This window comes from Kitasatospora sp. NPDC049258 (genome assembly GCF_040678895.1).
Lineage (GTDB): Bacteria > Actinomycetota > Actinomycetes > Streptomycetales > Streptomycetaceae > Kitasatospora.
On record NZ_JBFAQT010000027.1, the window covers coordinates 1 to 57,671 of the forward strand.

Below are 57,671 nucleotides of genomic sequence, written 5' to 3' on the forward strand. Positions count from 1 at the left end.
GAGGACGCGCTGGCCGAGCGCCCGGGGGTGGCGCAGGCCGCCGTGGTGGTCCGGGAGGACACCCCCGGCGTCAAGCGCCTCGCCGCCTACCTGGTGCCGAGTGAGGGTGCCCTTACCGACACCGCCGCAGTCCGTCGTATGCTTGCCGGGCGCCTGCCGGAGTACATGGTCCCGTCCGCGTTCGTCGTCCTCGACGCGCTGCCGCTGACCGTCAACGGCAAGCTCGACCGCAACGCCCTGCCCGCACCCGCCGCGGCCGACTTCACCACGGCCGGGCCGCAGCGCGGGCCCCGGTACGCGAGCGAGCAGGCGGTGCTGGACGCCTTCGTCGAGGTGCTGGGCCTGCCCACCCTCGGCATCGACGAGAACTTCTTCGAGCTGGGCGGCCACTCACTGCTGGCGATGGGTCTGCTGCAGCGGCTGCGCAAGGACTTCGACAGCGGACTCGGCCTCGCCGACCTGCTGGCCAGGCCGACCGTCGCCGGCCTGGCGGAGTTCCTGGTCGACCGGACGGTGGACGCTGCCCTCGGCCGCCCCGAGGGCGCGACCGCGCCCTGCTCCGACTGACCTGCCACCACCCGACCCTGATCCCCCCTCTGAACCCCAAGGAGTACGAGATGACCGCCACCAACCCGTTCGAGGACGACGACGCCCGCTACTTCGTGCTCGTCAACGAGGAGAACCAGCACTCGCTGTGGCCGGCCTTCGCCGAGGTCCCGGCCGGCTGGACCGTCGTGCACGGCGAGGACACCCGGCAGGGCTGCACCGAGTACGTCGACGCCGCCTGGACCGACATGCGCCCGGCGAGCCTGATCGCCCGGACCGAGGCCGCCCGCGCCTGAGGGCGCTCCCCGGGGGGAGGCCACCGGCCGTCCCCCCGGGCCCGGACCCTGACCGCAGCGACCAGACGGATGAACCGATCGACGTGAGCACCCAACAGACGGATCCCGTTGCCGACCCCTCGGACGACCTCCCGGACGCGCCCTCGGACGCGCCTGCGGACGCCCTGACCGCGGAGCAACTCGCCGACGAGGACCTGGAGCCCGGCGCTCTCTCCCCCGAGCGCCGTCGCCGCGCCCGGGCCCTGCTGCGCGGCTCGCTGCGGCCCCACCGGGCCACCGTGGCCGCCGCCATGGTCGCCGCCGCGATCCGGCAGATCGCCCTGCTCGCGGTGCCCTGGTGCGTCCAGAAGGCCCTCGACGACGGCCTCGCGCCGCACGACGACCGCGCCCTGCTGCTCTGGTCCGGGGCCACCGCCGCCGCCGCGCTGATCCAGTTCGCCGGCCTCTACGGCTGGCAGTACTGGGCCGGCTACGCCGACGCCAAGGTCGGCGCCGACCTGCGCTCGCGGCTGCTGCGCCACCTGTGCGGGCTGGACCGGGCGGCGCTCGCCTCCCGCGGCCACGGCGACCTCGCGATGCGCGCCACCCGCGACACCGACCTGGTCCGCGAATGGGTGCACGGCCTGGCGATCTGGGTGGTGCTCGGCACCACCTTCGTGGTGGTGCTGCCCGCGATGGCCGCGCTCCACCCGAGCCTGCTGCTGGTCACCCTGGCCACCCTGCCGTTCCTGGTCTGGGTCAACCTCCACTTCCCCAAGCGCTTCGCCGCCGCCAGCGGCGAACTGGCCCGGGTGCACGGCGAACGCGCCGACGCCGTCGCCGACCTGCTCCAGGTCGGCACCGGCCTGCGCGGCACCGGCGGCCACCGCCCGCTGGTGGAGCGCCACCACACCGTCAGCGCCGAGGTCACCGGCCGCACCGTGATCGCCGCCCGGATCGAGGCCAGCTGGGCGGCCGTCGCCCCGTTCGTGCCCCGGCTGGCGGTCGCCGCGGGTGTCGGCATCGGCGGACTCGTCGTGCTGGACGGCCGGCTCAAGCTCGGCGCGCTGGTCGCGTACACCTCCTGGATGGCGATCGTCACGCTGGCCACCCGGGTCCTGGTCGACCGGCTGCTGGAACGCGGCCAGGCCGACGTCGCCGCCGCCCGGATCGACGAGGCGCTCTCGATCCTGCCCGTCGTCACCGAACCCGATCCCGCCGACGCCCGCCCGCTGCCCGCCACCGGCACCCTCACCCTGCAGGGCGTCAGCGCCGTCCGCGACGGCCGCACCGTGCTCGCCCCGATCGACCTGGAGGTCGGGCACGGCGAGTTCGTCGCCGTGCTCGGCGCCACCGGCTCCGGCAAGAGCACCCTGCTGCGCCTGCCGGTCCGCCTGGACGACCCGGCCACCGGCACCGTGCGCTACGGCGGCACCGACCTGCGCACCGTCGCCCTGGACGAGGTCCGCACCCGGATCGCGTACGTCGCCCAGCGCCCGGTGCTGCTCTCCGGCACCGTCGCCGACAACCTGCGCCTGGGCCGCGACCTGGACGACGAGCAGCTGTACGAGGCCTGCCGGACCGCCGGCATCCACGACCAGCTCGGCGCGATGCCCGACGGCTACGCCACCGAGCTCGGCGAGGGCGGCACCGCGCTCTCCGGGGGGCAGGTCCAGCGCCTGGCGATCGCCCGCGCCCTGCTCGGCGACCCGCAGGTGCTGCTGCTCGACGACTCCACCTCGGCGCTCGACACCGCCACCGAGCGGCTCGTCCTGGAACGCCTGCGGGCCTGGGCCGACGGCCGCACCGTGGTCTTCGCCACCCACCGCACCGCCGTCCTGGAGACCGCCGACCGGGTGGTGCGCCTGCGCTCGCCGCTCGGCGCCCTGGACACCCCGAACGAGAGGCCGGAAGCCGACGTGACCCCCAGCGCCGTGGAGGTGGGCCGTGGCTGAGCAGCCCCTGCTCGAGGACGAGGCCGACCAGCGCGGGGTGCTGCGCCGGGCCGCCCCGTACCTGCGCCCGCACCGGGCCAAGCTGGCCGTCGCGCTGGCGGTGGGCCTGGCGGACTCCGCCGCGCTGGTCGCGGTCGCCCCGCTGATCGGCCTGGCGGCCGACGCCGTCACCGACCGCGAGCGCGGCACGCTCGGCCTGGCCGTCCTGCTGCTGGTGCTGTTCGCCGCGGCCCAGCTGGTGCTGGCCCGGGTCGGCGAGCTGCTCCTGATCAAGGGAGGCGAGCAGGTCGTGCGCACCCTGCGCGAGCAGTGCGTGGAGAACCTGGCGACCGCCCCGCTGCGCTTCCTGGAGACCCACCGCAGCGGCGAACTGCTGCGCCGGGCCACCGGCGAGGTCGCGGCGCTCGCCGCGTTCGTCCGGCTGCACCTGCGCAACCTGGTGGCCTCCGCGGCGACCCTGCTGTTCACCCTGGTCGTGCTGGCCGGCTACTCCTGGCTGCTGCTGCTGGTCCAGCTGGCGGTCTTCCTGCCGCTGACCTTCCTGGTCACCCGGTGGTTCCAGCGCGACGCCGGCGCGGCCTTCGGCGGCAAGGCCGGCGCCGAGGCCACCGTCGCGGCCACCTTCTCCGAGACCCTGACGGCCCGTGAGGCGCTCCAGACCTCGCGCGGCCTGCCCGGCTGGACCACGCGGTTCGAGCGGGAGAACGCCCACGCCGTCCGGGCCGCCCGGCGCGCCCTGCGGGTGGAGAACCGGATCGACCTGGTCAGCCTGGTCGAGGGCCTCGCCCTGGTGGTGCTGCTGCTGGTGGGCGGCTGGCTGGTGGGCCGAGGCAGCCTGGACATCGGCGCGGTCGTGGTGTTCGTGGTCGCCGGCCGCAACCTGTTCGACTCCTTCGCCGACCTCTCCCAGCTGGTCGGCGAGGTGCAGACCGCCCGCACCGGGCTGGCCCGGCTGCTGGACCTGCTGGCCGCCACCGAACCCGCGCCCGCACCGGCCCGGCCGGCGACCCGCGCCGAGCTGCCGCCCCGCGGCGAACTGCGCTGCGAGCAGGTCGAGTACGCCTACCGCGCCGACGGCAAGGTGCTGCACGCGATGACGCTGGCCTTCCCGGTCGGCAGCCGCACCGGCGTGGTCGGCGAGACCGGCTCGGGCAAGACCACCCTGTCCAAGCTGCTCTGCGGCCTCTACCCGCCGGACGCCGGCACCGTCAGCTTCGCCGGCACCGACCTGCGGGAGATCCCGGAGCCGGAGCTGCGCCGCCGCATCGTCCTGGTGCCCCAGGAGGTGCGGATGGTGTCCGGCACCATCGCCGACAACCTGGCGCTGGTCCAGGGCGACCCGGACCGGGCCCGGATCGAGCGGACGGTCGACCAGCTCGGCCTGCGGGAGTGGCTCGGTGAGCTGCCCGGCGGCCTGGACGCCGAGGTCGGCCAGCGCGGCGGCAACCTGTCGGCCGGCGAGCGGCAGATCCTCGGCCTGGTCCGGGCGGTGCTCGCCGACCCGGCCGTGCTGGTGCTGGACGAGGCCACCGCCGACATCGACCCGGCGACCGCGGCCCGGCTCGAACACGCGCTGGACGAGCTGCGCGCCGACTGCACCCTGGTGGTCATCGCGCACCGCCCGGCGACCATCGCCCGGATGCCCCGGGTGGTGCGGCTGGACGGCGGGCGCCTGGTCGATGACGGCTCGGCAGCCGGAGCCCCGAGCGGGCGAGCGACTGGTCCGCTCATCACAGGTTAGGCTAACCTAATCATCGACGTCGGCCGGTGCCGCCGTTCCGCGGGTCCGGGACGGCGGCACCGGCGTGCGCGTCGGGCCTGCGCCACTCCTGCCACCGGATAGGGCTGAACGATGACCGTCGACACTGCTCCGCCGCGCATGCGGATCGTCCGCCATCCGCTCAAGTACCGCCTGCTGGAGGTCCGGCGGGTCACCCGGGTCACCCCGGGCACGGTGCGGGTGACGCTCGGCGGAGCGGCGCTGGAGGGCTTCTGCGAGCAGGCGCCCACGGACCACGTCAAGCTCTGCTTCGCCCGGCCGGGCGAGGAGTTGCCGGTCGAGCCGGTGGTCGAGAACGACACCTGGATGGACGCCCCCGTCGAGCCGATCACCCGCGACTACACGGTGCGGCACTACCGCCGGGCCGAGCAGGAGCTCGACATCGACATGGTGCTGCACGGCACCGGCGTCGGCTCCGGCTGGGCCGCGGCCGCCGAACCCGGCATGCGCCTCGGCGTGTTCGGCCCGCGCGGCTCGGAGGAGATCCCCTTCGTCCACGACTGGTACCTGCTCGCCGCCGAGGAGACCGCGCTGCCCGCGCTCGGCCGCTGGCTGGAGATGCTGCCCGCCGGCGTCAAGGTGCTCGCCTTCGCCGAGGTGCCCGGCCCCGAGGACGAGCAGACCTTCGAGACCGCCACCGACCTGCGGATGACCTGGCTGCACCGCGGCGCCGCCCCCGCCGGCAGCACCGACCTGCTCGAACGTGCCGTCCGCGCCGCCGAGTTCCCCGAGGGGATGGGCTTCGCCTGGGTCGCCGGCGAGGCGACCACCCTCAAGCCGATCCGCCGGCACCTGCGGCGCGAGCGCGGCCTGGGCAAGGAGCAGGTCGACGTGGACGGCTACTGGAAGCGCGGCGTGGAGAACCACGACCACCACGAGGACGACCACGAGCACGCATGACCGACCAGCTGACCGACACCCCCGCCACCGGCCGGCCCGCGCCCACCGGCCGGCCCGCACCGGAGCCCGCCCGCCCGGCCACCTCCCGGCCCGGCCCGGGCCGCCGGGTCGGCTGGCTGCTGGCCGGCCTCGCCCTGCTGGCCGTGCTCGCCGTCCTCGGGGTCGCCATCGGCGCCCGGTACGTCCCGCCGGCGCAGGTGCTGCACGCCCTGCTCCACCGCGAACCCACCTCCGAGGACTGGATCGTGGTGCACCACTCGCGGATCCCGCGCACCCTGCTCGGCATCGCGGTCGGCGCCGCCCTCGGCCTCGCCGGCGCCCTGATGCAGGCGCTCACCCGCAACCCGCTCGCCGACCCCGGCCTGCTCGGGGTCAACGGCGGCGCCGCCGCCGCGGTCGCCGCCGGCACCGCCCTGCTCGGCCTGCACAGCTTCGGCGCGTACATCTGGTTCGCCCTCGCGGGCGCGGCGGTGGCCGCCGTCGTGGTCCAGATCCTCGGCTCGGGCGGCCGCGCCAGCGCCACCCCCGCCCGGCTGGCGCTGGCCGGCACCGCCGTCACCGCCGTACTGACCGCCTTCGTCAACAGCCTGATCCTGCTCGACCCGCTGACCCTGAACCGCTTCCGGTACTGGCAGATCGGCACCCTGGCCGGGGTCGACGCCGCGGTGCTCCGCCAGGTGCTCCCCTTCCTCGCGGCCGGCGCCGTACTCGCCCTGCTGCTGGCCAGGCCGCTGAACGCGCTCGCGCTCGGCGACGACGCTGGGCACGCCCTGGGCGCCAGCCCCGGCCGCACCAGGCTGCTCGGCATGGTGGCCGTCACCCTGCTGTGCGGCGCGGCGACCGCCGCCGTCGGCCCGATCGCCTTCGTCGGACTCGCCGTCCCGCACCTGGCCCGCCACCTCTGCGGCCCGGACCAGCGCTGGATCCTGCTGCTGTCCGCCGTGCTCGCCCCCGTGCTGCTGCTCGGCTCCGACATCATCGGGCGCCTGGTCCTGCACCCCGCCGAACTCCAGGTCGGCGTCGTCACCGCCTTCGTCGGCGCCCCGCTCTTCATCGCCCTCGTCCGCGGCCGGAGGATCGCCCACCTGTGAACAGCACCACGGCGGTAGACCGGTCCGCCGACCCGCGCCCGGCCGCACCGCCGGACGCCCGCCCACGCGTCCCGCTGTCCGCCCTGCGCCTGCCCGGCGGCCGCTCGCTGCGCTGGCACCGCCGGGCCACCCTGGTCGGGCTGCTGCTGGTGGCGGCGCTGCTCGCGGTGGTGGTGTGGTCGCTCACCGCGGGCGACTACCCGCTGCCCGCCGCCGACGTGCTGGACGTGCTCACCGGCGGCGGGGCCCGCGCGGACCGCTACATCGTGCTGGAGGTACGGCTGCCGCGCCTGCTCACCGCGCTGCTGGTCGGCGCCTCGCTGGGCCTGGCCGGCGCGCTCTTCCAGACGCTCGCCCGCAACCCGCTCGGCAGCCCGGACGTGATCGGATTCACCGTCGGCTCGGCGACCGGCGCGCTGGCCGTCATCCTGGTGATCGGCGGCAGCGCCGCCACCGTCGCCGGCGGCGCGGTGGCCGGCGGCCTGGCCACGTCCGTCCTGGTCTACCTGCTGGCCCGCACGGGCGGCACCCAGGGCTACCGGCTGGTGCTGGTCGGCATCGGCGTCAGCTCGCTGCTCTCCTCGCTGAACGCCTACCTGATCGCCCGGGCCTCCTTCAGCGACGCTCAGAGCGCCGCCGTCTGGCTCACCGGCAGCCTCAACGCCCGCGGCTGGGAGCACTGCGGCCCGATGGCCGTCGCGCTGCTCCTGCTGCTGCCCGCCGCCGTGCTGCTCGGCCGCCCGCTGCGGATGCTGGAGATGGGCGACGACGCCGCGGCCTCGCTGGGCGTGCGCACCGAAGGGGTCCGGATCCGGCTGGTGCTGATCGGCGTCGGTCTCACCGCGGCCGCGACCGCGGCGGCCGGCCCGGTGCCGTTCGTCGCGCTGATCGCCCCGCAGGCCGTCCGCCGGCTGACCCGGGCCACCGGGCCCAACCTGCTGGGCTCCGCGCTGCTCGGCGCGGTGCTGCTGGCCCTCAGCGACCTCGCCGCCCAGCGCCTGCTGGCGCCCACCCAGCTGCCGGTGGGCGTGCTCACGGGGGTGGTCGGCGGCTGCTACCTGGTCTGGCTGATCGCCCGTCAGTGGCGCTCCGGCCACAACTGACCAAGAAGCCCCCGCCCGCGCCTCGGGGCGCTGACGGGGGCCGGGTGCCGGGGTGGTGTCAGGCGCCGGTGGGCAGGGTGAGGACGTGCACCCGGGAGCCGCGGGCCGGGTCGAGGCCGGCGGTCCAGGCTCTGGGGGCCAGCGCGGTGGGTACCTGGCGGAAGCCGTACCACCCGAACAGCGCGCCGCTGCCGGTGGTGGCGGTGAAGGCGGTGCTCAGCCCGCGCCGGGCGGCCTCGGCGAGCACCGCCTCCAGCAGCCCCGAGCCGAGGCCGGAGCCCTGGCGCTCGCCGCGCACGCAGAAGTTGTACAGCACGCCGGCCGAGGGGTGCCCGGGCTCCGGGCGCAGCACCCGCAGCCCGACGCAGCCGTCCAGCACGTTCGGGCCGTCCAGCACCTCCGGGCCGTCCAGCGCGTTCGGGCCGGGCGCGACCAGGAAGTCCCCGGCGGCGGCCCGGTAGTCGGCCACGCCGCGCCGGCGCAGCGCCCCCGAGCGGATGAACGGCGCGGACAGCGCGTGCAGCGCGGCGGCGTCGGCCCCGGTCGCGGTGCGGACCGGGGCCGGGGCGACGGAGGGCTTCACCGCGCCGCCGCCCGGTGGGCGGGCGCCATCGGGACGACCAGCGGGGTGCCGGTCTGCGGGTCCGCGATGACCTGGCACGGCAGGTCGAAGACCCGCTCCACCAGGTCGGCGGTGACGACCTCGCCGGGCGGCCCCTCGGCGACCACCTCGCCGTCGCGCATCGCGATCAGGTGAGTGGCGTACCGGGCGGCCTGGTTGAGGTCGTGCAGCACGGCGACCAGGGTGCGGCCCTGCTCCTGGTGGAGGCGGGCGCACAGGTTCAGCACCTCGATCTGGTGCGCGATGTCGAGGAAGGTGGTGGGCTCGTCGAGCAGCAGCAGCGGGGTCTGCTGGGCGATCGCCATGGCCAGCCAGACCCGCTGGCGCTGGCCGCCGGAGAGCTCGTCCACGAACCGGTCGGCGAGCGCCTCGACATCGGTGGCGGCCATCGACTCGGCGACCACCCGCTCGTCCTCCCGGGACCACTGGCGCAGCAGCCCCTGGTGCGGGTAGCGGCCGCGGGCGACCAGGTCGGCGACGGTGATGCCGTCCGGCGCGGTGGAGCTCTGCGGCAGCAGGCCGAGCCGGCGGGCGAGTTCCTTGGCCGGCAGCGCGCTGATCCGTTCGCCGTCCAGCAGCACCCGGCCGGCCGCCGGCTTGAGCAGCCGGGCGAAGGCGCGCAGCAGGGTCGACTTGCCGCAGGCGTTGGGGCCGACGATCACCGTGAAGGAGCCGTCCGGCACGGTGATCGACAGGTCGGTGGCGATCGCCCGGTCGCCGTAGCGCAGCGTGACGTGCTCGGCGCCGAGCCGGGCCGCGCCCTCCCGAGGGGTGGTCACCTGCCCTCCAGGAGCTGGTCGGTGGTGAGCACGACGGCGCACTTCTCGGCGGCCCAGCGCAGGGCGTCCAGGTGCTTGTCGGCGGAGAAGTCGGCGGTCGCGTCCGCCACCACGAAGGCCTGGACGTCGTGCGCCCAGGCGTCGCAGGCGGTCATCATCACGCCGATGTGGGCGTAGACGCCGACCAGCACGAGCTGGTCGCGCCCGGTGGCGGCGAGCAGCTCGGCGAGGTCGGTGCGGGCGAAGGCGCTGTACTTCCACTTGGTCAGCAGCCGGTCGCCGTCGGCCGGCGCGACCAGCTCGGGCATCGCCTGGGCGCGCTCGTCGGCGGGCAGCCCCGGCCCCCAGAAGTCGTACTGCAGGCCGCGCTCCGCCCGGCTCTGGCCGCCGCGCTGGTGCGAGTAGATCACCGGCATGCCCTGGGCCCGGGCGTGGGCCAGCAGCCGCGCGGTGTTGGCCAGCGCGGGCGCCAGCGGCGGCCCGTCGGCGGGGAACGCGTCGAGGAAGTAGTTCTGCAGGTCGTGCACGAGCAGCGCGGCCCGGGACGGGTCGACCGTCCAGGGCACCTTGGGCGCGGGCAGCTGGTCGGCGCCGGGCAGCGGGTACGGGGCGATGGTGGGCAGTGCCATGGGTGGGGTGGTCTCTCTCAGCGGGCTCAGCGGGCTCAACGGGCGGTGGAGCGGAGGTGCTTCTTGCTGACCTTGCCGATGCCGGTGTGCGGGAACTCGACGACGAACTCGACCTTGTCGGGCACCTTGTAGTCGGCCAGGCCGCCGGCCCGGACGAACGCCCTGAGCTCGGCGGGGCGCGGCCGCGGCGCGTCGGGGCGCAGGATGACGTACGCGCAGCTGCGCTCGCCCAGGTACTCGTCGGGGGTGGCGACCACCGCGACGTCGTGCACGGCCGGGTGGGCCAGCAGGACGTTCTCGACCTCCTCGGCCGCGACCTTCTCGCCGCCCCGGTTGATCTGGTCCTTGGCCCGGCCCTCGACCACCAGGTGGCCGGTCGGGGTGCGCCGGACGATGTCGCCGGTGCGGTAGAAGCCGTCGGCGGTGAACGAACGGGCGTTGTGCTCCGGGGCGTTCCAGTACCCGCGGATGGTGTACGGGCCCCGGGTGAGCAGGTGCCCGTGCTCGCCGTCGGGCAGGTCGCGGTCCTCGTCGTCGACCACCCGGATCTCGTCCGCGGCGGAGATCGGCCGGCCCTGGGTGGTCAGCACGGTCTCCTCGGAGTCCTCCGGCCGGGTGTAGTTGACCAGGCCCTCGGCCATCCCGAAGACCTGCTGGAGCCGGCAGCCGAGCGCGGGGCCCAGCCGGCGGGCCGCCTCCTCGCTGAGCTTGGCGCCGCCGACCTGGAGCAGCTCCAGGCTGGACAGGTCGTGGCCGCCGCGGGCCGCCGCGTCGGCCCAGGCCAGGGCGAGCGGCGGCACCACGCCGGTGACCGTCACCCGCTCGCGCTCGATCAGCGCCAGGGCGGTGGCGGGGCTGGGCTCGGGGGCGAGCACCACCCGGCCGCCGGCGTGCAGGACACCGAGGCTGCCGGGCGAGCTGAGCGGGAAGTTGTGGGCGGCCGGCAGCGCGCACAGGTAGACCGAGGCGGGCGTCAGCCCGCAGATCGAGGCCGACTCGCGGACGCTGTACAGGTAGTCGTCGTGGCTGCGGGGGATCAGCTTGGGCAGGCCGGTGCTGCCGCCGGACAGCTGAAGGAAGGCCAGGTCCGCGGCGGCGGGCGGGTCGGCGACCGGGGCCGGCTCGGCCCGCAGCTCCTCGATCGGGGTGAACCGGCCGGGGTCGCCGACCACCACCACCTCGCCGAGCGAGGGCACCGCGGCACTCACCTCGGCGGCCAGCTCCCGGTGGTCGAAGCCGGCGTGCCGGTCGGCCACGAACAGGGCCCGCGCCCCGGCGAACTCGCAGAAGTACGAGATCTCCGCGCGGCGGTGGGCGGGCAGCGCCATCACCGGCACCACCCCGGCCCGCAGCGCGCCGAAGAACACCTCGAAGAACTCCGCGACGTTGGGCAGCTGGAGCACCACCCGGTCGCCGCGGCGCAGCCCCCGGGCGAGCAGACCGGCGGCCAGCCGGTCGGCCCGGCGGTCGAGTTCCGCGTAGCTCCAGTGCCGGTCCCCGTCGGTGACGGCGATCCGGCCGGGCCGCTCGGTGGCGTGCCGGCGGACCATCAGGTCCAGCGTCTCACCGGTCCAGTAGCCGGCCGCGCGGTACCGGGCCGCGAAGTCCTCGGGCCACAGCGTCACTTGGTGTCCTCCAGTCCGACGGCGTGCAGGAAGGTGCGGAACTTCGCCCCGGTCTCGGCGAGTTCGTGCTCGGGCCGGGAGGCGGCGACCACCCCGGCGCCGGCGTACAGGCGCAGCCGGTCGCCCTCGGCCTCGGCGCAGCGCAGGGTGACCACCCATTCGCCGTCGCCGGCCGCGTCCCCCCAGCCGACCACCCCGGTGTAGAGCCCGCGGTCGAAGGGCTCCAGCGTACCGATCAGGTCGCGGGCCCGGTCGGTGGGAGTGCCGCAGACCGCCGGGGTCGGGTGCAGGGCCAGCGCGAGGTCCAGCGCGCTGGTGTCCTGGTCCCGCAGGGTGCCGGTGACGGTGGTGGACAGGTGCCACATCGCGGCGGTGCGGATCAGGGTCGGGCGCTCGGGCACGACCAGGTCGTCGCAGTACGGCTCCAGGGCGCGGCGCACCGCGTCCACCACGAAGGCGTGCTCGGCCAGGTCCTTGGGTGACTCCAGCAGCTCGGCCGCGCGGCGCATGTCCTCGGCCACGTCGGCGCTGCGGGCGGCCGAGCCGGCCAGCGGGTTGGAGACCACGTTGCCGCCGCGCCGGGAGACCAGCAGCTCCGGGCTGGCGCCGACCAGGGTGGCGTCGCCGCCGGCCGGCACGGCGAAGGTGTAGCCGCGCGGGTCGCGCCGGATCAGCCGGTGCAGCATGGTCGGCAGGTCGGCCCCACCGGGCGCGGTGAGTTCCAGGGTCCGGGCCAGCACGACCTTGCTGAGCTCCGGGTCCCCGGCCATCAGCCGGACCACCTCGGCGACCGCGTCGAGGTACCCCTGCGGCGCGGGCACCGGCTGCTGGGCCCAGGTCAGGTCGCGCGGCGGGTCCATCGGCAGCTGGAGCAGCGGGTCCTCGCCGACCGGCGCGGCCCGGCGGACCTCCTCGGGGATGAACAGCCGGGCCGGGCGCCCGGGGGCGAACGGGATCGCGCCGACCACGATCGGGTTGTCCGAGGCAGCGGTACGGGCCTCGCGCAGCAGCCGGGTGGCGGCCGCCGGGTCCGGGACGGTCCGCCGGACGCCCTGGGCCAGCAGGGTGTGCTCGGGCCCGCTGAAGAACGCCGTCGACGGACCAGGCCGGTAGGCGGCCAGCAGCGCCCCGCCGGCGGGCAGCGCGGCGGCGGTCGCGTCGTGGGCCTCGAAAGCCGTGGTCATGGTGCTCCGTCCTCCCGGTGTGTGGCACACCCGGGCACTGGGGTCGTGTGGTCGCTGGGATGGAGCCGCCGGCCGCCGCGCCGGCGGCAGGCGGGGGCGCCGCGCCGGCCTGTCGGCCGGTCGGGCGCTCGGGCGTCAGGCACGCAGGGTGGCGCCGCCGTCGACGTACAGGTCGTGCATGGTGATGTGCCGCGCGCGGTCGCTGACCAGGAAGGCGACCGCCTCGGCGACGTCCTCGGGGCTGGCGATCCGGCCGAGCGGGATGCCGACCCGGTAGCCGGCCGGGTCGCCGTCGATGACGCGCCGCTCCGCCCCGGGGTCGGTCCACAGCGCCCGCTGCATCTCGGTGTCGGTGGAGCCGGGCGAGACCAGGTTGCACCGCACGCCGTCGCGGGCCAGTTCGAGGCCCAGGCAGCGGGTGAACATGGTGGCCGCGGCCTTTGACGCGGCGTAGGCGGCCATGTTGGTACGGGGCACGCCGGCGGCGTTCGACCCGACCGTGACGATGTTCCCCCGCCCGCGGGCGGCCATCCGGCGGCCGACCGCCCGGCTGGTGTGGAGCACCCCGGTGGTGTTGACGGCGAAGGTCTGCGCCCAGTCCTCGTCGGTGATCTCCAGCGCCGGGGCGGCCCGCAGGATCCCGGCGACGTTCACCAGGATCTCGATCGGGCCGTGCTCCCGCTCCACCCGCTCGACCAGGGCCTCGACGGCCGGGCCGTCGGTGACGTCCAGCTGGACGGGTGCGGCGTCGGTGGCCCGGCGGTCGGTCGCGATAACCTCGGCCCCGCGGTCGGCCAAGGCGCGGGCGACCGCGGCCCCGATGCCCTGGGCGGCGCCGGTCACGAGCGCGACCCGGCCCCGGAGTTCGGCTATGTGCTCGGTCATGCTCTCAGGCCCCCGCCCCGTGGCGGGCATGCCCTCCGAGGGCCGGCCACGGGCCGGTCGGCGGGCGCTGCGCCCTGCGGGTGGCCGGGCGGCGGGTGGGAGACAGCATCGGTGCTCTCCGGGTGGGTCGGGGTACGGAAGGCCGGGCCGGCACGCGAGGTGCCGAGGGTAAGGTTAGCCTAACCATATTGCCGGAGAATGTCAGACCAGGTCCAGCCCCGTGCCCGACCCCGTGCCCGAGGCGTTCCGCGTCATGCGAGTTGATTCCTGCCCGAGGATCAGGTCTCCCCGGTCCGGCCCAAGCCTTCCCCCGAGTTGAAGCGACCGGACTACCAGGCTGTCGGGAGGTGCGGAGCGGTATCGTTCGGGTGACCTGCCCGCCTTGATGCTGGTTCAGGTGGTGGACGTGACTGTGGCGTTCGCGGACGAGGCGTGAGCGGAGGCAGGCACGGCCTCCGGGTGATCACGAGGTGTCGAAGCCCTGATCACCACGACGGAGGACCGTGCCTGCCCGCTCCTCATCGCCCGTCATCGCCGGCCCGGACCAGCTCACCGCCACCCGGCCTGCCGGGCCGGGGGAACACCCGCAGCCGCTGGGCCGCCTCGCGGCGGTACCCGATCCGCGCCGGCCCAAGAGTCGACTCAGGAAGTCGCTGCGGGAACGAGGCGGTCGAGTCCCTGCGCACTGCCCGTCGCGGCCTCGATCGAGCGCGGCAGCATGACGCTCTCGTAGGCGCGGACGGCGTCGTCGACGCTGAATTCGGTGACGAGGGCGTGGGCGAGGTCGGCGCCGTCGAGCATGGCGAGATTGGCGCCCAGTCCGACCGGGGGCATCAGGTGCGCGGCATCGCCGAGCAGCGTGAGGCCGGGAACGTGCTCCCAGGTGTGCGGGGTGGGCAGGACGAACAGGGACCGGTTGACGAACCCGCTGTCGCCGTTGCGAAGGAGGTAGCGCAGGCTCTCGTCCCAGCCGTCGAACATCGTCAGCAGGTGTGTCCGAACGGCCCGCTGGTCGCCGAGGTCGACACCGGCAGCCACGTGCCAGTCCTCCGGCGCGCGGAGCGCGATGTAGGCGCGGATGTGACCGTTGCTGTTGCGCTGGGCGACCAGGGACCTGCCTGCGCCCTTCGCCAGCATCGATCCGTTGCCGACCAGCCGCGCGAGGGCGGGATGGCGGGTGTCGCAGTGGTCGAATCCGGTCTCGACGAAGGTGACGCCGGTGTAGCGGGGTGCGGCGTGCGACAGGGCCGGGCGGACGCGCGACCAGGCGCCGTCGGCACCGACCACCAGGTCGAAGTCCTCGGCGGTGCCGTCACCGAAGAGCAGCCGGCAGGTGCCGTCCGGCAGCGGGATGACCCTGCTGACGGCGCGGTCCCACCGCACCGTGCCCTCGGTGATCGAGTCCAGGAACAGACCACGCAGTTGGCCGCGGTCGATCTCCGGCCGGCCGCCGGCGGCGGACGGCCCCTGATGCGCCAGGAGCGCGGCGTCGGCGAAGTCGAGCACGCGCCACTCCTCTCCTTCGGGGCGGGAGAGGGCTTGGAATCGGTCGAGGAGCCCCGCCGCACGCAGGGCGGCCTGACCCGTGTCGGCGTGCAGGTCGAGGGTGCCGCCCTGCGGGCGGGCGTCGGCGGTGGCCTCGCGTTCGAAGACGGTGACGGAGCGGCCATGTTGCTGCAGGACTTGGGCGCAGGTGAGGCCGCCGAGGCCGGCGCCGACAATCGCTATGCGGGGACCGCGAGCAGGGTTCATGGGAGTTTCCCTCGGGAGGTGGGTGAGCCGCCGGGAGGTTCGGCCTCACCAAGAAAGCACAGTCACCAAATAAGTGCAAAGACTCAACTTTTGCAGTTGCTTCACCCTGGGGTACGGTGTGCGGGTGACCGAACCGACCGGGCGCCGCGAGCGCAAGAAGGCCCAGACCCGTCAGTCCCTGGCCGACGCCGCACTCGAGCTCTTCCTCGACCGCGGCTACGACCAGGTCGGCGTCAAGGACATCGCCGACGCCGCCGACGTCTCCGTGACCACCTTGTTCAAGCACTTCACCGGCAAGGAAGCCCTGGTCTTCGACCAGGCCGACGACCTGGAGGCGGCACTCGTTGCCGCCGTGCGCGACCGCACCCCCGGCACGTCGATCCCACAAGCCCTGCGCGAGCACATCCTGCTGAAGCAGACCGAGCTCGCCGTCCACGACACGGACCCGCGGTTCGCCGACTTCACGCGCATGGTGCAGGAAACCCCCGCGCTGCGCGACTACGCCCACCGCATGTGGACGCGCCACGAAGCAGCACTGGCGCGGGCCATCGCCGAGGCTGTCGGCGCCCCCGAGGACGACGTCAGCTGCGCCGCCCTGGCCCATTTCGCCCTTGAGGCCCGCGGTCTCATCCGGCGACACGCCGAGCCGCGTCGCGCCGCCGACGAGGCCTTCGCATTGCTCGAACACGGCTGGGCGGCCGCCCACCCGGGCGGCTGACCCGGTCTGTGTGGAGTCCTGGTGTGCGTGGTCCTAGGTTCAACCTGAGCAACTACGCTGCCACGCAAGCCACCTGCGACGCAGCCGACACGATCGAAGCCATCGCGCGCACCACCGAGCAGGTAATCGGCCGGCTCCTCAAGGCGGCTGCACTGCTGCGCCCAGAGGCCGGCTACGTCAACGGTGACCGTATGGACGACTGGTACATCCCCCACCGATCCGGAACTCCTCGCGGCCGTCACCGACCTCGCGGTGCTGCGGGACGATCCGACCGTTTTCCCTCCGGTCGTCGAGGATTTCCTTGAGGATCCGGGCGCGCCGGGCCGAGGGGATCTCCGCGTCGGTGGCGTTCCTGGTCGACCTGAGGGCGAGCCCCTTCCCACACCTGATCATGCCGGCGGGGGGCTCGGCGAGGAGGGGTGGTGGAACGAGGAGCCGGTCATGGCCTCGCCGTGGAATCGGCGCAACTGTCGACGACGTACTCGTTGCCTTCAGTGTACGGACGGGACCGCCGGATGCCGCCTCAACAGCCTTTCCTCGGAGGACAGTTGATTCGGTCGGCGTCGGCGGGCGCTGACCCCGCGCTCACCCGTCCGGCCGAGCGGGCCGGTGGGTCCGCGCGAGCGGGGGGCGCGGCGAGGCCGGATGCTGGAGGGGGTCACGCCCCAGAAGGAGATGATCATGGAGTACCTGGTCACGATGACCACCCACGTCCCGGACGGGACCTCGGAACAGGCCGTCGAGGACATCCGCACCCGCGAGGCCGCCCGGTCACGGGAGCTCGCGGCGCAAGGGCACCTGCTCCGGCTGTGGCGCCCACCGCTGCAACCGGGCGAGTGGCGCACGCTCGGGCTCTTCGCCGCCGCCGACGCCGACCGGCTGGAGGAGGTCCTCGCCTCGATGCCGCTGCGGATCTGGCGCACCGACGAGGTCACCCCGCTCTCCCCGCACCCCAACGACCCCGCCGGCCCCGGCGGCCCCGCCGGCACCGGATGAGCACCGACCGGAAGGTCACCGTCGTCACCGGCGCCTCCCAGGGCATCGGCGCCGCGCTGCTCACCGCCTACCGCGAGCTCGGCCACGCGGTGGTCGCCGTGTCCCGGTCCATCGCCCCGTCCGCGGACCCCGAGGTGCTGGCGGTGCGGGGCGACCTGGCCGAGCCGGGCGTCGGCGCCCGGGTGGTCGAGCAGGCGCTGGAGCGCTTCGGCCGGGTGGACACCCTGATCAACAACGCCGGGATCTACATCGCGAAGCCGTTCACCGACTACACCGACGAGGACTACGAAGCCGTGACCGGGGTGAACCTCCGCGGCTTCTTCGAGGTCTCCCGCAGCGCGATCGCCGCGATGCTCGCCCGCGAAGGCGGCGGCCACCTGGTCAACATCTCCACCAGCCTGGTCGACCACGCGGACTCCCGGGTCCCCTCGGCGCTCGCCTCGCTCACCAAGGGCGGGCTGAACGCGGTCACCCGCTCGCTGGCGATCGAGTACGCGGCCCGCGGCATCCGGGTCAACACCGTCTCGCTGGGCGTCATCCGCGCCCCGGCCTACTCGGCCGAGACGCGGGACGCCCTCGCCGCGCTGCATCCACTGGGCCGGATGGGCGAGGTCACCGAGGTGGTGGACGCGGTCGTCTTCCTGGAGAACGCCCCGTTCGTCACCGGCGAGATCCTGCACGTCGACGGCGGCCGGAGCGCCGGGCGCTGAGCACCGGGGGCGAGCACCGGCACCGAGCACCGGCGCGGATCACGAGAGAGGAACTCCGATGAACACCACAGCGGACCACGAGCAGGCACTGCGCAGCATCCTCGACGAATGGAAGGCCGCCGTCGACGCGCACGCCCCCGAGCGGGTCGCCGCCTGCTTCACCGAGGACGCGATCTTCCAGGGCCTGCACCCCTACACCGTCGGCCGGCCGGGCATCGCCGCCTACTACGACTCCCAGCCGCTCGGGATGACCGCCGACTACCGGATCCTCGAAACCCGGCAGCCGGCCGACGACCTGGTGCTCGGCTACCTGAGCGTCGACTTCGCGTTCACCGACCGCCCCACGCTCACCGTCTACCTCAGCGTGCTGGTCGAGCGGACGCCGCAGGGGCGCCTGATCGGCCACTACCAGGTCTCCCGCCTCGGCTGACCCGGGAACGGGGCCGGCGGCGGCCCGCGGTTGAGCGGAACCTTAGGGCACCGTTAGCGCCCCCTGAGCGTCGCCGACCCGGCGCCGAGTCACTTCTACGCTCGACCCACACCGGTCGACGGGACTGCTCCCGATGCACCGGGCGGATCCTCCGCGCCGTCATCGCCCGCCCACGCGACCACCGGGAGCCGTACCGATGAGCACCCCCCTTCCCGCCTGCCAGGGCGATCCCGGGAGGCACCGGCGTGGGCGCACGCGCCGCAACGTCCTCAAGGCCGGCGGGTCGCTCGCCGCCCTGCTTGCGATCGCGAGCGTGCCCGTCTTCAGCGCCGCCGGCTCGGAGACCCGACCGTCGGGCACGCAGCCCGTACCCGACGGCGAGGCGACGACCCTCTGGTACACCGCCCCGGCGACCGAGGGCAGGATCCTCTCGGAAGGGCTGCCCATCGGCAACGGAAGGCTCGGCGCCCTGGTCGGCGGCGACCCGGCACGCGACTTCCTCCACCTGAGCGACGCCTCCCTGTGGACCGGCACACCGAACGCGCAGCTGGACGGCGGCGGACAGTTCCCCTACGACGAGGCCAGGTTCGGGAGCTTCCAGCTGCTCGCCAAGCTGTACATCGACATACCCGCCCACGCCCGGGGCCGGGTCACCGACTACCGGCGCGAGCTCGACCTCGGCAACGGCGTCGTACGCGTGAGTTACACCCTGGGCGCGGTGACCTACCGGCGCGAGATCTACATCAGCCACCCCGACGACGCGCTGGTCGTCCGACTCACCCAGAGCGGTGGCGGCAGCTACACCGGCACCCTCGCCCTCAACAGCGCGCACGGGGACGCCACCACCGCCGCGGCCGGCCAGGTCGCCTCGTTCGGCGGCAGGCTCGCGAACAACCTGAAGTACGCCGCCGCCGTCACCGCGGCGAGCAGCACCGGGACGATCTCCGCCACCGGGTCCTCCGTGACGTTCACCGGCTGCGCCGAGGTCCTCGTGGTGCTGGCCGGCGGTACCAACTACCTCCCGGACGAGGCCAGGTCGTACATGGATCCGGCAGCGGACCCGAAGGCCCTCGCCGAGGCGAAGGCGCGGGCCGGCGCCGCGGTGGCGGGGGCGACGCTGCTGGGCACCCATGTGGCGGACTACCGGAAGCTCTTCACCACGATGTCGGTCGATCTCGGCCGGTCCAGCCCCGCGCAGCGCGCGCTGGACACCGCCTCGCGGCTCAGGGCCCGCGGGACTTCCCCCGGCGCGCCGGACCCCGAACTGGAGGCCGCCTACCTGCAGTTCGGCCGCTACCTGACGATCACGGGCTCGCGCGGCGGCCTGCCCACGAACCTCCAGGGCCTGTGGCTGGACCACAACGGCGCCGACCAGTGGATGGGCGACTACCACACCGACATCAACCTGCAGATGAACTACTGGCTGCCCGACCGGGCCGGCCTGCCGTCCTGCTTCGACGCGCTCACCGACTACTGCCTGAGCCAGCTGCCGTCCTGGACCGCCCGGACCCAGGCGCTGTTCAACAGTCGCGCCAACGCGAACTACCGCAACTCCTCCGGGAAGGTGGCCGGTTGGACCACGGCGATCTCGGCGAACATCTACGGCGGCCTGGGGTGGAACTGGCACCCCGCCGGCAACGCCTGGCTGTGCAACTCGCTCTTCGAGCACTACGAGTACACCCAGGACCGGGAGCACCTCCGCAAGATCCACCCCGTCCTCAAGGGCGCCTGCGAGTTCTGGGAGGCCCGGCTGGTCACCAGGACCATCACCGATCCGGCCACCGGCGGGCGCCGGACCGTGCTGATCGACGACGTCGACTGGTCCCCCGAGCACGGCGCCGCCCGGCAGCAGGGCATCACCTACGCGCAGGAACTCGTCTGGCAGCTCTTCGAGAACTTCCGCACCGCCTGCGAAACACTCGGCGCGGACGCCCCGTACGCGGCGACCGTCAAGAAGCTCCAGGACCAGCTCTTCCTGCCCGAGGTCAGCCCCAGCACCGGCTACCTGGAGGAGTGGATGCAGGCACCCGACACCCTGGGCGAGCCGGGCCACCGCCACCTGTCGCCGCTGGTCGGGCTGTTCCCGGGCGACCGCGTCAACCCGGACACCGCGGCGCCCGCGCTGGTCGCCGGCGCCCGCGCCCTGCTCACCGCCCGCGGCAAGGGCGGCTACGGCTGGGCCGCGGCCTGGCGGTCGCTGTGCTGGTCGCGGCTGAAGCAGGGCGACAACGCGTACCGGGCCGTGCTCGACGTGATCGGCACGGCCTCCACCGCCGCGAACCTCTTCGACATGTACACCCCCACCGTCTTCCAGATCGACGCCAACTTCGGCACCGCGAGCGCCATGATCGAAATGCTGGTGTACTCCCGGCCCGGATCGATCGAACTGCTGCCGGCCCTCCCGGGCGCCTGGAGCACCGGCAAGGTCACCGGCATCGGTGCGCGCGGCGGCTTCACCGTCGACCTCGCCTGGGCCTCGGGCACGCTCACCTCCGCGACGATCCGCGGCGCCGCCGGCACCTCGACCGTGGTGCGGTCCGGGGCCTTCCGGCAGACCGTCGTGATTCCGCCGAGCGGCTCGGTCACCGTCGCGCCCGCCCCGAAGCCCGCCGCCTCCTCCCTGGCCAACCGGCAGAGCGGCCAGGTGATCGACGTACCCGGCTGGTCCACCAGGAGCGGCACCCAGCTCATCCAGTGGCCCGGCCACAGCTCCGCCAACGAGCAGTGGCTGCTCACCCCGACCGCCACCGACACCACCGCCTTCACCATTGCCAGCGTGTACAGCCACCAGCTGATCAGCGTCGACGCCGCCGCCACCGACGACGGCACCCCGGTCGTCCAGTTGCCGCCGGCCGCGACCGCGGCCACCAACCAGCAGTGGCGACTGGCGGACGCCGGCGGCTCCTACGTCAAGATCATCAACGTCCGGAGCGGGAAGCTGATCGGCCTCTCCGGGAACCTGCTCGTCCAGCAGACCGACACCGGCGCCACCAGCCAGCACTGGCGCCTCGGCTGACCCGCCCCTCCGTCCGACCGACCGGCAGAAAGCCCAGGTGAGACCATGCACACCCCGCCGTACACTCCGTACGCCCCGTACGCCCCTGCCGGGCATCCCCTCCCGCTCCCGGTGCCGGCGCCCGGTCCGCACCCGTTCCCCGGGCCGCTGCCGTTGCGTGCCCCGCTCCGCCTGCCGCTGCCGCCCCCGGGCTCCCTGCCGCTCCCGCTGCCGGTACTGCCGCGCGGCCTCCGGTACGGCCCCGACCTGCTGCCTTCGGCGCCTGGTGCCACGATGGGGTGGAGATAGCCCCGTCTGCCGTACCGAGGGAGCCGTACCGAGGGAGCCGGTCATGGGTCGTGAGCACCACTTCCACGCCGAGCAGGCCGGCTGTTCGGTCACGGTCGTGGTCCGCCTGGGCGGGACCCGGGAGCTGGAGCTGCTGGTCGACGGCAAGGAGGTCGCCCACACCCGGATCCACGGCCACCACGCCGAGACCCACGCGCTGACGACGACCCTGCCCACCGACCCACCCCGCCCCATCGAGGTCCGGGTGACCCTCCCCGGCCCGCTCCGCGGCGACCCCTCCAGCACCCTGCTCGCCGACGACACCAGCCACCCGATGTCCCCGCGCGACATCCCCCGCCGGGCCCGCCCGACGGAGGCCTCCTGGTACTCCTGACGGGCCCCTCCACCGACGCGGCGACGCCCGGTCGGCGGTCGCCAGTGGGCCCTTGCCGCTGTGGCCCCAGGGCGAATCCGGTCGCTTGAAGGGTGAGTTCATCATCACCCGCCCCGCGGCTGGCTTCGTCGACCTGGTCCACCGGCTCGGCCGGGCCGAGGGGCGTACCCGTGGCGATCGAGCGCCCGGACGAGCGCCTGGTGGCCTGCTTCGGGAGAAGGCGCCGCCGAGGATCTGCGGCTGTGGCACCGCAACCGCAGCGCCGCCCGCCCGTTCTCCCACGACACGAAGGCCTGGTCCGCACCCGCGACGACACCATGAAGCTGCGGGCGACGGCCATCAGCATGGTCTCCGCATTGCTGGACGGCTTCTGGCGTGGCGCCAAGACCGTACTCAAGGTCGTGGAGCCCCTGATCAGACCCACTTTCCTCACTCGCCACCCGACCCGAGCCTCCGCCTCCCACCTGCGCGGTGAGCAGGGGATAGGGCATCGCCCTGGGCGGCGCGGACGGGTCCATCCCCGCGGGTACGGGGAGCAGGACACCGGACCAGGCGCCGACGGTGAGGGCCCGGGGGAATCCCCGCGGGTGCGGGGAGCAGGGGAAGAACCGCATCAATTCGGCATCACGGGTGGGACCATCCCCGCGGGTGCGGGGAGCAGACTCGCTGACCAGCGTCTTTAGTGCGCTCCGTGACTCGTTTGCATCACTTTCCGAGAGTGCGACATTCGTGCATGATAGCGACAAATTGGCCGCCGGGGGGCGTCTTGTCGAATCGTCCGGAGCAACTGCCGCTCGCTCATATGCTCGGCCGTCAGATCGAGATCGTGGAGGTGGTCGGGCGGCAGGTGGGGTGTGTGGGTGGAGTTCGATGGTGGTGATCTGCGCCTGAGGTTGTCGGCGCGGGCGCGCAGCGTGTGGGCGAAGCACGATGGCGGCAGGTGATGGCTGGCTTCTGTTGTGGTGTCACATGGCGGACAGTGGGTGGCGGTGGTGGGGCTGCTGCGGGGACCACCGGGTGCCGTGCGGAACTCAACCTCCTCGGCAAACGAATGCCTCGGCAGGTCCTGGGATGCGCCGGCACAGCCATCGCCCTGGTCCTCGCCTTCTCCGGCACCCGCTTCTCAGGCCTCGCCGCCGCCACCGGACACCTCGTCCCCAGCGCCGCGGCCTCTCGCCGAAAGGCTCAAGTGTTCTGTCCCGAAAGGTCGCTCACCCCTGCTTGCCCTGGGAGGCAATGGTGGAACCGCTCGCCCGCGTCCCACCTCGCCCGACCGACTGTCAGTAGGTGATGGACATCCGGACGCTGGGCTTGTCGATGGTGCAGCCACCGACGATCTTGTCGTCGGGTGTCCCGGCGGGGTAGAGCGTGATGGTGGGACGGGCGTCTCGCGCGCGGTCCCAGGCATGGATCTGATTGCACAGGCGGGTGGCGAGGTGGTGGCCGTCCGGGCCATGTCCGGTCGCGCCGAGCTCCCAGCGGGTGGAGCCCTCGATCTCGCGGCGCGTCATGGTGAGGTAGGCGACCGAGTCGTTCTCGGCCAGAGCGGGGCTTCGGCTGGGGATGGCGGGCGTGCACAGGCCGTTGTCGGAGGCGGCCCGGCCGGCGGCGATGCGGCAGGTCGCCGTGTCGGTGGCGGTGAGCCGCAACCATACGCCGTCGAACGACTCGTCGCCGCGGATCGTCACCCCGGAGGAGACCTGGGTCTTGGTCCGGCTCAGGACGCCCCGCAAGGCCTCGGTGTCGATCGGCTGGTCGGCGTCGAAGTGCAGTGCGACCAGGCCGTCGGTGTCGATGGTGATGGTTCGCTCGCCGTCCTGGCCGAGCATGGGGACGAATCCGCACAGCTCGACGACGTCGGAGACCATCTGATCGCCGCGGCGATCGAGACCGAGGCAGCGAGCCTGGCCGCGCCAGCTGAGCGGCACGACGAGGCGGGCCCCGGGCTCGAGCTGCTCCCACCAGGCGGTCGGGATGTCCCAGGCGCCGACGGTCACGATCATCCGGGCGGGGTGGTCGTGCTCGGGGGCGCCGAGAGCTCCGTCGCGGGTCAACACGGTGACGGCACCATTGCCGGTGGCCTTCAGCGTCTGGCGTGCGTGCGCGGTCACGTCCTCGTCGATGTCGATGGTGACGACCTGGCCCTCGGGGCCGACGAGGCGGGCCAGCAGAGCAGCGTTGTATCCGGTGCCTGCCCCGATCTCCACGACGGAATCGCCCGGCTCGGCCCGCAGCCACACCAGCATGTCCGCGACCAGCGACGGCACCGAGGCACAGCTGAGGGGCAGGCCGCCGGCCGGGTTGGGCTTGATGGTGACGCTCCGGTCGGCATATGCCTGCTCGACGGTTGCTTCGGGGAGGAACTCGTGCCGGGGGACGGACCGCAGGGCTTCTTCGACCGGCGCGGTGAGTGGGTGGGTTGCCGCGATGATGTCGACCATGCAGTCCCGCAGGCTCTCGGGCGAGGCGGGAGTGGCTGTGCTCATCAGGGTTTCCTTCCGTAGTGGGGCGGGTCGCGTCAGCCGGCCAGAAGCAGGCAGACGTCCCAACGAGAGGGTTGCGGGGTGGTTACAAGGGTGCTGTGTCGGGCGAGTCGGAGTCCGGCCGTGCCTTCGAGCAGGCCGGCGCCGGGCAGTTGGTCGCTGCCGCGCAGGTAGCGGTCCATCAGGGATCGAAGTCTGGGTAGCTGGCGGGTGAGCCGGTCGTCCCGCGCGTCGGCGGCGGCCCGCCAGGTGGTCTGCAGGAGCCCGGCCCAGCCATGGCACAGCGTTGCGTCGGTGAGGTCGAACAGCTGGGCCGGGTCGCCGATACACCCGGCAAGGGCATCTTCGGCGATCTGCTGGCGGGCCGTGTCATCGAGGGCGATGCCTGCGAGTTGCTGGGCACGAGTGATCCCGGGCGTGCCGTAGCACCAGGACGGCCGCTGAGGTCCGCGCTGTCGAACGGTGCCGGTCTGCCATTCGGGGAGGGAAAGCATGCTCGGCCACCACGCCCGCGTCCCGGTGCCTTGTCGGCGCTGGTCCAGCCAGGTGCAGATCCGGGCGATGGTGTCGTCCTGGCCTGGGACGACTATGCCGTGGTTTGTCGCGGTCGACAGGAGCGCCAGTGGGCCGCTGATGCCGTGGGCCAGGCCGAGGTTGGCGTGTCCGCCTGGCCAGTGCCGGGTGGGCAGGTCGGCGGGACCGTTGGCACACCACCAGCCAGGCCGCACTCCACCGTCGACCGAGACCGGGTTGGTGAGGCGGACCAGGTAGGCCAAAATGTCCCGCATCAGAGCCGTGTCGCCATGCCGGGTGAGCTGGTAGGCCCCCAAGCCGGTCAGCCCGCTGATCAGGTCCCATTCCCGCAGCTGGGGCAGCTGCCCTGTATCGATACGGGAATGGGCATTGTCCAAACGGGTGCGGGTGATCGCATCGACATGCCGGTCGAGAGCCGCGAGGGCACGCATGTAGGACGGGTTCTGGGCCGTGTTGAGAACGAAGGCCACCGCCGGGGCGCCACGAAACAGGCCGTCGTCGGGTAACGCCGTCACCGGCCGGCGGGTCATCGTGGCCGCCCATACATGTGCACTCGCCCAGGTGCCAACACCGGAGCGAGCGTACTCGATCTGCTCCAGTGCGATGCCGGGGGCTCCGTTGGCCAAGGCCTGACCCCAGCCCAGCTCCGGCTCGACCGATGGCGGCTGCTGAGCCCGGCTCACCGCTGGCCTGCCGTCGCGGCCTGACGAGCGCGGGCGGCCTGCCGAGCCAGGTGACGGCAGACCCTCTCGCCGTCGGGGTCGAAGCCGATAGCACGGTTGTGGTGCATGTGCAGGAGCGACTCCAACACAGTGTCCGTATCGGGGCTGTCGGACAGCGCCTGTCGGTAGGCGGCAAGGGCCCTGCCACGGTCCTGCCAGGCTGCGGCGATCTCGCCAGCCCAGCCGGGCAGCTGGGTGTGCGAGCGGAGGCGGACAAGCGGGATCACCTGATCGGCGACCGCTCGATCGGCGACGGCCGGCGCGACGGGTCGGACAGCCAGCCAGCTGGTGGCGTTGGCCGGTCCGAGGAAGGCGTCGGTGATGTGCAGCATGTTGAGCGCGACCAAGGCGCTCGGGTGGATGATGTCCGGCGAAAGGCGTCGCAGTTGAGCCACGACCAGACGAGAGTCGGCGGCGAAGACTTCCTCGGCGGCGTCCAAGGCCTGGCCGGTGCCGTAACGGCCGGTCTCCGGTGTGTACGTGTCGAAGGCCAGGTCGCTCGCCAGGCCGCCGTTCCGCAGCTGCTGCGCCCATTGTCCGACCGCTTCTGCGTACTCGCTGTACCTGCCGTTCGTGATGCGTAGCCGTAGCCGGAGATGGTCGCTCTCGTTCTGGCTGCGGTAGCGGATGAACCAGCATGGCGGCTGGTCGAGGTAGTTGAGGAGACCGGGCAGATGGTCGGTGACGATCTCGGTGAATCGCTCCGGGTGGGTGGGGACCTTCGCGTTCAGCCAGCGGCCGGTCGGAAGGCCTGGCAGGGCGCCGTGGGTGCGAGTGTCGATCCGGGGAAGCGGCCAGGCGAGCGGCGCTTCGGCACCCCGGCCGATGCGGGCCAGAGGTACGGCGACCTCATGCGCGTGTCCGTCCAGCCAGCCGGAGTCCGCAGGGCTGCTGGTCTCGGTGAGGATCGCCTGCCCGGTCTGGTGGACGTGGGCATACAGGATGGCGATGTGCAGGGGCTCGTCCAGGGTGAGCCGCAGGGTGCGGTCGTCGTCGCGCAGTTCCACCACCGCAGGGCAGTTCCAGCGGCGGCGCCAAGTCGCCAGGTCCGGCAGGTCGACTGCGGAGAGGAGCCAGCGGGCCGGCGTGAGGACGGTGCGGTTGTAACGGACGCTGGGCAGGTAGGGCAGGTGCCGGGTGTGCGGACCCCAATCAAAGCCGGTCCAGGACGGGGAGAACGCCCGGGTGAGGTGGGCGAGGAACCGGGCGATCGGCGGAGTCTGCTTGTCCAAGGCCAACGCGTGGAACACCTGAGGCTCCACGATGCGGCGCCGCGACATGCTGACCAGGTGGAGGCGGTCGCGGGTCGCGGTGACGGCGAGGTCGTCAACCGTGATCGCATCCGTCGCCTCCCCAGCGGGCCGGTGTTCACCGAGTGTGATGACGTGCGGCAGGTACGCCGGGATACGGATGACATTCTCGGAGTGCGGGTACAGCGGAGGGAACGACAACTGTGCGGGCAGCGCTCCCTCGAAGAGGGTCGGCACCGCCCTGTACACCTCGGCGAGGCCGTCACCGGTGGCGGCGATGGAGAACCGTGAGGTCAGCGTCCCGGCCGCGCGGGCCGGAGCCACTGTAAGCCGGTAGTCTCCGGTTCCCAGTGCCTCTGGGCTGGTGGCATGGACGCGGGCGGAGATCTCGACGTGGGGCGCGACGTGCCGGAAGTCGAAACGCCGATTGCCGGCCAGCGCATCGACGGTCTCGTCGGTGAGAGCGATCTCCTGGTCGCCGTCGGCGAGCGTCTGCCAGGCCAGTGCGAGCAGCCGCTCGTCGCGCTCGTTGGGGCCGCGGGCGGGAGGGGGCATGGTGCTGCCGGGGTACTCGGCCGGGTAGCCGAGCCCGGTGGCCGGGTCGAGTAGTTCCGTGAGCGGGACCAGTGCGCCGGTGCTGTAGCGCTCCCAGAAGGCCGAGTGGTAGTCCCGCCAGACGGCGTCGCCGGTCGGCAGGCGGGTAAGCCTGAGGAGGACATCGGCGGCCCGCTCCAGGTCTTCCGCAAGGCTGACGGGGAGCCGGGCGTCGCAGTCGAGGACCAGGTCAAGGGCCAGTGGCGTGCGTCCAGCTCCGGCAAGCTGCCGCATTCGGCGCCGGATCGCCTCGCGCTCGACCGCCAGATCGGTGCCCGGGGCGGCATGGTTGTGCTGGCCCAGATCGGTGTGGATCGCCGCCAGTTCGCTCACGGTCGGAACGGTGGTCGGAAGAGTTGCCGCGCCGGCTTGGTGGAGCCGGTCGAGGACATGTGCGAGTGGGTCGGTGACGGTCAGTGGAGCGCGGAGCGCGGTGATCAGGAATCCCTGCCGAACGAGTTCGGTCAGCAGACCGGTGACTTTGCTACGGTCCACGACGGTGGCCTGGGCGATCTTGTCGGTCAGGCTGGAGAAGAGCACCGGGGTGGCTGAGGCCTCCTGCACGAGGAGGATCACGCTGGTGAGCCGGATGCTCACGCGGTTCGGACCGCCCAGGGCGATCTGGAGTCGACCGCCGCGCTGGGCAGCGAGGCTGTTGAACACCACGTCGAGGCGGTCCAGCAGACCAGGGTCGGTCTCCAGGGCGTCGATGACGGCAGCCAGCCACTCGGTGTCGACACGGGCGACGGGCCGATGTGCGGTGCCCCATCGTACTTCCGGGGCCCCCGCCCTGGTGGAAGCATGAGCGACGCCGGCGAACAGGCCGAACGGGGTCGGGCGTCCGGTGGCCCGAAGGAGGTAGCGGGCGGCGGAGACGGCGGCCCGGCGAACTCGCTGGGGCTTCACCGGCTTGCCGGCCGCGATGACGTCGATGCGCTCGGCGAGGCTGGTGCTGGCCGCACGGATCGTGTCGGCGAAACCCGCGTCGGACCAGACCTCGCCTAGCCAGGCACGGCACGAGGAGAGGTCGGCCGGGTCCGGCCACCAGCTCGGGGCGCTGGTCAGCGGGGCGGTGGCGGCCCGCAGCAGGGCCTGGCCAGAGTGCTGGTAGAGCGAGCGGGTGTTCATCCGTTCCTCCGCTGTTGGGGCTGGACGGCGGCGCTGGGGCCGGGGTGAAGTCCCCGGCCCCAGACTGGTGTTGTGGATCAGACGGCGCTGGCGCAGGACGACGCGCAGGTTGCCGCGCAGCCGTCCGAGGTCCCGCACGCCTTCGGCATGCGTCCGCCACCGAATTCGGTGGTGATCGTCACGTCGAGCTCGAACGGGTCGACGTCCGGCACATCCGCGGCCGGTGCGATCGAGATGGCGTTGACCACTTCGGTTCTCCTTCTGCTGTCGGTGCAGGGTTGGTGCCACCTCCCCGACGTCGAGGAGGAGTTGAGGGTGAGCCGGGCTCAGGCTTCGACGAGGGCCAGCGATTCGGCATCCGCAGCCGTGGCTGTGGCGACGGGCTGGTGACGCTGCTGCTGGTTGACGAGCACGCCGAGCAGCCCGAGCACGATGAGGTGGCCGGACACCACCAGCGCTTTCAGCGCGGCTTCGACCGGATCTCGGTGCTGGCCCCGATGCCGGCCGGTTGCTGTGGTCACCTGACTCTCCCTTCCGGTCCGGGCGCCCCACGAGAGGCGCCGCTGCGGCTTGGCCGGTTGGCCCGGAGGAGCGGGGGCTTGTGTTCTCCTCCGAGGCGGCTCGGAGACCACACTGTTGCCTCGACGCGACGCAGATCAGCAGCCAGGTTGCGGGCCCGCAACCCAAGTGCGCCATGGTCTGGACCATGCGCGGTCAGGGCGGTGCTGACCAGGTGCTCCTCGCCTAGGGGCGGGATCGAACGAGAAGAAAGCAGGCTGAGCAGACCTCTCGGTCGGCCCAGCCCCAGTCCGGCTTACCCAAGGTCAGACTGGGCTGCCGGCAGTTGCGAGAGCTGAGCGGGTGTCGACCAGGTGCTCGCCCAGGCTTCGCGTCACGGCCGCTTTTGCAGGCCTCAGCCTGCGGTGGAGGTCACCGACGCGCCGCAGGGTCTCGTGGTGCTGGATATGGGCGACCAGGTCGAGGGCGGCGTGCCCGTCCTGACAGGAGGCGTCGACGTGCCCCGCACCGGCATGGGCCTCGGCGCGGGCGATGTAGGCGGTACAGCGGTGCCGCAGCATCTCCGGTGGCAGCCGGTCAAGCGCCTCGTCCAGGGACGGCAGTGCCTCCTCGTACTTGCCCAGCCTTAGCAGATTGCTGCCTTCGTAGGCGGATGCCTTGGATTCGTCGAACCAAGCGATCCCGCTCCACCGCTCGTCGTCCATCGGTCCGAGCAGCACGGTGCGGGACTCGTCCAGCGAGGAGCGGAAGCCGTACTCGTCGCCTGTCGAGGAGTACATCTCGGAGGCGACCGCGTATGTCCAGGCTTTCATCCGTGCGGAGCCTCCGCCCTCGGCGGCGTCCACTGCGGCGAGCGCGTAATCCAGGCCGCCCTCGGGATCGCCGCCGTATGAGGTGCGGAATGCCCGGCCACCCAGGAGCAGAGCGCACAGCTCAGGGCTCCGGATCTCCCTGGCGATCCGGTATCCGAGATCACTGTAGGCGTCGGCCTGTTCCTGGTCGGCGATGTCGAGAGACAGCAGGATTGCGGCGAGCGCAGCCATCTCGGCCATGTGCGTCAGAAGCGAGTCACGCAGCAGGGCGGGCTGCTCCTTCGGCCGTAGCCGGGTGACCAGCTCGATCTGGTGGTGAGCAACCGACACCAGGCTGGCGGCGGGGAAGCTCTTGTAGGACCGACGGTAGGACGCACCGATCGACCGCAGCTCGTCCACCATCGCCTTGTCGACGGCGTTTCCGGGCCGACTGGCTTGGGCCTGGGCGTCGGGCGAGAGACCAGCGATGGCAGCTGTCAGGCCGGCGAGCGAACCGAGGGTGAAACTACGTCGAAGCACAGTCTCTGAGCTTTCCGCATCGGGCGCCGGCGCGCGAGGTGGAGGCGGGAACGCCGCCTGAGATCTGCCTGACTGTGTTACCACAACCGCGCCGGGGTATCGAACATCGAAGGCCAATACGTGATCGACTGTCAGTCCAAGTACCCGGGCGAGCTGTTCCGCCATGCTGACGCTGTCCAGCGAGATGACTCCGCGCTCAACCTGCCCGATCCACGACTCGGAGCGTCCCACCTCGGCCCCGAGCCGTCCCTGATGCAAGCCCCTGCGTCGCCTCCCCTTCTCGATGCGCTGACCAATGACCTTGTCGATCTCCCTCACTGGACGCACCTCGAGATCGGGATCACACCGCTGCTCGCGCCAACCGCACTTGGGAGGGACCGATCTCTTTGCCGGAAGGGGCTCGCAGCCCCTAAGCGCAGAGCCTGAAACCGAAGAACCGCTGTCAACATCCAGGTAGTGGCGGCGCCTCCGTCGGCCTGGTCGGGGAGGGCCGAGACCTGGTCGCGGTCGATCCCAACCGAGCACGAGGCAGGGTGGACTGGGATGGCGTTCACAATGCTGTGTACCTCTTGTCAGTGCTGGAAATGGATGGTGCTCGGGAACTGGCATCGCAGGATTGGGGTGGTGGGCCGCACAGCAGTGCAAGGCAGGATCTGCAGCACCGACCTGTGCCCGAGGCCGAGGCCACTCCGCCTCGTTCACGTGGATCGAACGGCACGGGGCTTGGCAAGGTGCGGCTCACGACTTTCGATCGCATCGCGCACCCGCTGGACGGTGGAGCGCGATGTGGCCTGGTTGGCCAAGCCGCGGGCCATGAGCGCGGCGTGGATCTGGGAGGCCGTAGGGCGAGTGTCCAGATCGTCGTACAGCGGGCGGGCAACCGCCTGGCGGAGCAGGCTGAGCGCCTCGGCACTCATGGTTTCGATGTCGTGAGCGGGCACGGTCCAGCCCTGAGCGGGCGGCAGGCTCGGGGGAGCGTTGCTCGCCCCGCCACCTGGGGTGATCTCTCGAGCGGGTGAGCGTTGACCGTGAGAGTTCTGCGCGGGGAGCAGGACGTCGTGAGCGTCGGAAAAAGGCGGGCCGCTTTGCGACGGGAGCGGCGCCGAGTCGTGGTGAGCGTTCGCGGGCGCGTCGGTGGGCGTAGCCTGCTCTCCGCCCCTTGCGGCCTTCCTGTCGTGGGTGTCGCTGGCGTGGTCCATGAGCGCATGGACGCGCCAGATGACCACCGGGACGACCATGGCGAGCGGGACCGCGATGCCCCACTGGACCCGCCACCCCCCGTCACCGTCCGGCTCGACGCCGAGCAGGTGGAGGTCGCACAAGATCGCGGCGACCTGGCACAGCAGCATGACGCCGAGCGCGGTGAGCGTTTCCTGATAGACCTTGCTGCGGGTGGCGGCTAGCACCCAGGCGTCAACGCACACGGCGAGCAGCCAGGCAAGTATCTCGTCGGCGCCGGCCATCATGGCGAGCTGGTGCTCGCGCTGCGCGGTGAAGAGGATCCCGGCACACAGCACGGTGGTGCGCAGGAACGCGGGGAGCTGCGCCTGGCTCAGCCGCCAGGCCCTGCGGATCCGGCTCTGGCGGCGGGCGGCCTCCGCGACCTCTCGCCGGGCCCGCTCGGCTTGCAACGCCGACACCTGAGCGTCGGCCGCGCCGACCTGCTCCCAGACCTCGGCGGCCCGTGCCTCGGCCTCTGCGAGGATCCGCTGCGCTTCGTGGGTGGCTGCGTTGACGGTACGTTCGGCCTCGGCCTCGGCATCGCCCCGAGCAGTCGTGGCAAGCCGAGCCTGCTCCGCGACGAGCGCCTCGGCCTCCCCGCGCAGCCTGCGAGCCTCCTCCTGGGCATCCTCGCGGATGCAGTCGGCGTCGGTACGGGCCGTCTCCTCCAGCCGTTCACGCAGGACTTCGGCCTCGCGGCGGGTATCGGAGGCCTGCTGTTCGGCCTTCTCCAGGATCTCCTTGGCCCGGTCGGCGGCGACAGCGCGGATGGTCTCGGCGTCCTCGGCGGCCTGTGCGCGGGCCACGTCCGCGCGGATCACTGCGTCGCGGCACGCCTGGTCGGCGCGTACGCGGCGCTCGGCGAGCTCGTTCTCCGCCGTGGTCTGGTAGCGGCCCACCCGGGTGCGGGTGCGCTCCAACTGCTCGGTGGTGTAGAGGAGTTCTTCGGTGACGGCCGCAAGGTCGGCGTCGGCAGCGCGACGGGCCGTCCGCGCCGCCGCCTGGGCGGCGGTGATCAGCTGCTCGGCCTGCTCGGAGGTGTCGCCGATGATCCTCTCGGCGAGTCTCTCTGCGTCCGCGATGATCCCGCCGGCGCGGCTGGCGGCGTCCTCCAGGAGCCGGTCTGCGTCGGCCTGGGCCTGGTCGGTGGCCCGGCCGTGCAGTGCGGCGGTGTCCTCCAGGGCTTGGGCGAGCGCGGCGTCGGCGAGGATCCGGGTGGCCTGGTCTTCGGCCGTGCGGGTCAGGCTGGCGGCCTCGTCGCCGGCAGCACAGTGCAGCCTCTCGCTGTCGCCCTGGATCTTGGCGGCGCGCTGCTGAGCATCCCGGATGAGGTGGTCGGCGTCGGAGTCCGTGCGGGCGTGAAGGGTGCCAGCGATGTCCTCCGCCGGGGCGAGATTGTCGGCCGCGCGGTCTCGGGCGTCGGCCCGGAGGGGGTCGGCCGCGGGGCGGCCCGGCGGGGACGGCTGCTCGGCCTGGGCGATGGTCGACGGCCTGGCCGGGGCGGGCTTTCGGGATGCTGCAGGGCGCTGGTTGGACGTCGTCCTGGTCGTGCTCATCGGGCGGTCTCCTTCTGCCGATTGGTGACACTGGGTAGCGGCCTGGAGGTGGTGTTGATGTGGTCGGACCGCCAAGTTGTGAGACGGTCCTGGAGAATGTCCAGGGGCCTTTTGGGCGTTGGGAGGGGGCGCTCGGATCTCATCCGTTCAATCCGTCGCCGCAGCTAGTGATCAGTCCGGTGATCCGTCGCCGATCTGTCTGCGATCCGTATCGCGCCGGCCCCAGGACAGATCGGCGACGGATCACCGGACGGATTGCCGCCAGCCTGGATCGGTGACGCTTAGTGGTCATTCGAGGAAGTCGGTAATGGTCTTCTCGACGTCCGCCAGCCAGAACCCGGATGGCGGGTTGCCCTTGTCGAGATCGGTCCGCCGGACCGTCCTGAGGGACTCGATGGCCGCCTTCTTGAGGTCCCGGGTGATCTTCTTGGCGCCTTCACGGCGGCGGTACGCGGGCTCCCGGTCGTCCCACTGGCACCACGCGGGGTCGGTGGTTGCGAGGTGCTCCAGGACCTGATCGGTGAGCAGGAACTCGGGGTCGGCTGCTCGTTCGAACGCTGCCCTGATCGCCACCAGGATGGGTGGCAGGCCGTCCTCGTCGGAGCCGGTCCCGATGGTGGCCGGGTCGAGGGCGATCAGGCCTGCGGCCAAACGTTCCTCGGCGCGCTTCTTGGCGACGTCGGCCGTCATGAAGCTGGCCTTGCGGAGGATCGGATCAGTCAGCCCCGGGGCGAGGATGTAGAAGCAGCCGGCGTCCGCAAGGTCCCACTCACCGGGGGAGGGGGTTAGCCGGTGCGGCATCCACCCCTCGGAGATTGCGGTGTCCGATCCCACGACCAGTGGCACGTCGGCCTTGCGGGAGGGCAGCAGGATCCGGATACCGAAGACGTCGGCGACGGCATCGCCCACGACGTCGGCGGTGGCATCCTGCGAGGCCAGGACCACGGTGATGCGGGCCTTGCGGCCGATCCGCATCAGCTGGATGACCTTGTCCTTTTGCTTGGCCGTCAGTTGCGGGTGCTCATCCACGAAGACGAACATCGCGGGCGAGGCCTCACTCACCTGCCAGTTGTCGACATCGTCGTCCATCAACTGCGCTCGGGCCTTGGCATAGCGGATCGCGTCGTTCAGCGCCCGGTCGATGTCCTTCGGGGTGTAGGCCTTACGACCGGCGAGGCGCCGCAGCGGGCCGAAGCCGCGGCCGGTGGGGTCGATGTCCCAGGCGATGGCGTCGGTGCAGGCGGTAATGTGGTCGACCAGGTTGCGGATGATTGCGGACTTGCCGCCGCCGGGGACCGCGATCACCAGGATGTTCTGCCCGGCGAGGGTGATCTCGGTCGGGGTGGAGTCCATCGACGGTCCGAGCACCATCGGCTGCCTGATGCTGCGCGAACGCGGGGCGAGGACGGGGTGGGTCGGCGGCGGGTCGAACGGGTCACCGGTGACGACGCGCAGGACCACGGATCCGGCGGCGGACTTCTGCGGCTGGGCCATCACGCCGCCCTGACGCACGCCGAGCAGCACGTCCAGGTTCGCCAGCTTCGCGACCAGGTCGCCCGGTTTGCCCTTGGTGAGGTGGGCCACGGTACGCCAGCCCCACCGCTCGGCGGTGACGCCGGACACCGATCCGACTGCCAGGCCCTCGGCGGCCAGTGCGCGCAGGACGCACGCGCCGGCCATCGTGGGGTCGGCCGCGGTGCGGATCGGGAACGGCTTGCCAGTGTCGCCCGGGAACAACTCCTGGTTGTCGCCGTCGGTGTCGGCCCCGGTCGGCAGAGGCTCCGTGGTGAGCAGTTCGGCGGGTGCATCGAGTTCCGGCAGCAGCAGATCCTGGGGAACGGGGCGGTGGGTCAGGCGCGGCGGGTGCCCGCCGGTCCACCAGGCGAGCCCGACGCCGGCCAGCAGGCCGACCAGCCCGACCTGCGGCTGGTGGATGACGAGCAGCACCGTCGCGGTCGCGGCGCCGAGCAACGCGGTGCCCCGGCGCAGCCGGCCAACGCTGCGCGCCCGGGCGATCTGCTTCCCAGTGGGCTGCCGGGCGCGAAATTCCACCTTGGTCATGTCGCGAAGGGTCTTCTCGAGGCGCCGCGCTGTTTCCCGGGTGAGCGTCAGGTCGCTGCGTTGCGTCTGGGTGAGGCCGCCGTCGGCGGCTTGCTCCTCCAGGCGCACGACCTTCTTGGTTGCCTTGGCGAAGGCGTGGGCGAGTTCGTCGCGGCGCTCGGTGTGGCCTTCCAGTTGGACGGCGACGATACGGCGGCGGATTTCCTCGCCGGACTGATCGGCCGTCGATCCCCAGTGACCGGCCCACTGGCCGAGCAGGCGGGCGCCGTCGCCCGTGCGCCGGGCCTGGGTCCTGGCCCGGGCAGTCACGGGGTTCGGATTCCTCTCGTCGGTCTCGTTCGGCCCTGCATTCTCGTCGGGCGGGGTGGTCCTCTGGTGGGATACGGCGGCGCTCTCGGGGGGCGAGGCGGAGGGGGCGGTCTCGGCTTCGATGCTCAACAGGGCCTCCAGGCTCCAGTAGCGGGTTGGTGATGCCGGTCCGGGGTGGCGGTCCCGGACCGGCCACGACCCCGAGCAGGGCGGGCGATCGGATGCGACCGTCACGGGCCGGAGTCAGCCGATGATCAAGGCCCCGAGCCAGTTGGACAGCGGCACGCCAGTGAACGCGGCGACGCCGCCCAGGGAGATGGACAGGCCCCAGGTGGCGCCGGAGAACGCGCCGGAGATCATCAGGGCGCGCTCGCCCATGTTCTTGGCGAACCAGCAGAATGCGACGGCTAGGCCGAACAGGATCAGTGCGATCCAGGAGCCCGAGAACGTCAGCTGTCCGTGCTGGGCTACGGCGACGGCACCTTCGCCGCCGACCATGCCCTTGCTGGCCAGCGCCCCGCTCTGGTTGCCGGTGCCGGTGGTGAAGCCCGACACCAGGCCGAGCAGGCCGCCCGTGCAGGCGGAGGCCAGGACCATCACGCCCAGGCCCCAGACGTAGGGGACCAGGTACTTCTTCCTCTTCAGCGCGGTGAACTTCCGCTTGTGCTTGAAGAAGAGGAACGCCCAGGTGCCGATGAACACCGCGAACCCGATCGCGGATCCGGCGCGGGTGACGGTGTGGGTGATCTCGATGCCGGTCAGGCTCACTGGAATACCCCCGTGATGATGGCGGACAGCAGCGCGAGGGCCCAGGCACGGGCCGGCGCGTAGGAAAGGGTGCCGATCACGACCGACCAGGACGCCAGCCGCACGAGCGGGCGCAGGACGCGAATGCCCCGCACCCAGCGGCCGACGACCGGTACCCCAGCGAGCGTCATCAGCCCCAGGCACAAGCCCGGGTCGGCAACATCGGCGGCCGGGGTGAACGACATCGAGCAGCTTTTGACGACGCCGCTCCACAGCCAGGCCGGCCCCGCCAGTGAGATGCCGACGGCAGCCGCGTTCGGCCAGGCCTGCACCGCACGCTTGAGGCGGGCGGTCGCGTGGCGCACACGCGGCCAGTCGATCAGATGGTCCGCGTCATCGGCCTTGAGAGGGATCGCGGCGTCCAATCGGGCCTGGCGCAGCTCCTGCGCCAGCTCCGTCAGGCCGTCCCCGCCGTTCGCCGGGGCGGGTCTGATCCAGAAGTCGTCCAGCACCTCGGGTTGCTCCGCGGCTGTGGGGTCGTACAGGGGGCGCCGGGGGACCTCGGGCGTGACGGCCACTCGGTCACCCTTTCCGCAGGTCGGGGCAGCAGCGTCATTCATCGTGGTCCTCCGATCGGTCGCGGTCGAGCGGGATGAGGTAGGTCTTGGCGCCTATCGCCAACAGCAGCCAGAACGACGTGGCCGCACTGGTGGCGAAGAAGGAGAAGAACATCTGGTCGAGCGTCATGTGCGCGGCCTTTCGGACGGGCGACGGGCAGAACAACGGGCTGGCGCTCCGGGCCGACGGCCTCGGCACCCTGAGCTCACGGTGCGGTGGTCCGGGCGAGACGCGGCCTGGCCGCGACCGTTGAACGGGAGAGATGTGGAGGAATCGCCTGCGCAGGGAACCTGGCTAGCGGTGAGCCCTATGAGGGCCAAGTACGACCCTCGCACCTCCTGGCAGGCACATGCCAGGAGTGTCTTGAGAGGTAGGCGACGAGAGGCGTCTTCCGAACGGCGGTAGGAGGTAAGGGAAGATGGGTGCTACTCGCCGGCCTTCTCTGCCTGAGCTCTGGCGAATGCCTCACGCGCCTGGCGGAGCTGCTCATCCTGCTGCTGACGCTGCGCCTCGTCGGGCGTCACGGCACACCCATCCGAGTGCGGCCTACCGAAAGTGCAGCGGAGATGATCAGGACCGATCTCCAGCGTCCTGCTGGAGCTGCCGGAGGCGCTCGGCCTCTTGGTGGGCCGCCTCTGCGGCTCGAGCGGCGTCAGCGGCGGACCGCATGTTGGCCTCGGTCTGCCGGTGAAGCTCGGCAATCCCGCTCTTGACGGCGTTCACCGGCGTGCCTCCTGGCCTGCCTCGTCCCTGCGGGCGTTCCATGCGGCGGCCGCAGCCTGGCAGGTCCCCCGGATCTGCTCGGGGGTCTGGGTGTGGATGGCTTGGTGCAGGGCTTGGGCCCGATTCGCGATCTCTCGCGTCTGCTCCGGGGTCTGCTGTGCCATCGTCAGCACCTCGCCAGCTGATGGGCGGCGCGGGTGGCGACGACCTGGTGGGCGAGCCAGGGCAGGTAACTCCGCGAGGTGGAGCCGTAGGGTGCGAGGCGCTCGGCGAGCTCCTGGATCTTGGCGGTGATCACGATTGCGATGCCCTTGCCGGTCGCCGGCTCGGTGACCGCCGGGTCCCGCGCGGCGAGCGGGTGGACAAGGCCCTCATGCTGACCCGGCAGGAAGGGTCGGCGCTTTCCAGCGGGGTGGGTGGCCGTAGGCCTGTGGCGATCGGTCATGCTGGACATAGCGGATCAACTCCTCATTGCGTTGAGGTGCTGGTTTGTAGTGGCTCCAGGCGTGTGCAAGACGCCTGGAGCCATGCTCTTGCCCGGGGGCTGATGCCATCTTGAGCAAGATGCCAAACGTTTGGCATCTCCAATATGGCCAGGGTCGCCCTCGAAGTCAAGCAATGCCAAACGTTTGGCATCTCGGCTATGGTGGACCGCAACGTCGCGATCACCCAAAGAAGGAGGACCTGGTGCATCTGCCGCAGAAGACGGGCTATCGAGAGATTGCCGCCCTGATCCGCAAGGAGATCGTCGCGGGCGCCTACCCGCCGGCCAGCCTGCTGCCGTCCGAGTCCGAGCTCGCGCAGAAGTACGGCGCGTCCCGCAGCCTGGCCAACCGCGCCCTCGGCCTGCTCGCCGCCGAGGGCCTGGTGCGGCCTCAGCAGGGCCGGGGCACCATCGTGACCTGGTTGCCCCCCATGATCCACTCGTCCGCTCGGTACTCGCAGGCAGTACGTGAGCGCGATGGAGCCCTCGGTGCTTTCGACAGCGAGGTGAAGGCACTTGGGCTGGTTCCGCAGCACGAGATCACCGTCGAGCGAGCCGAACCGCCGGTAGAGATCGCGGACGCGTTCGGGCTCGCTCGCGGCGAGACCAATTGCGTGGTGCGCCGCCGCCGACTTCGGGCCAGTGGTATTCCCGTCCGTGTCAGCGCCAGCTGGTTCCCGCTGGACATCGCCCGCGACACGGTGCTGGAGGAGCCGTCGGCCGTCATCAAAGGCGGTGTGAAGAGCGCTCTGGCCGAGCTCGGCTACCCCCAGGCGAGCGTCCGGGAGCGAATCATTCCCAGCCGGAACCCCAGCGAGGCCGAGGCGGCGCTGCTCGAGATCAGCCAGGAGCGGTCGATCACGGACATCGTCCACATCGGCCTCATGGAGGACGGCCGGGTCGTCGAGGTGACCACCACGGTCACCCCCGCCCACTACCTGGTCATCGAGCACGACTTCCCGCTCACCTGAAAAGGAATCACGTGATCAACGAGACTGTCGCCGCCCATGCCGTGTCCCTGGCCACGGAAGGGCGGCTGCCCGCCTTCATCTATGACCTGCACGCCCTGCGGACGCATGCCGCCGCCATCAGGGAGGCGCTCACCCCGCGCACCCCGGAGATCTTCTACGCGGCCAAGGCCAACCCCGACGCGCCCATCCTACGAACCCTCGCCCCCTTCGTGGACGGCATCGAGGTGGCGTCCGGTGGCGAACTCCAACACGTTCGCAGCATCCTCCCCAACGCGCGCCTCGCGTTCGGCGGCCCGGGTAAGACGGACCAGGAGCTCAGCCTGGCCATGGAGGCCGGCGTGGAGCGCATCCATGTGGAAAGTCCCCACGAACTGACCCGACTCGCCCGGCTGGCACAGGTGGCCGACCGGGATGTCGACATCATGCTCCGCATCAATCTCGCCGGCGAGCGATCCGGTGCTGCGCTAGCGATGACGGGGCCGTTCGGAATGGATCCCGAACTCATCGAGGAATGCCGCAACATCCTGGCCTCCGCACCACAGTTGAGGCTCCGCGGGATCCACGCGCACCTCGCTTCCGGCCTGAACGCGGACGCGATGGTTCGCCAGTCCACCGAGATCCTCGCGTGGGCCCGTCCGTGGCTCGCCGAAGCAGGAGTGACCGGCGCCCCCGAGTTCAACCTCGGCGGCGGCATGGCCGTCGACTACGCCGACCCGCGGAACGTCTTCGACTGGGCGAGCTACGGCAAGCAGATCGCCGCCCTGGCCGCCCCGGGCGAAGTGCTGCGCATCGAGCCCGGACGGGCCGTCAGCGTGTACGCCGGCTGGTACGTCACACAGGTCCTGGACGTGAAGAAGGCCCACGGCCAGTGGTACGCCGTCCTGCGGGGCGGGACCATGCAGCTGCGCACACCGGTCACGAAGCAGCACAACCAGCCCAGCGTCATCCTGCCCATGCCGGACGCCACGAGCCGGTCCGTGGAAGGCGAACCGGTGACCTTCGTGGGCCAGCTGTGCACTCCCAAGGACGTCTTCGCGCGCGCGGTGCCGACCACCCGTGTCCAGGTGGGAGACATCGTCGCCTTCGCGATGACGGGAGCCTACGGGTGGAACATCTCGCACCACGACTTCCTGATGCACCCGAAGCCCGACTTCGTCTATCTCGACGAGAACTGACGTCCCGAGCTCAGCATCGCGCTAGGCGGAGACTCGAGACCCGGTCGGCCACCGAGACCGGACTGTCAGGCCCAGCGGGCCTGACGCAAGGCCATGTTCCGGCTGCAACCCCCGGTGGTGCGCGCTCCGGCACTCGATCCTGAAATACGAAAGCGGCCCCTGAATCCGCCAAAGATCCGGGCCGCTCTCGTCAAGCAGACAACCTATTGAGCTGTTGTCGGTCCGACGGTACCAGCTGCACCCCGCAGGGCACGAGACGCACCGCCCTCGCCGCCCGGCACGGGGATTCGCGTGATCCCGACGATCCGGCGGCAGCGGGAAGTGAGCACCCCGTTGAGTACGGCCGCACTGCGGCTCGCCGGCGTCACTCCGGCCGCCGCCGCTCCGCCCTGCCCGAGCGCGATCGCCCGCCCGGGAACCTGTGTTGTGCATCGCGCCACCCAGGGTCACAGGGATTCAGGAGCTGCAGCTACACCCGGTACGACACAGCAGACCCAAATCGCCCACCCCTCGACCGCCGTCGTCACCAAGACCCTCCTCGGAGCCCCTGCCGGCCCGGGAGCGGCCCCGTGAGCCTCGAGCCGATGGTATGGGCGCTCAGCGGTGACGCGCCGGTCGCCGACGTCAACGAGTACGCCGTCCTCGGATGCATGGCCGAGACCGCCGACCGCGACGGCTGCGGCACCTGGCAGTCGAAGGAGACCATCGCCAACCGCGTCAAGGTCTCCGAGGAGACAGTGAAGCGGTGTTGGCGAAACCTGCTGCGCCGCGGGCTGATCGCCAAGGGCGACCAGTCGCTCGTCAGGCATTACCGCGCCGACCGACGTCCCGTGGTCTACGACCTGCTGATCCCCTACGACTGGTTCAGCAACATCGAGCGGACGAACGCCGAACGGGCCCGCGTCGGCCGCGAGCCGCTCACCCCCGACAACCGTCCACCGATCGCGCTACCGCAACCCCGGAAGGAACGGACGGACAAAGGCACCTCCCGGCCGAAGCCAAAGCCCGCCGACCAGGACGAGCCGAAGCCGGGGAACTCACAGACCCCCCGATACCGGACCTCCGAATCACCCCACGGGGGAACTGCAAGTCATTGGCGGGGGAACTCCAAGTCGCCCACGGGGGAACTTGCAGACCCCCAAACCAGTACCTCCAACCCAACTACTGAACCGGCAGCTTCTCCCGTCCGTCCATCCATCCCTGAACCTGACAGGCGAAAAATGCAAGCTGCCGACTCCCGGACGAACGACACCAAGGCCGAGCAGTCGACGGTCCGGGAGACCGACGCAGCGGCCGGGCGGGCCAAGACGCGCGCGATCGCACCGGTCGCGTCGGCCGGCGCGATGCTGCTCCTGGAAATCGGGGCCGCCCATCCAGAACTCGCGGTATCCGGAAAGGCGCTGACCGACCAGGGCGCAGCTCTGGACAGGCGGCTCGCCACCGGCTGGACTCCAAGGCACCTGCGTACTGCCATCACCGCGAACCCGAAGAACGAGGCCATCCGTAACGCGGCTGCGGTCCTCGCCTACCGGATCTCCAGTCTCCCTGAGGCTCCAGGCGCCATGCCAGGAGACACTGCCACACCCGCTGCTCCAGCAGTGGGGATACCACGACCGAGGAGTGTCCAGCAGGAGATTCAGAACCGCTCCCAGCACGAGTGCCAAGGCCGGGGCGGGCTCTGCGGACGCCAGGTGCCGGTCAGAGGAGCACTGTGCTCCGCCTGCCGCAGGCCGTGCTCAGCAGCCTGCGGGCGTGGCCCGGCGGAACCATCCCGCCTGGACGCTCTCTGCCGAGAGTGCGTCGAGGACGAGGCCAGCGCTGTTCTTCCCCGGTGTGTGGTCGGCTGCGGCCGACCTGCAGTGCGCGGCGATGGCCGCTGTCCGTACTGTCACCAGGGGCCCCAGTCCGATGTAGTGAAGTAGTCGAGAGGCTTTAGCGAGTCCCTAGAAGTACCGCTTGGCACGGCGCCGAGTGGGGCACACATGAGGACACTGTCAGCACTTGGCCTTCGCGCTGCAGGGCGTGGACCTGTGGCCCTGTTGTAGCGGGGATGCCGCCCAGGACCCCGGTGGCGGTTGCGTCGGGTGGGGTGACCATGGCGTCGAGTACCTAAGGGTCGTCCCATAATTGATCTCCGGTGGATCGGGGCTGGGTGATCCGCCTCCAGGGTTGGCTTCGCCTACGCGGCCGGGAGGAGGTTGTGGAGGCGGGCGATGCCGAGCATGGCGTGGTCGACGCCGTCGCCCCTTGAGGCGGCAGTCGCGGAGGATCTTCCAGGTCTTCATCCGGGCGAAGACATGCTCGACGCGGGCGCGGACCTGCTTGTGCTCACGGTTGTGCTCGGCCTGCCACTTGATGAGCTCGCCGCCGCGTGGCCTTCGCTGCGGGATGACCAGGCCGTCGCCCGGATAGCCGCCGTCGGCGATGGTCGTCGTCCGGCCGACGGCGGCCTTCGCGCCGGACTCCTCCCGGGCCTTACAGTCGTTACGGTTGCCCGGCATGGGCTTGCCGGCCACGACGACCAGTCGGGTGTGGGTGTCGATGACGACCTGGTGGTTGGCGGAGTACCGGTATTTCTTCGACTGCGCGGCGATCGTGTGGTCGCGGGTGGGGACCAGGGTGCCGTTGACGATCAGCACAGTGCCCTTGCGGAACCTGCGCCGCGGGTTGAGCGCGAGTAGGGGCCCGACGTGGTCGATGATCCGACCGGCCGCCGATTTGGACACCCCGAACAGCGGAGCGAGCTGCCGTAGCGTCAGGTTCGTACGCCAGTAGGCGGCGACCAGCAGGACCCGGTCCTCCAACGGCAAGCTCCACGGGCGGCCTCGCCGTACCGTGTCGGCGCCCTCGCGGCGGAGCATCGTGATCAGCTTCTGGAAGTCGCGCGGGCCCAGCCCGGTGAACGGGGATATCCAGGACGGCTCCGACGCCGTGATCACACCAGCCATCACAAGATCGTTCCACAATGCCCCGGCGCAACATCGTGATCTTCTGGCTCCCTCGCCCTGGCCGCGCCGAATCCTGTGGCGACGCCCCCGCTCGGTCTCTACAGTCACTGCATGGCCACCGAAGACGAGCCCCCGCACCGGCCCGACATCGCCGCGATGCTCACCGACCAGACCAGCGCCTGCAAGCCGGCACGTGAGGCCATCGCCGCCGGCGCCGACGTGAAGATCTGGGACAGGGAGGTGCCCCAGTGGATGGTCGCCGGTATCGCCGCAACAAGGTTGAAGCGGTCCTTGGCCCGTGGCCTGCAAGAGATCATCGGCCTCGACGAGACCGTTGAGATCCTTGCACGGCACCGCGGTGAGCAACTGCGCGCAGGGATCATCGACTCAGCGGACCGGCTCTGGTCCTTCACTCTGTACTTCGACGCCACCGGCAGCGAACTCTTGGCGTGCAGCGGCGTCAAGCGCCCTCGGCGGCACAGCGCGAAGGACTCATTCGAGTTCTGAGCTGATCTGCATCCGACCCCTGTCCGTCAGCCGCTACCTGCAGCATGTCAGCTTCGAAGAATGGGCCGAGGCGGCAGGCGTTCTGGCGACATCTCAACTGCGGTCAGGCGTTACGGGACAAGCCTTAGGCCAGCCACCACGGACGACCGAGGGCGTGGGCGACAGCGGCGATGACCAGAACCAGGCCGGGTGAGGACGATGCCGCGCGCGCCGAGAACGGCCGGGAGCTGCTCAAGCAGTCAGCCGGCACCCGGTCTTAACTCGGTCGCGGCGGTAGCACCGTCGGCCAGGATGGCTTGGGATTCCAGGGGGATAGCCGCGCCGAAGACGGTAGCGAGCGTGCCCCATTGGCAGCTCATGGCAAGGGTCGACGGGGTAGCACTGGACGGCGGGGAGAGGAGGTCGGTCGCGGCGCCCGCCGGGAGGGTGGCGATCGCGCCGACCTGCCAGATGTGGGGGTTCATGGCGAGGCCGACCATCTGGGCGGCGATCAGGCCGGCGAGCAGGTCGCGTTCGGAGTCGCTCAGGCTGTGCGAGACGGCGGCCAGGACCAGCTGGGAGGGCAGCTCCTGCAGTGGTTGTGGGGCGGCGGGTTCCTGGGTGGCGGTGAGGATGATGGACCGCGGGATCTCGGCCGGGACGGGCTCCTCCCACTGATGGAGAGTCGCCTCGACGAACGCGCGTCCGCGCCGGGGGAGGGCTGCGCGGCGGCGGCCACGGCGGCGCCGAAGGAATCCGGGGGCTGCATGGCCGCTTTCAGCAGCCCGGCCCTGCCGCGGAAGTAGCGGTTCACCGGACCCGGGTCCACGCCGGCGTCCTGGGCGGCCGACCGTAGTCGCGGGTGGCGAAGGCTCTTCGGGCTGCGGTGACGATCCTGAGGACCTCCCTTGCCGTTCCCGCGAGTTTCATCATACGATGAAACTAGTTTCAACGGGTGAGGAAATTAGGATCGAGTGCCATGCCGCACGTGCAAGGACGAGTGGATGCCGGCGCGGGGCGCAGGTGGGGTGCGGCGGCCGCCGGGCGGTCGCGACGCCGGTGCGGCCCGGATGGTCAGCGGACCGTCGATGATCAGGGTGGCCAGGCCGTGCTCGGTGGGCCAGGCCGGGAACTCGGCGTTCTCGCGGCGCTCGGGTGCGACCACGCCGGTGGCCGTGAGTTCGTCGAGCAGTTCGCCGAGGATGTGGAACGAGCGGTACTCGTAGACGTCCGCGCCGCCCCGCGACCACCCGGGTCCGCCGCAGGATGTCGGCCCGGGGGTCGGGCAGCACTTGCAGCGAGCTGAGCGCCTCCTCTGTGGCCGCCGTGTCGCCGGTACCACTGACGTTCGCTCAGGCCGCCGGCGCCGCCGTCCTCAATCCGCTCCTGGCCTCATGAGCGCCGAATGTCCCAGGACATACGAGCCGAGAACAACCGATCGATCCACAGACCGGCCGCGCCACCGGCCCGAAGGCATTCGCTCCACGTCACGTCCATCACGTCCACCGAATCGAGTTTCCGTCATGTCCGACGTCCGTCTGATCTGCGCCATGGTGCCCGTGTTGCTGCTGCTGGCCTCGGCGGTGGGTACCTGGTGGGTGCTGCGTCAGGAGCGCCGCCGGCCGTCGTCGTACGCCCGCCACGGGGTGCCGGTGCATCTGGGGGATGCGCCGTCGCAGGAGCAGTGGCGGCAGATGTCCGCGAACGCCCGAAAGGCGGCCGACACTGCGGTGTCGGGCCCCGCCGAGTCCGCGCGCGGCAGGGAATGAACCCGTGCGCACAGCGGGTGGCCCGGCGCGTACGGCAGCGCCGGGCCCGGTCCGCCTGCGTCAGGGGGCGAGCTGCTCCGCGACCAGTTCGGCGAAGGCGTCCGGGGTGAGGATGCGGATGCCGAGTTCTTCGGCCTTGGCCCGCTTGGAGCCGGCCTTCTCGCCCGCGACCAGGAGGGTGGTCTTCTTGGAGACCGAGGAGGAGGCCTTGCCGCCGGCCCGTTCGATCAGTTCGTTGACCTCGTTGCGGGACAGGCCGTCCAGCGGGCCGCCGGCCATGCTGCCGGTGACCACGACGCTCTCGCCGGTCAGCGGGCCCTGGGGGCCGCCGTCCTGTGCGTCGGGGGCAGCGACCAGGGTGGGCTCGGTGACGGCGGTGCCGACGTTCTGCGCGGTCAGCTTGTCGAGGACCGGGGCCAGGTCGGCCAGTTCGGCGACGACTACCTTGGCCTTCTCCACGCCGATGCCGGCGACTCCCGCCAGCGCGTCGGCGTCGGCCGCGCGGATGGCGGTCATCGAGCCGAAGTGGGCGGCGATCCGGCGGGACATGGTGCGGCCGGTGCCGCGGATGCCGAGTGCGCAGAAGACCCGGTTCAGCGGGGCGTTGCGGGCGGTCTCGATGGCGGCGAGGAGGTTGTCGGTGCTGGTCTCGCCCATCCGCTCCAGCCCGAGGAGCTGTTCGCGGGTGAGGGCGAACAGGTCGGCGACGTCCGCGACCAGGCCGGCGTCGACCAGTTGCACGGCGCGGGTGCCGCCCAGCCCCTCGATGTCCAGCTGGTCGCGGCCGACCGCGTAGCGGATCGAGGCGACGGCCTGGCAGCTGCGGCCGCGCGAGCAGCGCCAGCGCTGCTCCGAGGTGTCGATCGGGTCGCCGCAGCGCGGGCAGACCTCGGGGAAGACGATCGGCGTCTCGTCCCCGGTGCGCTGGTCGACCAGCGGGGCTTCCACCCGGGGGATCACGTCGCAGGCCCGGTAGACGAAGACCTGGTCGCCGAGCAGCAGGCCGCGGCGGGTGATGTCGGCCGGGTTGTGCAGGGTGGCGTAGGTGATCGTGACGCCGTCGATGACCACCGGCTCCAGCACGGCCCGGGGCGCGATGATGCCCGTCCGCCCGACGTTCCACTCGACGCCGAGGAGGCGGGTCACCTTGTGCTCGGCGGCGAGCTTGCGGGCCACCGCCCAGCGCGGGGCGCGCGAGCCGGAGCCCGCCTGCTGCTGGTCGGCGACGGTGTCGGCCTTGATCACGACGCCGTCGATGCCGAACGGCAGGGCCGAGCGCAGGGCGGTGATCTCGTCCACCCGCTGCTGGACCTCCGCCACGGTGGCGCAGCGCACCGGGTGGGCCGCCGTGGTGGCGGCGGTGTGGGCGCCGAGCTCGGCGAGGCGGGCGAGCAGGGCGGTGTGGCCGAGGTCGTCGAGGCCGATGGCGCCGTAGGCGAAGAAGGTGAGTTCGACCCGGTAGGGGCGGTCCTTGGCCCGGAGCGTACCGGCGGCGCCGCTGCGGGGGTGGGCGAAGGGGGTGGCGCCGTGGGCGGTGCGGACTTCGTTGGCGTGGTCGAACTGGTCCTGGGTGAGCAGGACTTCGCCGCGCAGCTCCAGGTCGAGGGGTTCGGCGAGCCGGGCGGGCAGGCCGAGGACGGCGTCGGCGGAGTGGGTGATGTCCTCGCCGGCGAGGCCGTCGCCGCGGGTGAGGATCTGGACCAGGGAGCCGGCCCGGTAGCGGGCGGCGACGGCGAGGCCGTCGAGCTTGGGCTCGACGCACCAGCCGTCGACCGGGTGGCCGAGGCGGCGCTCCAGCCCGGCGGCCCAGGTTTCGAGCTCCTCGGCGGAGAAGACGTTGTCCAGGCTGAGCATGGGGACGCTGTGCGGGACGTCGCCGGTGGCGGCGCCGCCGGCGACCTTGCCGGTGGGGGAGTCGGGGAGCACCTCGTCCGGGTGTGCGGCCTCGTACGCCTCGATGCCGCGCACCAGGGCGTCGTACTCGTCGTCGCCGAGCGGCGTGGACCCGTCGGCGTAGTAGGCCGCTGCCGCCTGGACGGCGGTGGCGACGGCGTCGGCGTATGCGGCGGGGGAGGCCGGCGCGGGGGAGGCCGGAGAGGCAGCTTCGGTCATGGGTCCATCATCGCGACCAGCACTGACATCTGTTCGAAGGCACCGCGGGGACGGCGGGTGGGACAGGTCTGTGTGGCCGGGGCCCGGGTGGTGGAGACCGCGGGCCCCGGCCACAACAGGCGTCGGCCACGCCGCGTGGCCGACCTGCTCAGCAGCCCGTTACGGGGGGTGGTGGAGCTGCCGTGGACGGGATCCTAGAACCGCTGACCCGCTGTGACCAGTGCTTCGACCAGGAAGGTTTCGGGCGCGAACATGCCACCGGTGGGGTGGCGGGAAGGCGCCTTACGCCGATCGGGCGGACCCGGAACGCCCCGCCCGCCCGCGCCCGTGATGCTTCGACCGCGGAGCGTGACGGGTGTCCTAGCGTGTGGGCTCTCCGGCCGAAAGGGATCCCTCATGCCCGTCTCCTCCCGCCGTACCCGGCTCGCCCGGGCCGCCCTGGCCGCGTGCGGCGTCTCGGTGCTGCTCGCCCCGTCCGCCGGCGCCGCCGTACCCGACCCGGGATCCGAGGGCGGTGGTGGGCGGGGCGAGGTGGTCACCGTGACGACCGCGCGGGTCGGTGCGCCGGGCAATCCGGCCGTCGCGGTGGTGCCGTTCACCGATGCGGTCTACCGTTCCTGCGCCGATGCGCCGGCGGGCTCGACCGGCTGTCTGATGGTCGGCGCCGTGGCCGCCCCGTACGAGCTCGGCCGGTTCGAGGTCACCGTCGGCCAGTGGGTGGCCTTCCTGAACACGGCGGACCGCACCGGCCGTGACCCGCACCGGCTCTACGACCGCTCCGAGGGCTCCTCGGCGTGGCCGAAGTACGGCTCGGTCGACTTCTCGGCCGACGCCCCGGACGGCCGCCACTACTCGGTGGCGTACCCGCAGTGGGCGGACAAGCCGTACGGCTTCGCCGACTTCCTCAAGGCCGCCCGCTTCGTCAACTCGCTCTACAACGGCCGGTTGCTGTCCGAGCGTTCGAGCACCAGCGGCAGCTTCGAGTACGTCGACTACCAGGTCGAGCTGTCGCCGCAGACCGAGCGCGGGATGTACGACCTGGCCCGGCCCGACGCGACCCGCGCCCACGACTCCGGCTTCGTGGTGCCGAGCCAGGACGAGTGGATCAAGGCGGCCTACTACGACCCCAACGGGGGCGGCACCTACTCGTACTGGAAGTACCCGACCAATCCCGGGGTGTTCGGTGACGGCGACGCCACCGCGCCGTCGTCCACCGTGCTGGACCCCGCGACCGGCGAGGTCACCAACGCGGCCACCCAGCCGCTGGCCTCGTACCACGCGGACGGCGTCGCGGCCCCGAGCTGGTGTCCCGGCCAGGTGCAGCCGGTGGCCTGTGCGACCGTCAACCCCTTCGGGCTGGACCCGATCGCCTACCGCACGGCCTACCAGGGCAGCCTGAGCAGCGTCGGCCAGGCGCGGACCACCTCGCCGTGGGGCACCCTCGACCAGGGCGGCAACGCGGTCGAGTGGACCGATACCATCACGCCGCCGCCGGCCGGTGGCGACCCGGCCCGGGTCTGGCGCCGGGAGCACGGCGGGGTGTCCAACGCGCCCGCGTACCAGATGTGGCCCTCGGCGGTGGGGTTGCAGCCGCAGGACAACCCGTTCTTCAGCCACACCTACCCGTGGCTCGGCTTCCGGGTCGGGGTGGTCGGCGACCACGGGCCCTGCGCGCACTGACGGTGCCTCACCGGGGGTGCCCGCCCGCGGGGCACCCCCGTCCGGTCAGCGGCGGGCGGTGCCGGTCAGCAGGGCCCGGCCGATGATGTGGCCGGACATGGTGAAGGCCGCGACGGTCGGCGGGGTGTCGGCCGGCAGCTGGAGGCTGGGGACGTCCAGCGCGTACACCGAGACCTCGTAGTGGTGCAGGAGGTCGCCGACCGGCGGGCAGGGCCCGAAGTAGCCGACCTGGCCGGAGTCGCTGGTGCCGGCGACCGCGCCGGCCGGGAGGGCCTCGCCCAGGCCGGTGCTGCCGGCGGGGAGGTCCCAGGTCAGCCAGTGCCAGAAGCCGGCGCCGGTGGGCGCGTCCGGGTCGAACATGGTGACGGCGAAGCTCCGGGTGCCCTGCGGTGCCCCGCTCCACTCCAGCGTGAACTGCCGGTTGGCGCCCGCGCAGCCGAAGGCGTCGGCCCAGGCGTCGGCCGGCAGCGGGCCGTCGGCGTCGAAGTCGGGGCTGGTCACCGTGAACGGGGCGACGCCCTCCGGGAGGCCGCGGCGGACGGGGCGGTAGCCGTAGCCGTCGATCTCGGCGGCGGCAGGGGTGGTGCTGGTCATGAGGTCCTCCTCGGACGGTTGCTCGGGTTCCACGATCACCGGGCGCCGACCGGGCGGGAAGGCTCTCCCGATGCTGGTACTCGCGCTACCAGGCCCGGAGCTGGGAGAACGCGGCGCGATGCCGGACGATGGGTGTCGTGGAGCACCGAACGACACCCCGCCGACCAGCACCGCAGCGCACCGAGCTGGCGCAGTTCCTGCAGGCCATGCGCGCCCGCCTCGGGCCGCTGGACGTCGGGCTCCCGGAGACCGGGCGGCGGCGCACCCCGGGGCTGCGGCGCCAGGAGGTCGCCCAGCTCGCGGCGGTCAGCATCGACTGGTACATCAGGCTCGAACAGGGCCGGGTCGGCACCCCCGGGGTCGCGGTGCTCGACGCGCTGGCGCAGGCGCTGCGGCTGTCGGTCGCCGAGCGCCGGCACCTGCATGTGATCGCCCGCGGGCAGTCCCCGGTCGGTGTGGCGGCGCCGCTCCCGGTCGCGGACTCGCTGCGGGTGCTGCTGGACGGGATGCCGCTGCTGCCCGCGTACCTGGTCGACTTCCGCTTCGACGTGCTGGCGCACAACGCGGCGGCCGCCGCGCTCTTCGGTGAGGACTTCGGCACCGGTGCGGCCGGCAACAGTGCCAGGACGCTGTTCCTGGTGCCGCGGGTGCGCGAGATGCAGCTGGACTGGGCGCAGGTGGCCCGCGAGATGGTCGGCCACCTGCGGGCCAACCTGGCCCGGCACCCGGGTGACCCGAGGCTTCTCGAGGTGATCGCCGAACTCCGTTCGGAGAGCCCCGAGTTCGGTGCCTGGTGGGACGATCACACGGTGCGCCAGCGGGCGCACGGCACCAAGCGGCTGCACCATCCGGCGGTCGGCCCGCTGACCGTCCGCTACGACATGCTGGCCACCCTCCAGGACGGGGACCAGTGCCTGACCGTGGTCACCCCCGCGGACCCGGCCGCGGAACTCGCGCTGCGGGAGATGCTGGTGCACCGCTCCAACGCCCTGACCCGGCCGGACGTGCGGACCCTCGCCGCCCGCACGCCCCCGACCGAGACGCCGGCCGACCGCGCGCACCCGGCCGCCCGCCGACCCGCCAGGCCCTGAACCCGCCAGACCCTGAACCCGCCGGTCCCAATCCCCCGTTTCGCGGTCGAGCTGCGACGATGCGCCGCACGTATGGTGGACTCATGGAGATCAGGGAGTTGCAGTGGTTCGTGGCTCTCGCGGAGTCCGAGCACGTGACCTCCGCGGCGGAGCGCCTCAACATCGCCCAGCCCACCCTCTCCCGCGCCATCGCGCGGCTGGAGAAGCGGGTCGGCGTGCCGCTGTTCGACCGGCACCAGAACCGGCTGCGCCTCAACAAGTACGGCGAGGTGTTCCGCGCCCACGCCGTACGCGCCATCAGCGAGATCGACCTCGCCGAGCAGCGCATCGCCACCCTGGTCGACCCCGACACCGGGACCATCGCGCTCGGCTTCCTGCACTCCTACGGCACCTGGCTGGTCCCGCGGATCCTCACCGGCTACCGCACCCTTGCCCCCGCGACCACCTTCGAACTGCGCGGCAGCGCGGCCGACGTGGTGGTCGACGGCGTCCGGCGCGGGCGGCTGGACCTGGGGATCACCAGCCCCCGCCCGGCCGGCGACGACCTGCGCTGGACGCCGCTCCAGGACGAGCCGCTGTGCCTGCTCGTGCCCGCCGGGCACCCGCTGGCCGGCCGGTCGCAGGTGGCGGCGGCGGAGCTCGCCGGCGAGGAGTTCGTGGCCCTGCAGCCCGAGTACGGGCTGCGTCAGGTGGCCGACCGGCTGTGCGCGGAGGCCGGCTTCACCCCCCGGATCGTCCTGGAGTGCACCGAACTCAGCACGCTGCGCACGCTGGTGGCATCCGGACTCGGGGTGGCCGTGGTGCCCGCTACGGGTGACGAGGCCACCCACGAGGGCCGCGCCGTCCGGGTGCCCCTCACGGATCCGGGGGCGCACCGGACGATCGGGGTGGTGGTGCCGGCGGAGGGGCCGCGGGCCGCCGTGGTGGCGCGGTTCTACGCGTACGTCCGCTCCACCGCCCGGCTCCCGGCCGGGTGAGTCGGTCGGGCGAGTCGGTCGGGCGAGTCCGCCGGGTCGGCCGGGTCGACCCCCGTGAGCTGGGACGATGCGTCCTGGGTATGGCCCCGCCGCAGACCGGTCATTTCACAGCGGGGGTGGCGCCGTCCGAGCATGGCGGCATGAGCACAAACCTTTCCACCACCGGCCCCGGGCCCCGTGGGGACGGGTGTCCGGCCGAGGATCGGCCGCCCCGCCGCCACGGCCTGCTGGTCCTCGCGGCCGAGGAGCACCTGGTGTGCACCGTGCGGCACTACGTCTCGGCCGTGCTGGCGGGCTGGGGTGTCGGCGAGGGCGCCCGGGACGCGGCCGTCCTGATCGTCGGTGAACTGGCCGCCAACGCCGCCGCGTACGGCGGTGCGCAGATGTCGGTGAGCCTGTCGCTGTGCGAGCGGGCGCTGTGCGTCGAGGTGGCGGACTTCGGCGCCGTCCCGCCCGCGCGCGCCTGCCGCCGCCTGCCCCGCGAGGAGGGTGAGCACGGGCGCGGACTCGCCATCGTGCACCATCTCGCGGACTGGGTCGAGACCGAGGCGGCGACCCGCCGGTGCACCGTCCGGGCGGGCCTCGACCTCACCTGCGGGTCCACCTCGGAGGAGAGCTGATGGCCCTCGACCCGCGCTACGCCCGCTCCTGGCTGTTCACACCGGCCGACCGGCCCGAGCGCTACCCCCGCCCGGGCGGGCCGGACGCGGACGCGGTCATCCTCGACCTGGAGGACGCCGTCGCCCCCGACCGCAAGGACTTCGCCCGGGCCTGCCTCGGCCGCCTCGGGGCGGACGGCCCGCCGGTCTGGGTGCGCGTCAACGACCGGGCCGGCGAGCACTGGCACGCGGACCTGCGGGTGGCGGCCCGGCTCCCGGTGCTCGCGGGCGTGATGCTGCCCAAGGCCGAGCACCCCGAGGCCGTCACCGCCACGGCCGCGCTGCTGCCCGCAGGCACGCCGGTGGTCGCGCTGGTCGAGACCTCGCTCGGGATCGAGAACGCCTTCGCGGTCGCCGCCGCGCCCGCCACCTTCGCCCTCGCCTTCGGCGTCGCCGACTTCCGGCGCGAGACCGGCCTCGGCGACGCCCCCGAGGCCTGGGCCTACCCCCGCACCCGGCTGGTCGTCGCCAGCCGGGCGGCCGGTCTGCGCGGGCCGATCGACGGCCCGGCGATGCAACTCGACGCCGTCGACGCCGTCCGGCAGGAGGCCGCCCGGGGCCGGGCCGGGGGCTTCACCGGCAAGCTCTGCCTGCACCCCGCGCAGATCGCCCCCGTGAACGCGGCCTTCGGCCCGGACCCGGCGCAACTCGCCTGGGCCCGCCGGGTGCTGGAGCACGCCGCGGACAGCCACGGCGCGGCCGTCCGGCTGGACGGCGAGATGATCGACCGCCCCCGCCTGGAGTACGCCCGCGACCTGCTGGCCACCGCGGCGGCGCAGACCGGCGACGGCAGCGCCGGCCGCTGAACGCGCGAAGGGCCCCGCGGCAGCCGCCGCGGGGCCCTTCCCCCGTACCGGATCACCCGTCCAGGCCCGCCGCCGCCCGGGAGCGTTCGTCCCACACCGGCTCCACCGCGTGGAACGACGGCCCGTGCCCGCGCCGGTACACCAGCAGCGTCCGCTCGAAGGTGATCACGATGACGCCGTCCTGGTTGAACCCGATGGTGCGGACGGTGACGACCCCCACGTCGGGGCGGCTCGAGGAGGCCCGGGCCGAGAGCACCTCGGACTGCGAGTAGAGGGTGTCGCCCTCGAACACCGGGTTCGGCAGCCGCACGCGGTCCCACCCGAGGTTCGCCATCACGTGCTGGGAGACGTCGGTGACGCTCTGCCCGGTCACCAGGGCCAGGGTGAAGGTGGAGTCGACCAGCGGCCTGCCCCACACCGTCCCGGCCGAGTAGTGCCGGTCGAAATGCAGCGGCGCCGTGTTCTGCGTCAGCAGGGTCAGCCAGGAGTTGTCGGTCTCCAGCACGGTCCGCCCCAGGGGGTGCCGGTAGACGTCCCCGACCGTGAAGTCCTCGAAGTAGCGGCCGGGCCAACCCTCCGCGGGTACCCGGTCGGCAGCGGTCCGGTGGTGGTTCTCCTCGTTCGTCATACCGCCATTGTCGAAAACCGGATCCGACCCTGTGAAATGACGAAATCGGCTCCCTGCCATACGCGTTGGACATGGTCCGCGGCCCGCGCCGGACCATGCGGCGGACGCATGGACGCACCGACAATCCGTCATTTCACAGCGGCCCGCGGGCGGCGGACAGTGTCTCCACATCCGAGCAGGATCCTCAAGGAGCACGTCCATGCCAGAGCCGCACCACCCGTACAGCCCCGGAGCGGGAGTCGAGGACGGCCCACTCGCCGGCCTCGTCGTCCTCTCCCTCGAACAGGCCGTGGCCGCACCGTTCGCGACCCGGCAGCTCGCCGATCTGGGCGCCCGCGTCATCAAGATCGAAAGGCCCGGCACCGGCGACCTCGCCCGGGGCTACGACCGCACCGTCCGGGGCATGTCCAGCCACTTCGTCTGGCTCAACCGGGGCAAGGAGAGCGTCCAGCTCGACGTCCGCTCGCCGGAGGGCAACCGGCGGCTGCACGAACTGGTCGACCGGGCCGACGTGCTCGTCCAGAACCTCGCCCCCGGCGCGGCCGACCGGCTGGGCATCGGCCACACCGTCCTCGCCGCCCGGCACCCCCGCCTGATCACCTGCGACATCTCCGGCTACGGCAGCACCGGCGAGTACCGCGACCGCAAGGCGTACGACCTGCTGGTGCAGAGCGAGGCCGGCCTGCTGGCCATCACCGGCACCCCCGAGACCCCCTCGAAGGTCGGCCTGTCCATCGCCGACATCTGCGCCGGCATGTACGCCTACTCCGGCATCCTCACCGCGCTGCTGGAGCGCACCCGCACCGGCCGCGGCACCCGGCTGGAGATCTCCATGCTCGAAGCCCTGGGCGAGTGGATGGGGTACGCCGAGTACTTCACCCGCTACGGCGGCACGCCCCCCGCCCGCACCGGGGCCGACCACGCCACCATCGCCCCCTACGGCCCGTTCCCGACCCGCGACGGGCGGATCGTGATGCTCGGCCTGCAGAACGCCCACGAGTGGACGGCCTTCTGCGAGCTGGTGCTGCGCAGACCCGCCCTGTCGGCCGACGCCCGGTTCGCCGGTAACGCCGACCGGGTCCGGCACCGGGCCGAACTCGACGCCCTGGTACGGGAGACCACGCTCGCCCTGACCGAGGCCGAGCTGCTCGGCCGGCTGGACGAGGCCCGGATCGCCCACGCGAGGCAGCGCACCGTGCGGGAGTTCGGCGAGCACGTCCAACTGCGCGCCCGCGGCCGCTGGGCCGCCTTCGACAGCCCGGTCGGTGAACTGAGCGGCCTGATCCCGCCGGTCACCGTGCACGGGCGCACCCCCGACCGCCTGCGGCCGGTGCCCGCGCTGGGCGAGCACACCCGCACCGTCCTCGCCTGGCTCGACGAGCCGCCCACCGCACTCCCGGAGGATCCCCGCCATGTCCACTGATCTGATCGGCGTCCTGGTCCTGGTCGTCGTCTTCGTGCTGGCCGCCCTGCGCGGCCTCAACATGGGCATACTCGCCCTGATCTCGGCCTTCCTGTTCGGCACGGTGTGGCTCGGGCACCCCGCGAAGGAGGTGCTGGCGGGCTTCCCGGTCGACATGTTCGTGGTCCTGGTCGCCGTCACCTTCCTCTTCGGCATCGCCCGCACCAACGGCACGGTCGACTGGCTGGTGCACGCCGCCGTGCGCGCCGCCGGCAACCGGGCCGCGGTGGTGCCCTGGATCCTGTTCCTGCTGGCCACGGCGCTGTGCGCGACCGGCGCCGCCTCCCCGGCCGCGGTCGCCATCCTGGCGCCGATCGGCATCACCTTCGCCGTCCGCCACCGGATCAGCCCGCTCTACGTCGGCCTGATGGCCGTCAACGGCGCCGCCGCCGGCAGCTTCGCCCCCACCGCCATCCTCGGCGGCATCGTGAACTCCTCCCTCGCGGCGAACCACCTGAAGGTCGGCGCGACGGCCCTGTTCGCGGGGACCTTCGCGGTCAACGCGGCCGCCGCCGGCATCACCTGGCTGGTCTTCGGACGCGGCCGCACGCTCGCCACGGTCGCCGACGAGGACGGTGCCGCCGACCAGGCCCCGCCGGCGCCCGGGGTCGAACAGGTGGCCACCCTGGTCGCGCTGGTGCTCCTGGTGACCGGGACCACCGTGCTCGGGCTGGACACCGGCCTGTTCGCCCTCACCCTGGCCGCGGCCCTCGCCCTGGTCTTCCGCAGCACCGCTCAGCGCGCCACCCGGGAGATCGCCTGGCCGGTGGTCCTGCTGGTCTGCGGGATCGTCACCTACATCGCCCTGCTGCAACGCCTGGGCGTGGTGGACTCGCTCGGCAGCTCGATCGCGGCGGTCGGCGCCCCGCTGCTGGCCGCCCTGCTGATCTGCTACGTCGCCGGAGTGGTGTCGGCCTTCGCCTCCACCACCGGCATCCTCGGCGCGCTGATGCCGCTCGCCGCGCCGTTCCTCGCCTCGGGGTCCATCGCGACCACCGGCACGGTCGTCGCCCTCGCCTCGGCCGCGGTGGTGGTGGACGCGAGCCCGTTCTCCACCAACGGCGCCCTGGTGGTCGCCAACGCCCCCGAGCAGCTCCGGTCCGCGACCTACCAGGGGCTGCTGCGCTGGGGAGCGGGCGTGTGCGCGATCGCCCCGTTCGCGGTGTGGGCGGCCTTCGTGGTGCTCTGATCGATGACCTCGAGGACGCCGCAGGCCCCGGCCCGCGACGGGCGGGGGCCTGCGGCATTACGCCGTCCGGTCGGTCCCCGGGCCGAACCCGGGAGTGTCCCCGGTGCGGCGGCGCCCGCCTCCGTAGCGTGAGCCCGCCAGGTCCTTCCCCGACGGCAGGAGTGCGATGCCCAGGCGCCCGAGGCTCCGCCGGCGGTGGCCCGCGGCCGCCGCCGCACTCGCGCTGGCCAGCTCGCTGCTGGCCGGCTGCGGAAGCGGTGGCGGCAGCGGCCCCGTGGTCCTGAACTGGTACAACTTCCCCGACGACTCGGGCGCGTTGCAGCAGGCGGCCGACCGGTGCAGCCAGGCCTCCGGGGGCCGCTACCGGGTCCAGTACAACAAGCTGCCGCGGACGGCGGACGGCCAGCGCCAGCAACTGGTGCGACGGCTGGCCGCGCACGACGCCGAGGTCGACATCATGGGCCTGGACGTCACCTGGCCCGCGGAGTTCGCCGAGGCCGGCTGGATCCGCGAGTGGACCGGGGAGCGCAAGCAGCAGGCCACCGCCGACACCCTCGACGCCGCCGTGCAGACCGCGACCTGGAAGGGCAGGCTGTACGGCGCCCCCTACAACTCCAACACCCAACTGCTCTGGTACCGCGACGACCTGGTGCCGACGCCGCCGAAGAGCTGGGCCGAGATGCTGACCCAGGCCGAGGCCCTGGCCAAGGCGGGCAAGCCGCACTACGTCGAGATCCAGGGCGCCCAGTACGAGGGCCTGACGGTCTGGTTCAACACCCTGGTCACCAGCGCGGGCGGATCGATCCTCACCCCGGACGCCCAGGCGCCCTCGCTCGGCCCGCCGGCCGTGGTCGCCGCCGGGATCATGCACGACACCGCCGTCTCCGCGGCCGCCGACCCCTCGCTGCCCAACCAGATGGAGGATCAGAACCGGCTCGCCATGGAGTCCGGCACGGCCGCCTTCGAGCTCAACTACCCCTTCGTCTACCCGTCGATGAAGGCCAACCAGCCCGACCTCTTCCCGCACTTCAAGTGGGCCCCCTACCCCGGGGTCACCGCCGACCGGCCGGCCACCGTGACCATCGGCGGCATCGACCTGGCGGTCGGCACCTACACCCGGCAGCCCGACCTCGCCTTCGAGGCCACGCTGTGCCTGCGCGACCGCGAGAACCAGCTCACCAACGCGC

Annotated in this window: 48 protein-coding genes and 2 pseudogenes (1 of these 50 running past the window's edge); 26 read left to right on the plus strand and 24 right to left on the minus strand. The window is 72.3% G+C overall.

Translation table 11 applies throughout. The features are described 5' to 3' along the window. The 7 genes from AB0K43_RS21975 to AB0K43_RS22005 form a co-directional block, all read left to right on the plus strand. Positions 1 to 567: phosphopantetheine-binding protein (locus AB0K43_RS21975; protein WP_363642232.1), on the plus strand; the 567-nt coding region annotated here is incomplete at its 5' end. A gap of 50 nt (positions 568 to 617) precedes the next feature. Continuing rightward, on the plus strand, positions 618 to 842 hold the full coding sequence (locus tag AB0K43_RS21980) for an MbtH family protein (protein ID WP_363642234.1): 225 nt from the start codon (positions 618 to 620) through the stop codon (positions 840 to 842). A gap of 83 nt (positions 843 to 925) precedes the next feature. Then, positions 926 to 2,776, plus strand: a complete 1,851-nt coding sequence (locus AB0K43_RS21985) for an ABC transporter ATP-binding protein (protein WP_363642236.1) — start codon at positions 926 to 928, stop codon at positions 2,774 to 2,776. Then, positions 2,769 to 4,517 carry an ABC transporter ATP-binding protein gene (locus tag AB0K43_RS21990; protein WP_363642238.1) on the plus strand — a complete coding sequence of 583 codons (1,749 nt, stop codon included), beginning with the start codon at positions 2,769 to 2,771 and terminating at the stop codon, positions 4,515 to 4,517. Before AB0K43_RS21985 ends, AB0K43_RS21990 begins: the two co-directional genes overlap by 8 nt. Before the next feature lie 111 nt (positions 4,518 to 4,628). Beyond that, positions 4,629 to 5,456 carry a siderophore-interacting protein gene (locus AB0K43_RS21995; RefSeq protein WP_363642240.1) on the plus strand — a complete coding sequence of 276 codons (828 nt, stop codon included), beginning with the start codon at positions 4,629 to 4,631 and terminating at the stop codon, positions 5,454 to 5,456. Continuing rightward, positions 5,453 to 6,547, plus strand: coding sequence for an iron chelate uptake ABC transporter family permease subunit (locus tag AB0K43_RS22000; RefSeq protein ID WP_363642242.1), 1,095 nt, complete (start codon positions 5,453 to 5,455; stop codon positions 6,545 to 6,547). The genes AB0K43_RS21995 and AB0K43_RS22000 overlap by 4 nt, the downstream gene beginning before the upstream one ends. After that, positions 6,544 to 7,650 (plus strand): iron chelate uptake ABC transporter family permease subunit, encoded by a 1,107-nt coding sequence (locus AB0K43_RS22005; protein WP_363642244.1) that lies wholly within the window; start codon positions 6,544 to 6,546, stop codon positions 7,648 to 7,650. Before AB0K43_RS22000 ends, AB0K43_RS22005 begins: the two co-directional genes overlap by 4 nt. A 58-nt stretch (positions 7,651 to 7,708) precedes the next feature. On the opposite strand, the gene AB0K43_RS22010 is transcribed toward AB0K43_RS22005, so the two are convergent. From AB0K43_RS22010 to AB0K43_RS22040, 7 genes are all read right to left on the minus strand, one after another. Further along, the gene (locus tag AB0K43_RS22010; protein WP_363642246.1) at positions 7,709 to 8,233 is read right to left on the minus strand and encodes a GNAT family N-acetyltransferase; all 525 of its coding nucleotides are present in this window, start codon (positions 8,231 to 8,233) and stop codon (positions 7,709 to 7,711) included. Beyond that, positions 8,230 to 9,051: an ABC transporter ATP-binding protein gene (locus AB0K43_RS22015; protein WP_363642248.1), complete on the minus strand. Its 822-nt coding sequence runs from the start codon at positions 9,049 to 9,051 to the stop codon at positions 8,230 to 8,232. Before AB0K43_RS22015 ends, AB0K43_RS22010 begins: the two co-directional genes overlap by 4 nt. After that, positions 9,048 to 9,680 (minus strand): isochorismatase family protein, encoded by a 633-nt coding sequence (locus AB0K43_RS22020; RefSeq protein WP_363642250.1) that lies wholly within the window; start codon positions 9,678 to 9,680, stop codon positions 9,048 to 9,050. The genes AB0K43_RS22015 and AB0K43_RS22020 overlap by 4 nt, the downstream gene beginning before the upstream one ends. 35 nt (positions 9,681 to 9,715) lie before the next feature. Further along, the gene (locus tag AB0K43_RS22025) at positions 9,716 to 11,305 is read right to left on the minus strand and encodes a (2,3-dihydroxybenzoyl)adenylate synthase (RefSeq protein WP_363642252.1); all 1,590 of its coding nucleotides are present in this window, start codon (positions 11,303 to 11,305) and stop codon (positions 9,716 to 9,718) included. Further along, a complete protein-coding gene (locus AB0K43_RS22030) occupies positions 11,302 to 12,489 on the minus strand; it encodes an isochorismate synthase (RefSeq protein WP_363642254.1) in 1,188 nt (395 codons plus the stop codon). Before AB0K43_RS22030 ends, AB0K43_RS22025 begins: the two co-directional genes overlap by 4 nt. A gap of 135 nt (positions 12,490 to 12,624) precedes the next feature. Further along, positions 12,625 to 13,374 carry a 2,3-dihydro-2,3-dihydroxybenzoate dehydrogenase gene (locus AB0K43_RS22035; RefSeq protein ID WP_363642256.1) on the minus strand — a complete coding sequence of 250 codons (750 nt, stop codon included), beginning with the start codon at positions 13,372 to 13,374 and terminating at the stop codon, positions 12,625 to 12,627. A gap of 642 nt (positions 13,375 to 14,016) precedes the next feature. Beyond that, the gene (locus AB0K43_RS22040) at positions 14,017 to 15,126 is read right to left on the minus strand and encodes an NAD(P)/FAD-dependent oxidoreductase (protein ID WP_363642258.1); all 1,110 of its coding nucleotides are present in this window, start codon (positions 15,124 to 15,126) and stop codon (positions 14,017 to 14,019) included. A gap of 124 nt (positions 15,127 to 15,250) precedes the next feature. Between AB0K43_RS22040 and AB0K43_RS22045 the strand changes: the two genes are divergently transcribed. The 6 genes from AB0K43_RS22045 to AB0K43_RS22070 all read left to right on the plus strand — a co-directional run bounded on the left by AB0K43_RS22045 (position 15,251) and on the right by AB0K43_RS22070 (position 21,657). Continuing rightward, positions 15,251 to 15,844 carry a helix-turn-helix domain-containing protein gene (locus tag AB0K43_RS22045; protein WP_363642260.1) on the plus strand — a complete coding sequence of 198 codons (594 nt, stop codon included), beginning with the start codon at positions 15,251 to 15,253 and terminating at the stop codon, positions 15,842 to 15,844. 681 nt (positions 15,845 to 16,525) lie between these two features. After that, positions 16,526 to 16,840, plus strand: a complete 315-nt coding sequence (locus AB0K43_RS22050) for a muconolactone Delta-isomerase family protein (RefSeq protein ID WP_363642262.1) — start codon at positions 16,526 to 16,528, stop codon at positions 16,838 to 16,840. Beyond that, positions 16,837 to 17,550, plus strand: a complete 714-nt coding sequence (locus AB0K43_RS22055; RefSeq protein ID WP_363642264.1) for an SDR family oxidoreductase — start codon at positions 16,837 to 16,839, stop codon at positions 17,548 to 17,550. The genes AB0K43_RS22050 and AB0K43_RS22055 overlap by 4 nt, the downstream gene beginning before the upstream one ends. 58 nt (positions 17,551 to 17,608) lie before the next feature. Further along, entirely contained in the window at positions 17,609 to 17,980 is a 372-nt protein-coding gene (locus tag AB0K43_RS22060; RefSeq protein WP_363642266.1) for a nuclear transport factor 2 family protein, read from the plus strand. 196 nt (positions 17,981 to 18,176) lie between these two features. Then, positions 18,177 to 20,996, plus strand: coding sequence for a glycoside hydrolase N-terminal domain-containing protein (locus AB0K43_RS22065; RefSeq protein ID WP_363642268.1), 2,820 nt, complete (start codon positions 18,177 to 18,179; stop codon positions 20,994 to 20,996). 331 nt (positions 20,997 to 21,327) lie between these two features. Beyond that, complete coding sequence (locus tag AB0K43_RS22070; protein WP_363642270.1) at positions 21,328 to 21,657, plus strand: hypothetical protein; 330 nt, start codon at positions 21,328 to 21,330, stop codon at positions 21,655 to 21,657. A gap of 1,280 nt (positions 21,658 to 22,937) precedes the next feature. Here AB0K43_RS22070 and fxlM read toward each other — a convergent pair. The 12 genes from fxlM to AB0K43_RS22130 all read right to left on the minus strand — a co-directional run bounded on the left by fxlM (position 22,938) and on the right by AB0K43_RS22130 (position 37,898). Next, positions 22,938 to 24,143 (minus strand): methyltransferase, FxLD system, encoded by a 1,206-nt coding sequence (fxlM, locus tag AB0K43_RS22075; protein ID WP_363642272.1) that lies wholly within the window; start codon positions 24,141 to 24,143, stop codon positions 22,938 to 22,940. Positions 24,144 to 24,175: 32 nt separating this feature from the next. After that, positions 24,176 to 25,300: a lanthionine synthetase C family protein gene (locus AB0K43_RS22080; protein WP_363642274.1), complete on the minus strand. Its 1,125-nt coding sequence runs from the start codon at positions 25,298 to 25,300 to the stop codon at positions 24,176 to 24,178. 53 nt (positions 25,301 to 25,353) lie between these two features. Further along, positions 25,354 to 28,368 carry a lantibiotic dehydratase gene (locus AB0K43_RS22085; protein ID WP_363642276.1) on the minus strand — a complete coding sequence of 1,005 codons (3,015 nt, stop codon included), beginning with the start codon at positions 28,366 to 28,368 and terminating at the stop codon, positions 25,354 to 25,356. A gap of 77 nt (positions 28,369 to 28,445) precedes the next feature. Beyond that, complete coding sequence (locus tag AB0K43_RS22090; protein WP_363642278.1) at positions 28,446 to 28,616, minus strand: FxLD family lanthipeptide; 171 nt, start codon at positions 28,614 to 28,616, stop codon at positions 28,446 to 28,448. A gap of 78 nt (positions 28,617 to 28,694) precedes the next feature. Continuing rightward, positions 28,695 to 28,889, minus strand: a complete 195-nt coding sequence (locus AB0K43_RS22095; protein WP_363642280.1) for a hypothetical protein — start codon at positions 28,887 to 28,889, stop codon at positions 28,695 to 28,697. A 303-nt stretch (positions 28,890 to 29,192) separates the two neighbouring features. Then, positions 29,193 to 30,536: a helix-turn-helix transcriptional regulator gene (locus AB0K43_RS22100; RefSeq protein ID WP_363642282.1), complete on the minus strand. Its 1,344-nt coding sequence runs from the start codon at positions 30,534 to 30,536 to the stop codon at positions 29,193 to 29,195. Between the two features lie 380 nt (positions 30,537 to 30,916). Further along, a complete protein-coding gene (locus tag AB0K43_RS22105; RefSeq protein ID WP_363642284.1) occupies positions 30,917 to 32,995 on the minus strand; it encodes a hypothetical protein in 2,079 nt (692 codons plus the stop codon). Between the two features lie 288 nt (positions 32,996 to 33,283). After that, a complete protein-coding gene (locus tag AB0K43_RS22110) occupies positions 33,284 to 35,494 on the minus strand; it encodes a hypothetical protein (protein ID WP_363642286.1) in 2,211 nt (736 codons plus the stop codon). Positions 35,495 to 35,608: 114 nt separating this feature from the next. Then, complete coding sequence (locus tag AB0K43_RS22115; protein WP_363642288.1) at positions 35,609 to 36,133, minus strand: hypothetical protein; 525 nt, start codon at positions 36,131 to 36,133, stop codon at positions 35,609 to 35,611. Next, positions 36,130 to 36,624, minus strand: coding sequence for a hypothetical protein (locus tag AB0K43_RS22120; RefSeq protein ID WP_363642290.1), 495 nt, complete (start codon positions 36,622 to 36,624; stop codon positions 36,130 to 36,132). Before AB0K43_RS22120 ends, AB0K43_RS22115 begins: the two co-directional genes overlap by 4 nt. 100 nt (positions 36,625 to 36,724) lie before the next feature. Then, a complete protein-coding gene (locus tag AB0K43_RS22125) occupies positions 36,725 to 36,859 on the minus strand; it encodes a hypothetical protein (RefSeq protein WP_363642292.1) in 135 nt (44 codons plus the stop codon). 760 nt (positions 36,860 to 37,619) lie between these two features. Then, positions 37,620 to 37,898, minus strand: coding sequence for a hypothetical protein (locus AB0K43_RS22130; RefSeq protein WP_363642294.1), 279 nt, complete (start codon positions 37,896 to 37,898; stop codon positions 37,620 to 37,622). A gap of 242 nt (positions 37,899 to 38,140) precedes the next feature. Between AB0K43_RS22130 and AB0K43_RS22135 the strand changes: the two genes are divergently transcribed. The 3 genes from AB0K43_RS22135 to AB0K43_RS22145 all read left to right on the plus strand — a co-directional run bounded on the left by AB0K43_RS22135 (position 38,141) and on the right by AB0K43_RS22145 (position 42,005). Further along, the gene (locus tag AB0K43_RS22135; RefSeq protein ID WP_363642295.1) at positions 38,141 to 38,908 is read left to right on the plus strand and encodes a GntR family transcriptional regulator; all 768 of its coding nucleotides are present in this window, start codon (positions 38,141 to 38,143) and stop codon (positions 38,906 to 38,908) included. Positions 38,909 to 38,919: 11 nt separating this feature from the next. Then, positions 38,920 to 40,083 (plus strand): alanine racemase, encoded by a 1,164-nt coding sequence (locus AB0K43_RS22140; protein ID WP_363642296.1) that lies wholly within the window; start codon positions 38,920 to 38,922, stop codon positions 40,081 to 40,083. A gap of 569 nt (positions 40,084 to 40,652) precedes the next feature. Beyond that, on the plus strand, positions 40,653 to 42,005 hold the full coding sequence (locus AB0K43_RS22145; RefSeq protein WP_363642298.1) for a hypothetical protein: 1,353 nt from the start codon (positions 40,653 to 40,655) through the stop codon (positions 42,003 to 42,005). Between the two features lie 257 nt (positions 42,006 to 42,262). On the opposite strand, the pseudogene AB0K43_RS22150 reads toward AB0K43_RS22145, so the two are convergent. Beyond that, positions 42,263 to 43,031: pseudogene (locus AB0K43_RS22150) on the minus strand (transposase). Positions 43,032 to 43,142: 111 nt separating this feature from the next. On the opposite strand from AB0K43_RS22150, the gene AB0K43_RS22155 reads away from it, so the two are divergent. Next, entirely contained in the window at positions 43,143 to 43,538 is a 396-nt protein-coding gene (locus AB0K43_RS22155; protein WP_363642300.1) for a hypothetical protein, read from the plus strand. Positions 43,539 to 43,777: 239 nt separating this feature from the next. Here AB0K43_RS22155 and AB0K43_RS22160 read toward each other — a convergent pair. Next, positions 43,778 to 44,215: pseudogene (locus AB0K43_RS22160) on the minus strand (hypothetical protein); the annotation flags it as partial. A gap of 825 nt (positions 44,216 to 45,040) precedes the next feature. On the opposite strand from AB0K43_RS22160, the gene AB0K43_RS22165 reads away from it, so the two are divergent. After that, positions 45,041 to 45,286 (plus strand): hypothetical protein, encoded by a 246-nt coding sequence (locus AB0K43_RS22165; protein WP_363642302.1) that lies wholly within the window; start codon positions 45,041 to 45,043, stop codon positions 45,284 to 45,286. A gap of 60 nt (positions 45,287 to 45,346) precedes the next feature. Here AB0K43_RS22165 and ligA read toward each other — a convergent pair whose 3' ends face one another. Next, a complete protein-coding gene (ligA, locus tag AB0K43_RS22170) occupies positions 45,347 to 47,398 on the minus strand; it encodes an NAD-dependent DNA ligase LigA (protein ID WP_363642304.1) in 2,052 nt (683 codons plus the stop codon). Between the two features lie 396 nt (positions 47,399 to 47,794). Here ligA and AB0K43_RS22175 point away from each other — a divergent pair, with 396 nt between their 5' ends. After that, a complete protein-coding gene (locus AB0K43_RS22175; RefSeq protein ID WP_363642306.1) occupies positions 47,795 to 49,078 on the plus strand; it encodes a hypothetical protein in 1,284 nt (427 codons plus the stop codon). 45 nt (positions 49,079 to 49,123) lie between these two features. On the opposite strand, the gene AB0K43_RS22180 is transcribed toward AB0K43_RS22175, so the two are convergent. Further along, positions 49,124 to 49,672: a YbhB/YbcL family Raf kinase inhibitor-like protein gene (locus AB0K43_RS22180; protein WP_363642308.1), complete on the minus strand. Its 549-nt coding sequence runs from the start codon at positions 49,670 to 49,672 to the stop codon at positions 49,124 to 49,126. Between the two features lie 137 nt (positions 49,673 to 49,809). Here AB0K43_RS22180 and AB0K43_RS22185 point away from each other — a divergent pair, with 137 nt between their 5' ends. From AB0K43_RS22185 to AB0K43_RS22200, 4 genes are all read left to right on the plus strand, one after another. Next, entirely contained in the window at positions 49,810 to 50,763 is a 954-nt protein-coding gene (locus AB0K43_RS22185) for a helix-turn-helix transcriptional regulator (protein WP_363642310.1), read from the plus strand. Positions 50,764 to 50,846: 83 nt separating this feature from the next. Continuing rightward, entirely contained in the window at positions 50,847 to 51,740 is an 894-nt protein-coding gene (locus tag AB0K43_RS22190; RefSeq protein WP_363642312.1) for a LysR family transcriptional regulator, read from the plus strand. A gap of 140 nt (positions 51,741 to 51,880) precedes the next feature. Further along, positions 51,881 to 52,360, plus strand: a complete 480-nt coding sequence (locus AB0K43_RS22195; RefSeq protein WP_363642314.1) for an ATP-binding protein — start codon at positions 51,881 to 51,883, stop codon at positions 52,358 to 52,360. Next, positions 52,360 to 53,205, plus strand: coding sequence for a CoA ester lyase (locus AB0K43_RS22200; protein WP_363642316.1), 846 nt, complete (start codon positions 52,360 to 52,362; stop codon positions 53,203 to 53,205). The genes AB0K43_RS22195 and AB0K43_RS22200 overlap by 1 nt, the downstream gene beginning before the upstream one ends. A 52-nt stretch (positions 53,206 to 53,257) precedes the next feature. On the opposite strand, the gene AB0K43_RS22205 is transcribed toward AB0K43_RS22200, so the two are convergent. Continuing rightward, positions 53,258 to 53,833, minus strand: a complete 576-nt coding sequence (locus AB0K43_RS22205; RefSeq protein ID WP_363642318.1) for a MaoC family dehydratase — start codon at positions 53,831 to 53,833, stop codon at positions 53,258 to 53,260. Between the two features lie 199 nt (positions 53,834 to 54,032). Here AB0K43_RS22205 and AB0K43_RS22210 point away from each other — a divergent pair, with 199 nt between their 5' ends. The 3 genes from AB0K43_RS22210 to AB0K43_RS22220 all read left to right on the plus strand — a co-directional run. Then, positions 54,033 to 55,256, plus strand: a complete 1,224-nt coding sequence (locus tag AB0K43_RS22210; protein WP_363642320.1) for a CaiB/BaiF CoA-transferase family protein — start codon at positions 54,033 to 54,035, stop codon at positions 55,254 to 55,256. Next, the gene (locus AB0K43_RS22215; RefSeq protein WP_363642322.1) at positions 55,246 to 56,484 is read left to right on the plus strand and encodes an SLC13 family permease; all 1,239 of its coding nucleotides are present in this window, start codon (positions 55,246 to 55,248) and stop codon (positions 56,482 to 56,484) included. The genes AB0K43_RS22210 and AB0K43_RS22215 overlap by 11 nt, the downstream gene beginning before the upstream one ends. Before the next feature lie 166 nt (positions 56,485 to 56,650). After that, positions 56,651 to 57,671, plus strand: partial view of an ABC transporter substrate-binding protein gene (locus AB0K43_RS22220; protein WP_363642324.1) — the 5' portion only. Its footprint extends 257 nt past the window's final position; only the first 1,021 of its 1,278 coding nucleotides appear in the window; its start codon is at positions 56,651 to 56,653; the stop codon falls past the right edge of the window.

Coding starts and splice junctions, on each gene's coding strand:
- AB0K43_RS21980 (WP_363642234.1), top strand. CDS start 618: ATGACCGCCACCAACCCGTTCGAGGACGACGACGCCCGCTACTTCGTG.
- AB0K43_RS21995 (WP_363642240.1), top strand. CDS start 4,629: ATGACCGTCGACACTGCTCCGCCGCGCATGCGGATCGTCCGCCATCCG.
- AB0K43_RS22000 (WP_363642242.1), top strand. CDS start 5,453: ATGACCGACCAGCTGACCGACACCCCCGCCACCGGCCGGCCCGCGCCC.
- AB0K43_RS22020 (WP_363642250.1), bottom strand. CDS start 9,680: ATGGCACTGCCCACCATCGCCCCGTACCCGCTGCCCGGCGCCGACCAG.
- AB0K43_RS22030 (WP_363642254.1), bottom strand. CDS start 12,489: ATGACCACGGCTTTCGAGGCCCACGACGCGACCGCCGCCGCGCTGCCC.
- AB0K43_RS22035 (WP_363642256.1), bottom strand. CDS start 13,374: ATGACCGAGCACATAGCCGAACTCCGGGGCCGGGTCGCGCTCGTGACC.
- AB0K43_RS22040 (WP_363642258.1), bottom strand. CDS start 15,126: ATGAACCCTGCTCGCGGTCCCCGCATAGCGATTGTCGGCGCCGGCCTC.
- AB0K43_RS22050 (WP_363642262.1), top strand. CDS start 16,526: ATGGAGTACCTGGTCACGATGACCACCCACGTCCCGGACGGGACCTCG.
- AB0K43_RS22055 (WP_363642264.1), top strand. CDS start 16,837: ATGAGCACCGACCGGAAGGTCACCGTCGTCACCGGCGCCTCCCAGGGC.
- AB0K43_RS22060 (WP_363642266.1), top strand. CDS start 17,609: ATGAACACCACAGCGGACCACGAGCAGGCACTGCGCAGCATCCTCGAC.
- AB0K43_RS22065 (WP_363642268.1), top strand. CDS start 18,177: ATGAGCACCCCCCTTCCCGCCTGCCAGGGCGATCCCGGGAGGCACCGG.
- AB0K43_RS22070 (WP_363642270.1), top strand. CDS start 21,328: ATGGGTCGTGAGCACCACTTCCACGCCGAGCAGGCCGGCTGTTCGGTC.
- fxlM (WP_363642272.1), bottom strand. CDS start 24,143: ATGAGCACAGCCACTCCCGCCTCGCCCGAGAGCCTGCGGGACTGCATG.
- AB0K43_RS22085 (WP_363642276.1), bottom strand. CDS start 28,368: ATGAACACCCGCTCGCTCTACCAGCACTCTGGCCAGGCCCTGCTGCGG.
- AB0K43_RS22105 (WP_363642284.1), bottom strand. CDS start 32,995: ATGAGCACGACCAGGACGACGTCCAACCAGCGCCCTGCAGCATCCCGA.
- AB0K43_RS22125 (WP_363642292.1), bottom strand. CDS start 36,859: ATGACGCTCGACCAGATGTTCTTCTCCTTCTTCGCCACCAGTGCGGCC.
- AB0K43_RS22130 (WP_363642294.1), bottom strand. CDS start 37,898: ATGACCGATCGCCACAGGCCTACGGCCACCCACCCCGCTGGAAAGCGC.
- AB0K43_RS22155 (WP_363642300.1), top strand. CDS start 43,143: ATGGCCACCGAAGACGAGCCCCCGCACCGGCCCGACATCGCCGCGATG.
- AB0K43_RS22165 (WP_363642302.1), top strand. CDS start 45,041: ATGTCCGACGTCCGTCTGATCTGCGCCATGGTGCCCGTGTTGCTGCTG.
- ligA (WP_363642304.1), bottom strand. CDS start 47,398: ATGACCGAAGCTGCCTCTCCGGCCTCCCCCGCGCCGGCCTCCCCCGCC.
- AB0K43_RS22175 (WP_363642306.1), top strand. CDS start 47,795: ATGCCCGTCTCCTCCCGCCGTACCCGGCTCGCCCGGGCCGCCCTGGCC.
- AB0K43_RS22180 (WP_363642308.1), bottom strand. CDS start 49,672: ATGACCAGCACCACCCCTGCCGCCGCCGAGATCGACGGCTACGGCTAC.
- AB0K43_RS22190 (WP_363642312.1), top strand. CDS start 50,847: ATGGAGATCAGGGAGTTGCAGTGGTTCGTGGCTCTCGCGGAGTCCGAG.
- AB0K43_RS22195 (WP_363642314.1), top strand. CDS start 51,881: ATGAGCACAAACCTTTCCACCACCGGCCCCGGGCCCCGTGGGGACGGG.
- AB0K43_RS22200 (WP_363642316.1), top strand. CDS start 52,360: ATGGCCCTCGACCCGCGCTACGCCCGCTCCTGGCTGTTCACACCGGCC.
- AB0K43_RS22205 (WP_363642318.1), bottom strand. CDS start 53,833: ATGACGAACGAGGAGAACCACCACCGGACCGCTGCCGACCGGGTACCC.
- AB0K43_RS22210 (WP_363642320.1), top strand. CDS start 54,033: ATGCCAGAGCCGCACCACCCGTACAGCCCCGGAGCGGGAGTCGAGGAC.
- AB0K43_RS22215 (WP_363642322.1), top strand. CDS start 55,246: ATGTCCACTGATCTGATCGGCGTCCTGGTCCTGGTCGTCGTCTTCGTG.